This is a genomic window from Acidovorax sp. GW101-3H11, assembly GCF_001633105.1.
Taxonomy (GTDB): Bacteria; Pseudomonadota; Gammaproteobacteria; order Burkholderiales; family Burkholderiaceae_C; genus Acidovorax.
The window spans coordinates 30,007-87,677 of the sequence record NZ_LUKZ01000002.1; the positions used below are offsets into that span (position 1 = coordinate 30,007).

43 protein-coding genes, 2 tRNA genes and 1 pseudogene (1 of these 46 running past the window's edge) are annotated in these 57,671 nt (G+C 65.4%); 33 read left to right on the forward strand and 13 right to left on the reverse strand.

What is annotated here, in order from left to right; all coding sequences use genetic code 11:
* From A1D30_RS02330 to A1D30_RS02410, 17 genes and pseudogenes are all read left to right on the forward strand, one after another.
* A pseudogene (locus A1D30_RS02330) lies at nt 1-195 on the forward strand (elongation factor Tu); the annotation flags it as partial.
* A 14-nt stretch (nt 196-209) separates the two neighbouring features.
* A tRNA-Trp gene (locus A1D30_RS02335) sits at nt 210-285 on the forward strand.
* A 91-nt stretch (nt 286-376) separates the two neighbouring features.
* Complete coding sequence (gene secE / locus A1D30_RS02340; protein ID WP_063459210.1) at nt 377-763, forward strand: preprotein translocase subunit SecE; 387 nt, start codon at nt 377-379, stop codon at nt 761-763.
* The gene (nusG, locus tag A1D30_RS02345) at nt 760-1,356 is read left to right on the forward strand and encodes a transcription termination/antitermination protein NusG (RefSeq protein WP_063459211.1); all 597 of its coding nucleotides are present in this window, start codon (nt 760-762) and stop codon (nt 1,354-1,356) included. The genes secE and nusG overlap by 4 nt, the downstream gene beginning before the upstream one ends.
* 161 nt (nt 1,357-1,517) lie before the next feature.
* Entirely contained in the window at nt 1,518-1,949 is a 432-nt protein-coding gene (gene rplK / locus A1D30_RS02350) for a 50S ribosomal protein L11 (RefSeq protein WP_063459212.1), read from the forward strand.
* A gap of 1 nt (nt 1,950) precedes the next feature.
* Entirely contained in the window at nt 1,951-2,646 is a 696-nt protein-coding gene (rplA, locus tag A1D30_RS02355) for a 50S ribosomal protein L1 (RefSeq protein WP_063459213.1), read from the forward strand.
* A gap of 239 nt (nt 2,647-2,885) precedes the next feature.
* Nucleotides 2,886-3,410, forward strand: a complete 525-nt coding sequence (gene rplJ, locus A1D30_RS02360) for a 50S ribosomal protein L10 (RefSeq protein ID WP_063459214.1) — start codon at nt 2,886-2,888, stop codon at nt 3,408-3,410.
* Nucleotides 3,411-3,450: 40 nt separating this feature from the next.
* Nucleotides 3,451-3,828, forward strand: a complete 378-nt coding sequence (gene rplL / locus A1D30_RS02365; RefSeq protein ID WP_008907085.1) for a 50S ribosomal protein L7/L12 — start codon at nt 3,451-3,453, stop codon at nt 3,826-3,828.
* A 267-nt stretch (nt 3,829-4,095) separates the two neighbouring features.
* On the forward strand, nt 4,096-8,208 hold the full coding sequence (gene rpoB / locus A1D30_RS02370) for a DNA-directed RNA polymerase subunit beta (RefSeq protein ID WP_063459215.1): 4,113 nt from the start codon (nt 4,096-4,098) through the stop codon (nt 8,206-8,208).
* 21 nt (nt 8,209-8,229) lie between these two features.
* Nucleotides 8,230-12,465, forward strand: coding sequence for a DNA-directed RNA polymerase subunit beta' (gene rpoC / locus A1D30_RS02375; RefSeq protein WP_063459216.1), 4,236 nt, complete (start codon nt 8,230-8,232; stop codon nt 12,463-12,465).
* A 152-nt stretch (nt 12,466-12,617) separates the two neighbouring features.
* Nucleotides 12,618-13,214 carry a LemA family protein gene (locus A1D30_RS02380; RefSeq protein ID WP_063459217.1) on the forward strand — a complete coding sequence of 199 codons (597 nt, stop codon included), beginning with the start codon at nt 12,618-12,620 and terminating at the stop codon, nt 13,212-13,214.
* Between the two features lie 32 nt (nt 13,215-13,246).
* The gene (rsmB, locus tag A1D30_RS02385; RefSeq protein ID WP_082836274.1) at nt 13,247-14,704 is read left to right on the forward strand and encodes a 16S rRNA (cytosine(967)-C(5))-methyltransferase RsmB; all 1,458 of its coding nucleotides are present in this window, start codon (nt 13,247-13,249) and stop codon (nt 14,702-14,704) included.
* 70 nt (nt 14,705-14,774) lie between these two features.
* Nucleotides 14,775-15,338 (forward strand): DUF4390 domain-containing protein, encoded by a 564-nt coding sequence (locus A1D30_RS02390; RefSeq protein WP_242421770.1) that lies wholly within the window; start codon nt 14,775-14,777, stop codon nt 15,336-15,338.
* A complete protein-coding gene (locus tag A1D30_RS02395) occupies nt 15,335-17,626 on the forward strand; it encodes an ATP-binding protein (protein WP_063459219.1) in 2,292 nt (763 codons plus the stop codon). The genes A1D30_RS02390 and A1D30_RS02395 overlap by 4 nt, the downstream gene beginning before the upstream one ends.
* Nucleotides 17,627-17,671: 45 nt before the next feature.
* Nucleotides 17,672-18,355 (forward strand): response regulator, encoded by a 684-nt coding sequence (locus A1D30_RS02400; protein WP_063459220.1) that lies wholly within the window; start codon nt 17,672-17,674, stop codon nt 18,353-18,355.
* A 52-nt stretch (nt 18,356-18,407) separates the two neighbouring features.
* Nucleotides 18,408-18,483 (forward strand) — tRNA-Phe (locus A1D30_RS02405).
* 194 nt (nt 18,484-18,677) lie between these two features.
* Nucleotides 18,678-19,931, forward strand: coding sequence for an Hsp70 family protein (locus A1D30_RS02410; RefSeq protein WP_063459221.1), 1,254 nt, complete (start codon nt 18,678-18,680; stop codon nt 19,929-19,931).
* A gap of 146 nt (nt 19,932-20,077) precedes the next feature.
* On the opposite strand, the gene rsmI is transcribed toward A1D30_RS02410, so the two are convergent.
* Nucleotides 20,078-21,031 (reverse strand): 16S rRNA (cytidine(1402)-2'-O)-methyltransferase, encoded by a 954-nt coding sequence (gene rsmI / locus A1D30_RS02415; RefSeq protein WP_063459222.1) that lies wholly within the window; start codon nt 21,029-21,031, stop codon nt 20,078-20,080.
* Between rsmI and A1D30_RS02420 the strand changes: the two genes are divergently transcribed.
* The 3 genes from A1D30_RS02420 (at nt 21,031) to A1D30_RS02430 (ending at nt 22,835) form a co-directional block, all read left to right on the forward strand.
* Nucleotides 21,031-21,462: a YraN family protein gene (locus A1D30_RS02420; RefSeq protein WP_063459223.1), complete on the forward strand. Its 432-nt coding sequence runs from the start codon at nt 21,031-21,033 to the stop codon at nt 21,460-21,462. The two genes, rsmI and A1D30_RS02420, sit on opposite strands and share 1 nt — an antisense overlap.
* A gap of 108 nt (nt 21,463-21,570) precedes the next feature.
* Nucleotides 21,571-22,170, forward strand: coding sequence for an SIS domain-containing protein (locus A1D30_RS02425; protein ID WP_063459224.1), 600 nt, complete (start codon nt 21,571-21,573; stop codon nt 22,168-22,170).
* Nucleotides 22,170-22,835, forward strand: a complete 666-nt coding sequence (locus A1D30_RS02430) for a BON domain-containing protein (protein ID WP_063459225.1) — start codon at nt 22,170-22,172, stop codon at nt 22,833-22,835. Before A1D30_RS02425 ends, A1D30_RS02430 begins: the two co-directional genes overlap by 1 nt.
* Nucleotides 22,836-23,066: 231 nt before the next feature.
* Here A1D30_RS02430 and A1D30_RS02435 read toward each other — a convergent pair whose 3' ends face one another.
* The 4 genes from A1D30_RS02435 to A1D30_RS02450 all read right to left on the reverse strand — a co-directional run bounded on the left by A1D30_RS02435 (nt 23,067) and on the right by A1D30_RS02450 (nt 27,043).
* The gene (locus tag A1D30_RS02435) at nt 23,067-23,981 is read right to left on the reverse strand and encodes an NAD(P)-dependent oxidoreductase (RefSeq protein ID WP_063459226.1); all 915 of its coding nucleotides are present in this window, start codon (nt 23,979-23,981) and stop codon (nt 23,067-23,069) included.
* 112 nt (nt 23,982-24,093) lie between these two features.
* On the reverse strand, nt 24,094-25,230 hold the full coding sequence (locus A1D30_RS02440) for a PilT/PilU family type 4a pilus ATPase (protein WP_063459227.1): 1,137 nt from the start codon (nt 25,228-25,230) through the stop codon (nt 24,094-24,096).
* 76 nt (nt 25,231-25,306) lie between these two features.
* Nucleotides 25,307-25,942 carry a cyclic nucleotide-binding domain-containing protein gene (locus A1D30_RS02445; protein ID WP_063459228.1) on the reverse strand — a complete coding sequence of 212 codons (636 nt, stop codon included), beginning with the start codon at nt 25,940-25,942 and terminating at the stop codon, nt 25,307-25,309.
* A 57-nt stretch (nt 25,943-25,999) separates the two neighbouring features.
* Nucleotides 26,000-27,043, reverse strand: coding sequence for a type IV pilus twitching motility protein PilT (locus tag A1D30_RS02450; protein ID WP_063459229.1), 1,044 nt, complete (start codon nt 27,041-27,043; stop codon nt 26,000-26,002).
* A 37-nt stretch (nt 27,044-27,080) separates the two neighbouring features.
* Here A1D30_RS02450 and A1D30_RS02455 point away from each other — a divergent pair, with 37 nt between their 5' ends.
* The gene (locus A1D30_RS02455) at nt 27,081-27,788 is read left to right on the forward strand and encodes a YggS family pyridoxal phosphate-dependent enzyme (protein WP_063459230.1); all 708 of its coding nucleotides are present in this window, start codon (nt 27,081-27,083) and stop codon (nt 27,786-27,788) included.
* A 182-nt stretch (nt 27,789-27,970) separates the two neighbouring features.
* On the opposite strand, the gene ltaE is transcribed toward A1D30_RS02455, so the two are convergent.
* The 3 genes from ltaE to A1D30_RS02470 form a co-directional block, all read right to left on the reverse strand.
* Nucleotides 27,971-29,038, reverse strand: a complete 1,068-nt coding sequence (ltaE, locus tag A1D30_RS02460) for a low-specificity L-threonine aldolase (RefSeq protein ID WP_063459231.1) — start codon at nt 29,036-29,038, stop codon at nt 27,971-27,973.
* A 109-nt stretch (nt 29,039-29,147) separates the two neighbouring features.
* Nucleotides 29,148-30,395 (reverse strand): branched-chain amino acid ABC transporter substrate-binding protein, encoded by a 1,248-nt coding sequence (locus A1D30_RS02465; protein WP_056745814.1) that lies wholly within the window; start codon nt 30,393-30,395, stop codon nt 29,148-29,150.
* A 53-nt stretch (nt 30,396-30,448) separates the two neighbouring features.
* Entirely contained in the window at nt 30,449-31,099 is a 651-nt protein-coding gene (locus A1D30_RS02470; protein ID WP_063459232.1) for a TetR/AcrR family transcriptional regulator, read from the reverse strand.
* A 144-nt stretch (nt 31,100-31,243) separates the two neighbouring features.
* Here A1D30_RS02470 and A1D30_RS02475 point away from each other — a divergent pair, with 144 nt between their 5' ends.
* The 4 genes from A1D30_RS02475 (at nt 31,244) to A1D30_RS02490 (ending at nt 38,199) form a co-directional block, all read left to right on the forward strand.
* The gene (locus A1D30_RS02475) at nt 31,244-32,854 is read left to right on the forward strand and encodes an AMP-binding protein (RefSeq protein ID WP_063459233.1); all 1,611 of its coding nucleotides are present in this window, start codon (nt 31,244-31,246) and stop codon (nt 32,852-32,854) included.
* 87 nt (nt 32,855-32,941) lie between these two features.
* Nucleotides 32,942-36,214, forward strand: coding sequence for a carboxyl transferase domain-containing protein (locus A1D30_RS02480; protein ID WP_063459404.1), 3,273 nt, complete (start codon nt 32,942-32,944; stop codon nt 36,212-36,214).
* A gap of 39 nt (nt 36,215-36,253) precedes the next feature.
* The gene (locus A1D30_RS02485; protein ID WP_063459234.1) at nt 36,254-37,390 is read left to right on the forward strand and encodes an aminotransferase class V-fold PLP-dependent enzyme; all 1,137 of its coding nucleotides are present in this window, start codon (nt 36,254-36,256) and stop codon (nt 37,388-37,390) included.
* Nucleotides 37,387-38,199, forward strand: coding sequence for a BglII/BstYI family type II restriction endonuclease (locus A1D30_RS02490; RefSeq protein WP_063459235.1), 813 nt, complete (start codon nt 37,387-37,389; stop codon nt 38,197-38,199). Before A1D30_RS02485 ends, A1D30_RS02490 begins: the two co-directional genes overlap by 4 nt.
* On the opposite strand, the gene A1D30_RS02495 is transcribed toward A1D30_RS02490, so the two are convergent.
* The 4 genes from A1D30_RS02495 to purU form a co-directional block, all read right to left on the reverse strand.
* Nucleotides 38,196-38,849 (reverse strand): MT-A70 family methyltransferase, encoded by a 654-nt coding sequence (locus A1D30_RS02495; protein WP_063459236.1) that lies wholly within the window; start codon nt 38,847-38,849, stop codon nt 38,196-38,198. The two genes, A1D30_RS02490 and A1D30_RS02495, sit on opposite strands and share 4 nt — an antisense overlap.
* A 183-nt stretch (nt 38,850-39,032) precedes the next feature.
* Nucleotides 39,033-40,538 carry an FAD-linked oxidase C-terminal domain-containing protein gene (locus A1D30_RS02500; RefSeq protein ID WP_063459237.1) on the reverse strand — a complete coding sequence of 502 codons (1,506 nt, stop codon included), beginning with the start codon at nt 40,536-40,538 and terminating at the stop codon, nt 39,033-39,035.
* Between the two features lie 154 nt (nt 40,539-40,692).
* Nucleotides 40,693-41,598 (reverse strand): LysR substrate-binding domain-containing protein, encoded by a 906-nt coding sequence (locus A1D30_RS02505; RefSeq protein WP_063459238.1) that lies wholly within the window; start codon nt 41,596-41,598, stop codon nt 40,693-40,695.
* Nucleotides 41,599-41,618: 20 nt separating this feature from the next.
* Nucleotides 41,619-42,470, reverse strand: a complete 852-nt coding sequence (gene purU / locus A1D30_RS02510) for a formyltetrahydrofolate deformylase (RefSeq protein WP_063459239.1) — start codon at nt 42,468-42,470, stop codon at nt 41,619-41,621.
* A gap of 67 nt (nt 42,471-42,537) precedes the next feature.
* Between purU and A1D30_RS02515 the strand changes: the two genes are divergently transcribed.
* A complete protein-coding gene (locus A1D30_RS02515; protein WP_063459240.1) occupies nt 42,538-44,883 on the forward strand; it encodes an EAL domain-containing protein in 2,346 nt (781 codons plus the stop codon).
* A 15-nt stretch (nt 44,884-44,898) separates the two neighbouring features.
* Here the strand turns inward: A1D30_RS02515 and A1D30_RS02520 are convergent, their stop codons facing one another.
* Nucleotides 44,899-45,819: a ChaN family lipoprotein gene (locus tag A1D30_RS02520; RefSeq protein WP_063459241.1), complete on the reverse strand. Its 921-nt coding sequence runs from the start codon at nt 45,817-45,819 to the stop codon at nt 44,899-44,901.
* Nucleotides 45,820-45,891: 72 nt separating this feature from the next.
* Between A1D30_RS02520 and A1D30_RS02525 the strand changes: the two genes are divergently transcribed.
* The 7 genes from A1D30_RS02525 to narJ all read left to right on the forward strand — a co-directional run.
* Nucleotides 45,892-47,871: a type IV pili methyl-accepting chemotaxis transducer N-terminal domain-containing protein gene (locus A1D30_RS02525; protein WP_063459405.1), complete on the forward strand. Its 1,980-nt coding sequence runs from the start codon at nt 45,892-45,894 to the stop codon at nt 47,869-47,871.
* A 67-nt stretch (nt 47,872-47,938) separates the two neighbouring features.
* Nucleotides 47,939-48,658 carry a response regulator gene (locus A1D30_RS02530; protein ID WP_063459406.1) on the forward strand — a complete coding sequence of 240 codons (720 nt, stop codon included), beginning with the start codon at nt 47,939-47,941 and terminating at the stop codon, nt 48,656-48,658.
* Between the two features lie 331 nt (nt 48,659-48,989).
* Nucleotides 48,990-50,282, forward strand: coding sequence for a nitrate/nitrite transporter (locus tag A1D30_RS02535; RefSeq protein WP_063459242.1), 1,293 nt, complete (start codon nt 48,990-48,992; stop codon nt 50,280-50,282).
* A 21-nt stretch (nt 50,283-50,303) separates the two neighbouring features.
* Nucleotides 50,304-51,713 (forward strand): NarK family nitrate/nitrite MFS transporter, encoded by a 1,410-nt coding sequence (locus A1D30_RS02540; RefSeq protein ID WP_063459243.1) that lies wholly within the window; start codon nt 50,304-50,306, stop codon nt 51,711-51,713.
* A 46-nt stretch (nt 51,714-51,759) separates the two neighbouring features.
* Nucleotides 51,760-55,560, forward strand: a complete 3,801-nt coding sequence (locus A1D30_RS02545; RefSeq protein ID WP_063459244.1) for a nitrate reductase subunit alpha — start codon at nt 51,760-51,762, stop codon at nt 55,558-55,560.
* 23 nt (nt 55,561-55,583) lie between these two features.
* Nucleotides 55,584-57,107, forward strand: coding sequence for a nitrate reductase subunit beta (gene narH, locus A1D30_RS02550; protein WP_063459245.1), 1,524 nt, complete (start codon nt 55,584-55,586; stop codon nt 57,105-57,107).
* A gap of 20 nt (nt 57,108-57,127) precedes the next feature.
* A protein-coding gene (gene narJ, locus A1D30_RS02555; RefSeq protein WP_063459407.1) for a nitrate reductase molybdenum cofactor assembly chaperone crosses the window boundary here: on the forward strand, nt 57,128-57,671 show its 5' portion. 158 nt of this gene lie beyond the right edge of the window; 544 of the gene's 702 nt are visible here — the first part of the coding sequence; the start codon lies at nt 57,128-57,130; the stop codon falls past the right edge of the window.

A 57,671-nucleotide genomic window follows, 5' to 3' on the forward strand; every position in this document is an offset into this window, starting at 1 on the left:
TTCTACTTCCGCACGACCGACGTGACTGGCGCCATCGAGCTGCCAGCCGACAAGGAAATGGTCATGCCTGGTGACAACGTGTCGATCACTGTGAAGCTGATCAACCCCATCGCCATGGAAGAAGGTCTGCGCTTCGCTATCCGCGAAGGTGGCCGCACGGTGGGCGCTGGCGTCGTGGCCAAGGTCATTGCTTAATTAGCAAGGTATACAGGGGTATAGCTCAATTGGCAGAGCGTCGGTCTCCAAAACCGAAGGTTGTAGGTTCGATTCCTACTGCCCCTGCCACTTGAAAGTGGCCCACAACAAGCCCGCCAGGCCCTGGCGGGCTTCGGTGTCTTAAGTGATGCCGTGAATCGGAAGCAGGAAACACTCAAAGATGGCCACATCACAGGTTGAAACTGTCAATACAGGCGCAGACAAGGCCAAGCTCGCAGCGGTGGTGGCCTTGGTCATTGCGTCGGTGGCGGGCTTTTATTTGCTGGGCAAACAAGGTGCGCTCGTGCAATGGGCTGCGCTGATCGTTGGCTTGGTTGCGGCGGCGGGTGTTTTCCTGGTGTCGGAGTCGGGCCGTCAATTTGTCGCTTTTGCAAAAGATGCATGGCGCGAAGTCAAGAAGGTCGTCTGGCCGACCCGCAAGGAAACCCTGCAGATGACTGCGTATGTGTTCGCCTTTGTGGTGATCATGGCGCTGTTCCTGTGGTTCACTGACAAGACCCTGGAGTGGGTTTTGTACGACTTGATTTTGGGCTGGAGAAAGTCATGACGACCGCTGCGGAAATCACTGGAGCGGAAGCTCCTGCAGGCGCTTCTGCTTCGGCAAATCCCGATCTGCGTTGGTACATTGTTCACGCCTACTCTGGCATGGAGAAGGCTGTGGAACGCAACATCCAGGAGCGCATCAGTCGCTCGGGGATGCAGGACAAGTTTGGTCGCATTCTGGTGCCGACCGAAGAAGTCGTTGAAATGAAGAACGGCCAGCGCAAGACGACAGAGCGTCGTTTGTTCCCTGGCTACGTGTTCGTTGAAATGGTGATGGATGACGACACCTGGCACTTGGTGAAGCACACCAACAAGGTGACGGGTTTTGTGGGTGGCGCCAAGAATCGCCCCGCCCCGATCTCTGAAGACGAAGTGCAGAAGATCGTCAGCCAGATGCAGGAAGGCACCGACAAGCCCCGCCATAAGATCGAATTCATGGTCGGTGAGCTGGTCCGCGTCAAGGAAGGCCCATTCACGGACTTCAATGGCTCCGTCGAAGAAGTCAACTACGAAAAGAGCCGCGTGCGTGTCTCCGTGATGATCTTTGGCCGCTCTACGCCAGTTGAGCTGGAATTTGGGCAGGTCGAGAAGACCTGAGCCTTTCGATCCGAGGCTTGGCTTTTCAGGTTTTCGTGTTCAAAAAAATGGATGCTGCACTTTTCGACTCGGTGCGGACATCGTGAAAGTGAGTCGTTAACCCCGGGGAGCCGGTGGCTGCATGGTGCAGCGCAGGCGTTATGACCCGTAAGGAGTAAAACATGGCGAAGAAAATCGTCGGTTTTATCAAGCTGCAAGTTCCAGCTGGTAAGGCCAATCCATCCCCACCAATCGGTCCCGCACTGGGCCAGCGTGGCCTCAACATCATGGAGTTCTGCAAGGCATTCAATGCCCAGACCCAAGGTGTCGAGCCCGGTCTGCCACTGCCCGTGGTCATCACGGCCTTCGCAGACAAGAGCTTTACCTTCATCATCAAGACGCCGCCTGCGACGACTCTGATCAAGAAGGCGATCAAGCTCGAAAAGGGTTCTGCGAACGCACTGAAGATCAAGGTTGGCAAGATCACGCGCGAACAGCTCGAAGAGATCGCCAAGACCAAGATGAAGGACATGAACGCTGCCAACGTAGACGCCGCTGTGCGCACGCTGGCTGGCTCTGCGCGCTCGATGGGCGTGACGGTGGAGGGTTTGTAAGATGGCCAAGCTGACCAAGAAGCAAAAAGCCCTGCAAGGCAAGGTTGACAGCACCAAGCTGTACGCGTTCGCCGACGCAGTTGTGATCGTGAAGGAAGCCGCTACGGCCAAGTTCGACGAATCCATCGATGTGGCCGTTCAGCTTGGCATTGATGCCAAGAAGTCCGACCAGGTGGTTCGCGGCGCCGTGGTGCTGCCTAACGGCACTGGCAAGACGACCCGCGTGGCCGTGTTCGCTCAAGGCGCCAAGGCTGAAGAAGCCAAGGCTGCTGGCGCCGACATCGTGGGTATGGACGACCTGGCCGCCATGGTCAAGGCTGGTGACATGCCTTTTGACGTGGTGATCGCTGCTCCTGACGCCATGCGCGTTGTGGGTACGCTGGGCCAGATCCTGGGCCCACGTGGCCTGATGCCTAACCCCAAGGTGGGCACCGTGACGCCTGACGTCGCTACGGCTGTGAAGAACGCCAAGGCAGGTCAAGTGCAGTTCCGCGTGGACAAAGCCGGTATCGTGCACAGCACGATCGGTCGCCGTTCGTTCGACAACGAAAAGCTGCAAGGCAATCTGGCTGCACTGATCGAAGCCCTGAACAAGGCCAAGCCCGCAACCAGCAAGGGTCTGTACCTGCGCAAGGTTGCTGTGTCCTCCACGATGGGCGTTGGCGTCCGTGTGGATACGCAATCCATCGCAGCGTAATTGCGATAAGAAATCTTCGGGCCTGTCAAAAGGCCTGATGTGGTGGGCTGGGGGTGCTGTCGCAGGTGCTTCCAGGCCATCCAAGACCGTTGGTGTGCAACTTGTTTGTGCTTAATCCCTCTGGGGCCAACGCAGATGGCGATCCCGCTGCAGATGGAATCCGTTCCGAAACAGTTGGTCGCTGCAACAAGAGCGCGCAGGAGGGTGAGAGCCCGAATGTGCAATTTAAGGAGTAGACCTTGAGTCTTAATCGCAGTGAGAAAGAAGCGGTCATCAGTGAAGTGACCAGCCTCGCCGCTAAAGCTCAAACGCTTGTGATCGCGGAATACCGTGGCATCACGGTCGCCGACATGACCAAACTGCGCGTGGAAGCTCGCAGCAAGGGCGTGAGCCTGAGTGTTCTGAAGAACACCCTGGCCCGCCGTGCTGTGGCTGGCAGCCAGTTTGACGTGGTGGCAGACCAGATGACCGGCCCCCTGATCTATGGCTTCTCCGAAGACGCCGTGGCAGCCGCGAAAGTGGTGGCCGATTTCTCGAAGACCAACGACAAGCTGGTGATTCGTGGCGGCGCTTTCGGTGGTAAAGCCCTGGACGTCAACGGCGTTAAGCAACTGGCCAACATCCCTTCCAAGGAAGTGCTGCTGGCGCAGATTTGTGGCTTGCTTATGTCCCCCATGTCGCGTACGGCCGTTGTGCTGGGCGCACTGGCGGCGAAAAAAGGCGAAGGCGCAGCCGCTCCGGCCGCCGAACCTGTCGCAGCTTGAACGCTCGGCAGTTAACCAACAAAATTGTTAGGAAATCAAAATGGCATTCGACAAAGACGCATTTTTGACCGCGCTGGACAGCATGACGGTCCTGGAACTCAATGACCTGGTGAAGGCCATTGAAGAGAAGTTTGGCGTGAGCGCTGCAGCCATGGCTGCTCCTGCTGCCGCTGGTGGTGGCGCTGGCGCTGCTGCTGCTGAAGAAAAGACGGAATTCAACGTGGTGCTAACCGAAGCCGGCGCCAACAAGGTGTCCGTCATCAAGGCAGTGCGTGAAATCACGGGTCTGGGCCTCAAGGAAGCCAAGGACCTGGTGGACGGCGCTCCCAAGAACGTCAAGGAAGGCATTGCCAAGGCTGACGCCGAAGCTGCTGTCAAGAAGCTGGTGGAAGCTGGCGCCAAGGCCGAACTCAAGTAATTCGGTCCCGCTCAAGGGCTGGAGTGCTCCTCAAAGGGCCTCCAGCCTTTGGTGCTTTCAGAGCGCACCCGCAAGCCCCGCCCATTGTTGGGGTTTACGAGTGTCTTCTGTCAATCCCGACAGCAGAAGACGCCTTGGTTCGGGTGATGTGCAACGCATCACCGTCCGCCATGGTTGGTAGTGGCCAACCGCCAAGCCCGCAAAGACAGCGCTCCTTGCGGGTCAGTCGTCGAAGACCCAGGACTCATGTCTTTGCCCGGAGATCTCATGGCCTATTCCTACACCGAACGCAAGCGAATTCGCAAAAGTTTCGGCACCCGCGATAGCGTGCTCGAAGTTCCTTATCTGCTGCAGATGCAGAAGGATGCCTACACCGCTTTCCTGCAGGCTGATAAAGCACCCCAGAAAAGAACCATCGAAGGCCTTCAGGCTGCATTCGACGCTGCCTTCCCTATCGTCTCCCACAACGGTTTTGTGGAGATGAAGTTCATCGAATACAACCTGGCCAAGCCCGCGTTCGACGTGCGTGAGTGCCAGACCCGTGGTCTGACCTTCGCCTCGGCCGTGCGTGCCAAGGTCCAGCTGATCATCTATGACCGCGAGTCTTCGACGTCGCAGTCCAAGGTGGTCAAGGAAGTGAAGGAGCAAGAGGTCTACATGGGCGAAGTGCCCCTGATGACCGACAAGGGCTCTTTCATCATCAACGGCACCGAGCGTGTGATCGTCTCGCAGCTGCACCGCTCGCCCGGCGTGTTCTTCGAACACGACAAGGGCAAGACGCACAGCTCGGGCAAGCTGCTGTTTTCGGCGCGGATCATCCCGTACCGTGGTTCGTGGCTCGACTTCGAATTCGACCCCAAGGACATCCTGTATTTCCGCGTGGACCGTCGCCGCAAGATGCCGGTCACGATCTTGCTCAAGGCCATTGGCCTGAACCCCGAGTCCATCCTGGCGAACTTCTTCGTCAACGACAACTTCCGCCTGATGGACAGCGGCGCGCAGATGGAGTTTGTCTCCGAACGCCTGCGTGGCGAAGTGGCCCGTTTCGACATCACCGACAAGTCCGGCAAGGTCGTTGTGGCCAAGGACAAGCGCGTCACGGCCCGCCACACCCGCGAACTGGAGCAGTCCGGCACCACGCACATCAGCGTGCCCGAAGACTTCCTGATCGGCCGTGTGGTGGCACGCAACATTGTGGATGCCGACACTGGCGAAATCATCGCCAAGGCGAATGACGAGCTGACCGAAGCGCTGCTCAAGAAGTTGCGCAGCGCCGGTGTGCAGGATGTGCAGTGCATCTACACCAACGAACTCGACCAGGGCGCGTACATGTCGCAGACCCTGCGCATCGACGAAACGGTGGACGAGTTCGCTGCCCGCGTGGCCATCTACCGCATGATGCGCCCCGGCGAGCCACCGACCGAAGACGCCGTGCAGGCCCTGTTCCAGCGGCTGTTCTACAACCCCGACACGTACGACCTGTCGCGCGTGGGCCGCATGAAGTTCAACGCCAAGATCGGCCGCGACGAATCCACCGGCCCCATGGTGTTGTCCAACGAAGACATTCTGGCCGTGGTCAAGATCCTGGTGGATCTGCGCAACGGCAATGGCGAAGTCGATGACATCGATCACCTGGGCAACCGCCGCGTGCGCTGCGTGGGCGAACTGGCCGAAAACCAGTACCGCACTGGCTTGGCACGTATCGAAAAGGCCGTGAAGGAACGTCTGGGCCAGGCCGAGCAAGAGCCGCTCATGCCCCACGACCTGATCAACAGCAAGCCGATCTCGGCCGCCCTGAAGGAATTCTTCGGCGCGTCGCAGCTGTCGCAGTTCATGGACCAGACCAACCCGCTCGCCGAAATCACGCACAAGCGCCGCGTGTCGGCCCTGGGCCCAGGCGGTCTGACCCGCGAACGTGCAGGCTTCGAAGTGCGCGACGTGCACGTGACCCACTACGGCCGCGTCTGCCCTATCGAAACGCCTGAAGGCCCGAACATCGGCCTGATCAACTCCCTGGCCCTGTACGCCCGCTTGAACGAGTACGGCTTCATCGAAACGCCGTACCGCCGCGTGGCCGATGGCAAGGTGACGAACGAGATCGACTACCTGTCTGCCATCGAAGAAGGCAAGTACGTGATCGCGCAGGCCAACGCCACCCTGGACAAGGATGGGCGCCTGACGGGTGAGCTGGTCTCTGCCCGTGAAAAGGGTGAATCCATCCTGTGCGGCGCAGACCGCGTGCAGTACATGGACGTGTCGCCCGCACAGATCGTGTCGGTGGCTGCCTCGCTGGTCCCGTTCCTGGAGCACGACGATGCGAACCGCGCGCTGATGGGCGCCAACATGTCGCGCCAGGCTGTGCCTGTGCTGCGTCCTGAGAAGCCCCTGGTGGGCACGGGCATCGAGCGCGTGGCCGCTGTGGACTCGGGCACTGTGGTCACCGCCAACCGTGGCGGTATCGTGGACTACGTGGACGCCACCCGCATCGTGGTGCGCGTGAACGACGACGAAGCTGTGGCCGGTGAAGTGGGTGTGGACATCTACAACCTCATCAAGTACCAGCGTTCTAACCAGAACACCAACATCCACCAGCGCCCCATCGTCCAAAAGGGCGACAAGCTGGTCAAGGGTGACGTGGTGGCCGACGGCGCATCGACGGACTTTGGCGAAATCGCCATTGGCCAGAACATGCTGATCGCGTTCATGCCCTGGAACGGCTACAACTTCGAAGACTCGATCCTGATCTCCGAACGCGTGGTGGCCGAAGACCGCTACACCTCGATCCACATCGAGGAACTGGTGGTCATGGCCCGCGACACGAAGCTGGGCGCCGAAGAAATCACGCGCGACATTCCGAACCTGTCGGAGCAGCAACTGAACCGCCTGGACGAGTCCGGCATCATCTACGTGGGCGCCGAAGTGCAACCCGGCGACACGCTGGTGGGCAAGGTCACGCCCAAGGGCGAGACCACCCTCACGCCCGAAGAGAAGCTGCTGCGCGCCATCTTCGGCGAGAAGGCTTCCGACGTGAAGGACACCTCGCTGCGCGTGGACCAGGGCTCGTCGGGCACCGTGATCGACGTGCAAGTGTTCACCCGCGAAGGCATCCAGCGCGACAAGCGCGCCCAGCAGATCATCGACGATGAACTCAAGCGCTTCCGCCTGGACCTGAACGACCAGCTGCGCATCGTCGAGGCCGACGCCTTCGACCGTATCGAAAAACTGCTGACCGGCCGTGTGGCCAATGGCGGCCCGCAAAAGCTGTCCAAGGGCACCAAGCTCGACAAGGCGTACCTGTCGTCGGTGGAGAAATTCCACTGGTTCGACATCCGCCCTGCGGAAGACGAAGTCGCCACCCAGCTCGAATCCATCAAGAACGCGCTGGAGCAAACGCGCCACAGCTTTGACCTGGCTTTCGAAGAAAAGCGCAAGAAGCTCACGCAAGGCGACGAGCTGCCAGCGGGTGTGCTCAAGATGGTCAAGGTGTACTTGGCCGTCAAGCGTCGCCTGCAGCCTGGTGACAAGATGGCCGGCCGCCACGGTAACAAGGGTGTGGTTTCCAAGATCGTTCCGGTCGAAGACATGCCTTACATGGCCGACGGCACCCCTGCCGACATCGTTCTGAACCCGCTGGGCGTGCCCTCGCGGATGAACATCGGCCAGGTGCTGGAAGTCCACCTGGGCTGGGCCGGCAAGGGCATTGGCCAACGCATTGGCGACATGCTGCGCGAACAGGCCAAGGCGGCTGAGCTGCGCACGTTCCTGGAAGAGGTCTACAACTCGCGCGGCCGCAAGGAAGACCTGTCGCAACTGAGCGACGACGACCTGATGGCCATGGCGGAAAACCTGACGAGCGGTGTGCCTTACGCCACCCCCGTGTTCGATGGTGCTTCGGAAGAAGAAATCAAGGACATGCTGAAGATCGCCTACCCGGACGACATCGCCGAGCGCAAGGGCCTCACGTCCACGCGCACCCAGGCGTACCTGTTCGACGGCCGCACGGGCGAGCGCTTTGAGCGCCCGACGACCATCGGCTACATGCACTACCTGAAGCTGCACCACTTGGTGGACGACAAGATGCACGCCCGTTCGACCGGCCCTTACTCGCTCGTCACGCAGCAGCCGCTGGGCGGCAAGGCCCAGTTCGGTGGCCAGCGTTTCGGGGAAATGGAAGTGTGGGCGCTGGAAGCTTACGGCGCCGCCTATGTGCTGCAGGAAATGCTGACCGTGAAGTCCGACGACGTGGTGGGCCGTACCAAGGTGTACGAATCCATCGTCAAGGGCGAACACGCCATCGAAGCCGGCATGCCGGAATCGTTCAACGTGCTGGTCAAGGAAATCCGTTCGCTGGGCCTGGACATCGAGCTGGAACGCTCCTAAGCAGAAAAGGAAAGAGTCACTATGAAATCGCTACTCGACCTGTTCAAGCAATTCACGCCGGACGAGCATTTCGATGCCATCCGCATCGGCATGGCTTCGCCCGAGAAGATCCGTTCGTGGTCTTTCGGCGAAGTGAAGAAGCCCGAGACCATCAACTACCGCACGTTCAAGCCCGAGCGCGACGGCCTGTTCTGCGCCAAGATCTTCGGCCCCATCAAGGACTACGAGTGCCTGTGCGGCAAGTACAAGCGCCTCAAGCACCGTGGTGTGATCTGCGAGAAGTGCGGCGTTGAAGTCACGCAGACCAAGGTGCGCCGCGAGCGCATGGGTCACATCGATCTGGCCGCGCCCTGCGCCCACATCTGGTTCCTGAAGTCGCTGCCATCGCGTCTGGGCCTGGTGCTCGACATGACGCTGCGCGACATCGAACGCGTGCTGTACTTTGAAGCCTACGTGGTGACCGACCCCGGCATGACGCCGCTGAAGAAGTTCAGCATCATGTCCGAGGACGACTACGACGCCAAGCGCAAGGAATACGGCGACGAATTCATCGCCAAGATGGGCGCTGAAGGCATCAAGGACCTGCTGGAATCCATCGACATCGACCTGTCGATCGAACGCCTGCGCGGTGACCTGACCGGCTCCGAAGTCAAGGTCAAGAAGAACGCCAAGCGCCTGAAGGTGCTGGAAGCCTTCAAGAAGTCGGGCATCAAGCCTGAGTGGATGGTGCTGGAAGTGCTGCCCGTGCTGCCACCGGACCTGCGTCCGCTGGTGCCGCTGGACGGCGGCCGCTTTGCGACCTCCGACCTGAACGACCTGTACCGCCGCGTCATCAACCGCAACTCGCGTCTGCGCCGCCTGCTGGAGCTGAAGGCCCCTGAAATCATCGCCCGCAACGAAAAGCGGATGCTGCAGGAAGCCGTGGACTCGCTGCTGGACAACGGCCGCCGTGGCAAGGCCATGACGGGCGCCAACAAGCGTGCCCTGAAGTCGCTGGCCGACATGATCAAGGGTAAGAGCGGTCGCTTCCGCCAGAACTTGCTGGGCAAGCGCGTGGACTACTCCGGTCGTTCCGTGATTACCGTGGGCCCGACGCTCAAGCTGCACCAGTGCGGTCTGCCCAAGCTGATGGCGCTGGAGCTGTTCAAGCCTTTCATCTTCTCGCGCCTCGAAGCCATGGGCATCGCGACGACGATCAAGGCCGCCAAGAAGGAAGTCGAATCCGGCACCCCCGTGGTGTGGGACATCCTGGAAGAGGTGATCAAAGAGCACCCCGTGATGCTGAACCGTGCGCCTACGCTGCACCGTTTGGGCATCCAGGCCTTTGAGCCCATCCTGATTGAAGGCAAGGCCATCCAGCTGCACCCCCTCGTTTGCGCGGCCTTCAACGCCGACTTCGACGGTGACCAGATGGCTGTTCACGTTCCCCTGTCGGTGGAAGCGCAGATGGAAGCTCGCACGCTGATGCTGGCCTCCAACAACGTGCTGTTCCCCGCATCGGGCGAACCCTCCATCGTGCCTTCGCAGGACGTGGTGCTGGGTCTGTACTACGCCACCCGCGACCGCATCAACGGCAAGGGTGAAGGCCTGGTGTTCGCTGACACCGGTGAAGTGCAGCGTGCTCTGGACGCTGGCCAGGTCGAGCTGGCCGCCAAGATCACGGTGCGCATGACCGAGTGGAGCAAGAACAAGGAAACCGGCGAATTCGAACCATCGACCTCGCTGGTGGAAACCACCGTAGGCCGCGCGCTGCTGTCCGAGATCCTGCCCAAGGGCCTGCCGTTCTCCAACATGAACAAGGCGCTCAAGAAGAAGGAAATCTCGCGTCTGATCAACGTGTCCTTCCGCAAGTGCGGTCTGAAGGAAACGGTGGTGTTCGCCGACAAGCTGCTGCAAAACGGCTTCCGTCTGGCCACGCGCGCCGGTATCTCCATCGCCATCGACGACATGCTGGTGCCGCCGCAAAAAGCCGGCATCATCGAGCGCTCCGAGAAGGAAGTCAAAGAGATCGAACAGCAGTACGTGTCCGGTCTGGTCACCTCTGGCGAGCGCTACAACAAGGTGGTGGACATCTGGGGCAAGGCCGGCGACGAAGTGTCCAAGGTGATGATGGCCCAGCTGTCCAAGCAGAAGGTCATCGACCGCCACGGCAAGGAAGTGGACCAGGAGTCCTTCAACTCCATCTACATGATGGCCGACTCGGGTGCCCGGGGCTCTGCAGCGCAGATCCGCCAGGTGGCCGGTATGCGGGGTCTGATGGCTAAGCCTGACGGCTCGATCATCGAGACGCCTATCACCGCGAACTTCCGCGAAGGTCTGAACGTGCTGGAGTACTTCATCTCCACCCACGGTGCCCGTAAGGGTCTGGCCGATACGGCGCTGAAGACCGCCAACTCCGGCTACCTGACGCGCCGTCTGGTGGACGTGACGCAGGACCTGGTCGTGACCGAAGAGGATTGCGGCACTTCCAATGGTTCGCTGATGCGCGCCATCGTGGAAGGCGGTGAAGTGATCGAATCGCTGCGCGACCGTATCCTGGGCCGCACTGCTGCCGAAGACGTGCTGCACCCCGAAAACCGCTCGGTGCTGGTGCCTGCTGGCGTGATGCTGGAAGAAGACCTCATCGAGGAACTCGAAGCCGCTGGTGTGGACGAGGTGAAGGTGCGCACTGCGCTGACCTGCGAAACCCGCTACGGCCTGTGCGCCCGATGCTATGGCCGCGATCTGGGCCGTGGCGGCCTGATCAACCTCGGCGAAGCCGTGGGTGTGATCGCTGCCCAGTCCATCGGTGAACCCGGCACGCAGCTGACCATGCGTACGTTCCACATCGGTGGTGCCGCTTCGCGTGCTGCCATCGCATCGAGCGTGGAAGCCAAGTCCAACGGCGTGATCGGCTTCAACGCCACGATGCGCTACGTGAGCAACACCAAGGGCGAGCTGGTGGTGATTGCACGTTCGGGTGAAATCATCATCCAGGACGAGCATGGCCGCGAACGCGAACGCCACAAGGTGCCTTACGGCGCGACGCTGACGGTGAAGGCCGACCAGACCATCAAGGCTGGCACCATCCTCGCCAACTGGGATCCGCTGACGCGCCCCATCATCACCGAGTTCGCCGGTCAGACCAAGTTCGAAAACGTCGAAGAAGGCCTCACCGTTGCCAAGCAGGTCGATGAAGTGACCGGCCTGTCCACGCTGGTGGTGATCGACCCCAAGCGCCGTGGCGCTGCCAAGGTCGTGCGTCCCCAGGTGAAGCTGATCGATGCCCAAGGCAACGAAGTGAAGATCCCTGGCACCGACCACTCGGTGACCATCGGCTTCCAGGTCGGCGCGCTGATCCAGGTGCGCGATGGCCAGGACGTGGGCCCCGGCGAAGTGCTGGCCCGTATCCCGGTCGAAGGCCAGAAGACCCGCGACATTACCGGCGGTCTGCCCCGCGTGGCCGAGCTGTTCGAAGCCCGTACGCCGAAGGACAAGGGCACGCTGGCCGAAATGACCGGTACCGTGTCGTTCGGCAAGGAAACCAAGGGCAAGGTCCGCCTGCAGATCACCGACCCCGAAGGCCGCGTGTTCGAAGAACTCGTGCCCAAGGAAAAGAACATCCTGGTGCACGAAGGCCAGGTGGTGAACAAGGGCGAATCGATTGTGGACGGCCCGGCCGACCCACAAGACATCCTGCGTTTGCTCGGCATCGAGGAACTTTCGCGCTACATCGTCGATGAAGTGCAGGACGTGTACCGCTTGCAAGGCGTGAAGATCAACGACAAGCACATCGAGGTGATCGTTCGCCAGATGCTGCGCCGCGTCGTGGTCGAGAACGTCGGCGAGTCGAACTACATCGCTGGTGAACAGGTCGAGCGTTCCGAGATCCTCAACACCAACGATGCGCTGCACTCCGAAGGCAAGATCGCCGCTACCTACAGCAACCTGCTGCTGGGTATCACGAAGGCATCGCTGTCCACCGACTCGTTCATCTCGGCCGCTTCCTTCCAGGAAACGACCCGCGTGCTCACCGAGGCTGCCATCATGGGCAAGCGCGACGAGCTGCGTGGCCTGAAGGAAAACGTGATCGTGGGCCGCCTGATCCCTGCCGGTACCGGCATGGCCTACCACCAGGCACGCAAGGCCAAGGACGCCATGGACGACGCCGAGCGCCGCGCCATCGCCGAAGCCGAAGCGGCTGAAATGGCTGCCCAGTCCGACGCCTCCGAGGCCGACGGCAGCAGCGTCACCGCAACCGACGCAGCGGCCGACTAAGCCTTCCGGCTGTCACTGAAACGCTCCCGCCCTGTCCCCTGGCAGGCCGGGGGCGTTTTTCATGGAACGCCGGAACACCCTGGTTCTTTCTCTTTTTCTCACCCCTTTTCCCGGGCTGGAGCGCGTGCAACCCGCGCCACCAGCAACTGCGCATGTTGTGGTCGTCGCCCCTTTTCTGGATCGCCTTTGCCGTCCTCCTGTTCTGGGCCCTCGGGGCCTACAACCGCCTGATGCGGCTGCGTTCGGCGGTGGTGCAGTCGTTTGGCAGCTTCGACGCCCACATGGTGCGCCTGGTGGCGCTGCTGGGCGAGTTTGATGCCGCCATCGCCGTGCAGCGGGGGCGCCTGCTGGCCGGTGCGGGCGAGCAGGAGGTGGCGGCTTTGCAAGGGGCCACCACCCAGCTGAGTGCCTCGCTGGCCGTGGCGCGCGCGCGCCCGCTGCAGCCCGAAGCCGTGGCGGCCCTGGCGGCAGCGCGCGATGTGTTGCTGGCCACCTGGCTGGGCGCTGTGGGCGTGGTGCAACCCGCCACCGGGGCGCCAGACGCGGATCCCGCGCCGGAGGCAGCGGTGGAGCCCGCCGTCACGGCCCTGTCGATCTGGCAGATCCGCTGGGATGAGCACCAGCAGCAGAACACCCAGGCCATCCAGGTGTTCAACGATGCGGTGCAGCACTACAACGCGGCCATTGCGCAGTTCCCGGCCAGCCTGCTGGCCTGGGTCTTTGGCTTCAAGGCGGCGCGCGCGCTGTAGCGCGGCCGCCGCAGCCGGTTTTCAGGACCACGATGAATCCTCCTTCTTACCCCCGCCCGGGCCGCCCTGGCGGCAACCACCCCTCCCGCCCGCCACGCCCGCGTGCCAGTGGGGCCCCTGCGGGGGCGCCAGGCACGCCATCCGGCGCCACACCGCCTGGCACGGTAGCGCTGTGGCAGCAGTTGACCGCTGTGGCGGGGGCCTTGCAGGCCATCCGCAGCGGCCAGTCGGGCACGGCGGCCCTTGCGGCGGTTGATGGGGGGCTGCGCCCTGGGGTGCAGGCCCTGCTGTTCCAGGTGCTGCGGCAGCTGGGCCGCGCCGATGCCCTGCGCCGCCAGCTGGCCGCCCGCACGCCCCCCCCGGCTGCCGATGCCCTGCTGTGCACGGCACTGGCGCTGGGTTGGAACCCGGACGAGGCGCCCTACGAAGCCTTTACCCTGGTCAACCAGGTGGTAGAGGCCGCCAAGCACCATCCCGCCACGCGGGCCCAGGCGTCGTTCATCAACGGCTGCCTGCGCCGCTTTCTGCGGGAACGCGACGCACTGGTGGCCGCCACCGACAACGACCCGGTAGCCCGCTTTAACCACCCGGCGTGGTGGATCCAGCGGCTGCGCAAGGACCACCCCCAGCACTGGGAGCAGATCCTGCGGGCCAACAACGCCCATGCGCCCATGACGTTGCGGATTAATCAACAAAAATGCACGCTACCGCGCTACCAGCAAGCGTTGAATGCTATCAATTTAGAAGCTTTTCCCGCAGGTGGCACGGGCTTGGCCCTGCAGCACCCTGTGCCCGTGCCATCGCTGCCCGGCTTTGCCGAGGGCTGGGCGTCGGTGCAGGACGCCGCCGCCCAGATGGCGGCGCCCTTGCTGCTGCAGGGGCTGGACCTGGCGCAGCCCCTGCGGGTGCTGGACGCCTGCGCCGCCCCCGGCGGCAAAACCGCGCACCTGCTGGAAATGGCCGCCCCCGGCGCGCCGATGCATGTCACGGCGCTGGAGATTGATGCCACCCGCAGCGCCCGCATTGGCGACACGCTGCAGCGACTGGGGCTGAGCGCCCAGGTGCTGGTGGCCGACGCTGCACGCCCGCAGGACTGGTGGCAGGCGCATTGTGGTGGTGCGCTGTTCGATGCCATCTTGCTCGACGCACCCTGCACCGCATCCGGCATCGTGCGCCGCCACCCCGATGTGCGCTGGCTGCGCCGGGAGAGCGACATCGCCCAACTCGCGGCTTTGCAGGCACAGCTGCTGAAGGCCTTGTGGCCCCTGCTGCGCCCCGGTGGGCGCCTGCTGTACTGCACCTGCTCGGTGTTCCGCGCCGAAGGCGACGCCCAGGTGCAAACGTTTCTTGCACACAACACCGATGCGCAATTGCAGCCGTCGCCGGGCCATTTAATTCCCGGCAACGCGGACAAGGGCGGGGCAGTCCCGGACAATCAGATCGGTGACCACGACGGATTTTTTTACGCACTGTTGCAAAAATCGCTGTAATGAGCCCGCTGGGGCCCATTGGTTGCTGTTTTGCGCCGCAGTTTTGTGGCTGTGTCTGTGGGCCGGGCTCCTGGCCGCCCCCGCCACCGCCGCTCAGGCTGCCAATGCGGCCAATGCCGAAGTGGGCGAGCTGCGCCTGGAGCGCGCCGAAGACGGCCTCTACCTCGGGGCCAACCTTCAGTTTGACCTGCCAGAGCTGGCCGAAGATGCGCTCTACAAAGGCATCCCGATGTTTTTTGTGGCCGACGCGCAGGTGCTGCGCGACCGCTGGTACTGGTCCGACCGCCTGGTGGCCGAAACCACGCGCTACTTCCGGCTGAGCTACCAGCCGCTGACCCGCCGCTGGCGCCTCAACATCTCTGCCGTGCCCTTTACCAACAGCGGCCTGGGGGTGGTTCTGGGGCAGAACTTTGACAGTTACGATGAAGCGATGGCGTCCATTCAGCGATTTTCGCGCTGGAAGATTGCAGAACGCGATGTGATCGAGTCCGATGCAGTGCACACGGTCAACTTCCGCTTCCGGCTCGACATGTCCCAGCTGCCCCGTCCCTTCCAGATCGGCGCCGTAGGGCGCTCGGGCTGGAACCTGCTGGTGTCCCGCAGCCAACGCTTGGGCGCGGAGCAGGCCAGGTGAGCACGGGCGACACCCCGGCGGGCGCACCGCCGTCCACCCACACCACCGCGCGCCAGTCCCGCGCCGTGCGCTGGGCCGTGGGCGTGGGGGCGGCCATCATGTCGGCCATCGGCATGGTGCTGATGTTCCTGCTGACCCTGGCCACCAACAACCGGGCCCTGTACGAGCGCAACTACGCCTGGCTGTTCGGCGTGAACGTGTTTGTGGCCCTGCTGCTGCTGGGCGTGCTGGTCTGGGTGGCCGTGCGGCTGGGCATGCGGCTGCGCAAAGGGCGGTTTGGCAGCCGCTTGTTGGTCAAGCTGGCCGCGATCTTTGCCGTGGTGGGGCTCATGCCCGGCCTGCTGATCTATGTGGTGTCTTACCAGTTCGTCACGCGCTCGATCGAAAGCTGGTTTGACGTGAAGGTGGAAGGGGCGCTCTCGGCCGGGGTCAGCCTGGCCCGGGTGTCGCTGGATTCGCTGGCCGCCGACATGGCAGCCAAAACCCGCAACGCCAGCACCCAGGTGGCCCAGGTGCCCGACGCCACGGCGGGCCTGGTGCTGGAGCGCATCCGCGACCAGCTGGGCGCCACCGACGTGGTGCTCTGGAACGCCGCAGGCCAGGCCGTGGCCAGTGCCGGGCAGTCGCGCTTCAGCCTCAACCCCGAGCGGCCGGGTGCATCGCTGCTGCGCACCGTGCGCCAGCAGCGCGCCACGGCACAGATCGAAGGGCTGGACGACATCGCCGACCCGGCGGCCGCCCAGAATGCGCGCGTGAAAGTGCTGGCGCTGGTGGCCAGCCCCAGCGTGGGGCTGCTGGTCGAGCCCCGGTATTTACAAGCCACGCTACCCTTGCCGCCCGCGCTGGTGGCCAACGCGATCGCGGTGCAGGAGGCCAACCGTGAGTACCAGGAGCGCGCATTGGCGCGCGGCGGTTTGCGGCGCATGTATGTGGGCACGCTCACGCTGAGCCTGTTCCTCGCGGTGTTTGGCGCTGTGCTGCTGGCCGTGCTGCTGGGCAACCAGCTGGTGCGGCCCCTGCTGGTGCTGGCTGAAGGCGTGCGCGAGGTGGCTGCAGGCAACCTCAGCCCCAAAGCCGCCTTGCAGGGCAAGGACGAGCTGGGCGGCCTCACGCGCTCGTTTGCGCTCATGACCCAGCAGCTGGCCGACGCGCGCCAGGCGGTGGAGCTGAGCATGGGCGAGGTGGACGCGGCCCGCGCCAACCTCCAGACCATCCTGGACAACCTCACGGCCGGGGTCATCGTGCTCGATGCCCAGGGGCTGATCCACTCCTCCAACCCCGGCGCCACCCGCATCCTGCGCGCGCCCATGGCCGCGTTCGAGGGCCGTCCGCTGTCGGAGGTGCCGGGCCTGGCCGAGTTTGCCGCCGCCGTGCAGCGGCATTTCGACGCCTTCCTGGGCGACCACGAACGTCATGGCTTGGACCACTGGCAACAGCCGTTTGAGCTGCACGCCTCGGCAGGCGGGGCCGGGCAACACGCCACCAGCCTCGTCGCGCGGGGCGCGGAACTGCCCGATTCGGCCCGACTGTTGGTTTTTGACGACATTTCTGAAATCGTTTCTGCCCAGCGCGCGCAGGCCTGGGGCGAGGTCGCGCGGCGTCTTGCCCACGAAATCAAGAACCCCCTGACCCCCATCCAGCTGTCGGCCGAACGGCTGGAAATGAAGCTCTCGGGCAAGCTGCCCGGGCCTGAACAGGCCATCCTCGCCAAGTCCGTCAAGACCATCGTGGACCAGGTCGATGCCATGAAGCGGCTGGTCAACGAGTTCCGCGACTACGCCCGCCTGCCCGCAGCAGAATTGCACGCGCTGGACCTCAATGCCCTGGTGGCCGACGTGCTGCATTTGTATGGGGAAGAAAACGCCACCGTCCCCGTAGAAGCCGAGCTGGACCCGCGCTGCCCCTGGATTGCGGGCGATGCGCAGCAATTGCGCCAGGTCGTACACAACCTGCTGCAGAACGCCCAGGACTCCACCGAACAGGCCCGCGCTGGGGTCCTTGAGCCCGTACCACCGGTGCGCATCAGCACCCGCTGGAGCGAATCTTCACGCCGCGTGCGGCTCACCGTGTCGGACAGCGGCGGGGGCTTTCCGTCGCACATCCTGCAGCGCGCGTTCGAACCCTATGTCACAACCAAACCGCGTGGCACCGGCCTGGGTTTGGCAGTGGTCAAAAAGATCGCAGATGAGCACGGAGCGCGCATCGAACTGTCCAATCGCACCGAAAACGACGTGGTGCGCGGCGCTCAAGTGTCGTTATCATTCGCCCCTGTACCAGCGGTGGCGTGATAACAACACCGCCCCGCAGTCTCTCCCCAAGGCGCTTCAACACACATGGCAAACATTCTGGTGGTCGATGATGAGCTCGGCATTCGTGATCTGTTGTCGGAAATCCTGAACGACGAAGGTCACAGCGTAGACCTCGCAGAAAATGCGACCCAGGCCCGAAGCGCCCGCGCTGGCAACAGCTACGACCTCGTGCTGCTGGACATCTGGATGCCCGACACCGACGGCGTCTCGCTGCTCAAGGAATGGGCCACCGCAGGCGTGCTGACCATGCCCGTGATCATGATGAGCGGCCACGCCACCATCGACACCGCCGTAGAAGCCACCCGCATCGGGGCCTTCTCGTTCCTTGAAAAACCCATCACCCTGCAAAAGCTCCTGAAGGCCGTGGAGCAGGGCCTGGCCCGCAACGCCGCCCACCAGGCTGCCCCCGTGGCCGCGGCCCAGGCGCCTGCCGCCGCACCGGCCGACCCCACCTTTTCACAGTTGCCCGCCGTTGCAACCGCCATGGCCGGTGTGGACGCCGGCCCCCATGCACACCAGGGCTTCGACCTGGACCGCCCCCTGCGCGAGGCGCGCGACGGCTTCGAAAAAGCCTACTTCGAGTTCCACCTCGCCCGCGAAGGCGGCTCCATGACCCGCGTGGCCGAGAAAACCGGCCTGGAGCGCACCCACCTGTACCGCAAGCTGCGCCAGCTGGGCGTGGACCTGGGCCGGGGCAAACGCAATTAATTTCTGCAAACTTCCAAAAGCCTCCAATTTTCTGGCTATAATTTGAGGCTCAGGCCCGGTAGCTCAGTCGGTAGAGCAGAGGATTGAAAATCCTTGTGTCGGTGGTTCGATTCCGCCCCAGGCCACCAAACAAAAGCCCTTGATTTGAAAGAATCAAGGGCTTTTTCAATTTCACGCATCGCCACGACGGTGCCGGTGGTGGGGCTGGCCTCTTTTCTTGTGTCGCCTGCCATCGGGCCGGTGTTGCCTGCGCTGCGCAGGCATGGCGGACGGCTTGGTCCGCCGTACCCGTTCTCCTTTCCGTCTCTCTCGCACGTTTCCCATGCCCCTTCTGCACGACACCACCCTCGGTATCGACTTTGGCACTTCCAATTCCGCCATGGCGGTGCGACAAGGCGCGGGCCCTGCGCGAATGATTGCGTTGGAGGGGGCGGCGCACACGCTGCCGACGGCACTGTTCTTCAATGGCGAGGACCACAGCACGCACTTTGGGCGCGATGCCGTGGCGCAGTACTTGGCGGGCACCGAAGGGCGCCTGATGCGTTCGCTCAAGAGCCTGCTGGGCAGCGCGCTGCTGCAGGACAAAACCGCCGTGCACAACAGGATGGTGAGCTACCAGGACATCATCAGCCTGTTCCTGCACATGCTGGCGCAAAAGGCCCGCGACGAGCTGGGCGGCCTGCCTGGCCGCGTGGTGATGGGGCGGCCGGTGCATTTTGTGGATGGCGATGCCGAGCGCGACCAGCAGGCCGAAGATGCGCTGCGCCAGGCGGCGCTGGGGGCGGGTTTCAAGAACGTGTCGTTCCAGTTTGAGCCCATTGCGGCGGCGCTGGACTACGAGCAGCGCATCGCGCACGAGTCGCTGGTACTGGTGGTGGACATTGGCGGGGGCACGTCGGACTTCACCGTGGTGCGCCTGGGCCCCGAGCGCATGGCGCGCGCCGACCGCAGCGCGGATGTGCTGGCCACCACGGGGGTGCACATCGGCGGCACGGACTTTGACCGCCGCCTGAGCCTGGACCTGCTCATGCCGCTACTGGGCTTTCGCCACACCGGGCCCACGGGGCGCGAGGTGCCGAGCCGGGTGTTCTTCGACCTGTCCACCTGGCACCTGATCCAGTGGTTGTATGCGCCCCGGGCCTTGCGCGATGCGCAGAACTTACGCACCGACTATGCCGACGCGCGCCTGCATGGGCGGCTGATGTGGGTGCTGAACGAGCGCCTGGGGCATCGCCTGGCCAACACGGTGGAGCAGGCCAAGATTGCGGCCTCGTTGTCGGACGCTGATGCGCCCATGCCGCTGGACTGGATCGAGCCCGACCTGGCGGCCGCAGTGACATCGCAGGGGCTGGCGCAGTTTCTGGAACAGCCGCTGGCGCAGGTGGTGGCCTGCGCGCAGGACTGTGTGCGCAGCGCCGGTCTGGCCGGGCAGGGGCTGGAGGCGATTTATCTCACCGGGGGCTCGTCGGCGCTGCGGCCGTTGCGGCAGGCGCTGAAGGCCGCCTTCCCGGGTACGCCGCAGGTCGAGGGTGATCTGTTTGGTGGGGTGGCGGCGGGCCTGGCGGTGTCGGGCTGAGGCCCCTGTGGCGGGGCTTTGGCGGTGGGATTGCTGGTGGGTTGATTGCTATCAAATATATAGCTATCAAGGCATGATGGTCGCGCGAAGACGGCCATTTTGACCAAGATTTTTTAGCGCTGCCACCGCCGACACCCGTGGTGGGGTCAGTCTGCGGCGTCGGAGTCGGCGTCGGTGCCGTTCGCTCCGTCGCGCTTCCACGCCAGGGCCGTGTCGTACAGCACGTTGCGTGATGCGCCGGTGATGTCGGCTGCCAGGCGCACGGCGCTTTTCAGGGGTAGTTCGGCCAGCAGCAGGCGCAGCACCCGCAGGCTCTCGCCGTCGTTGCCCGCCACGGGCACGGGGTGCAGCAGCACCACAAATTCGCCGCGCGAGCGCTGGGGCGAGCCATCCAGCCAGGCGGTCAGGGCCTGGGCGGGCTGGGTGGTGATTTCTTCAAACTGCTTGGTCAGCTCGCGCGCCAGCGTCACGGGCCGCGTGCCCAGCACGGCCAGGGCCTGGGCCAGTTCGCCGATGCGGTGGGGGGCCTCCAGCAGCACCACACAACGGGGCTCGGCGGCCAGTTGCTGCGCAATCACGCTGGCGCGTTCCGCATTCTTCACGGGCAGAAAACCGGCAAACACAAAACCGCCATGTTCGGCGCTGTGGGCCACGGCTCCGGCCGCACTGAGGGCCGTGGTGATGCTGCTGGCACCGGGCAGGGGCAGGGCGCGCAGGCCTGCGGCGTGCACGGCCGCCACCAGGCGGGCGCCGGGGTCGCTCACGCCGGGGGTGCCTGCATCGCTCACATAGGCCACGCGCTGGCCTTGCTGCAGCCGCTGCACCACGGCCTGTGCAGCCTCGGCCTCGTTGTGCTGGTGCACGGCCAGCAGCTGGGCCGTGCTTTTGTCGATGCCGTAAGCGCGCAGCAGGGCCTGGGTGTGGCGCGTGTCCTCGCAGGCCACGGTGTCGGCCAGCTGCAGCACATGCAGCGCGCGCAGCGTGATGTCGGCCAGATTGCCAATGGGCGTGGCCACCACGTACAGGGCACCCTCGGGATAATGCTGCGCAGCCGCTGCATCGCGCGCGGCGCCCAGGGCTGAAGCGAAAGAGGCGCTCAATGAAATTCCTTGAAAAAAGACAAGCAGACAGCGCACCAGGCCGGGTCGCCCAAGCCGCTGCGACCACCCCAGCCGCCACGACGCGGGATCGGGGCAATGCCGCCGAAGACCAGGCCCTGGCCCACTTGCAGGCGGCGGGCCTGCAGCTGGTGGTGCGCAATTATCGGACGCCCGGGCGCGGTGGGGGCGAGATTGACCTGGTGATGCGCGCACGGGACGGCACGCTGGTGTTTGTGGAGGTGCGCAGCCGCAGCAGCCAGGCCTTTGGTGGGGCGGGCGCCAGCATCAGCGCCACCAAGCAGCAGCGCATCGTGTTTGCGGCGCGGCAGTACCTCACGCGCCTGCCATCGCCGCCGCCGTGCCGGTTTGATGTGGTGCTGGTGCAGGGCGCCTCGGTGTCGTGGCTCCAGGCGGCGTTTGATGCGCAGTAGCGTGCATCCGGGCCCGGCCGCCGCGCAGGGTTTTATGCCCCAGAGCCATGCAGGTGGCTACGGTTTGCTACAAAAGCTGTAACACGCGGCGGGTATCATCGGGCCCTCATGCTTGAGCAACGCATCCAACAGCATTTCATCGACAGCGCCGACCTGAAGTACCAGGCCGCGCAAGCCCTCAGCCACCCCATCGCTGCCGCCGTGCAGGCCGTGCTGGCCTGCGTGACCAGTGGCGGCAAGGTGCTGGCCTGTGGCAATGGCCCCTCGGCCGCCGAAGCCCAGCAGTTTGCCGCCTTCTGTGTGGCCGGGTTTGAGCGGGAGCGGCCCGAGCTGGCCGCCCTGGCGCTGACCGCCGACAGCACCCTGCTGACGGCCGCCACTGCGGCCAGCCAGGATGTGGCCCAGCAGTTTGCCCGCCAGGTGCGGGCGCTGGGCCAGGCGGGCGATGTGCTGCTGGCCCTGTCGGTCACCGGCAACGACGCCAACCTGCTGGCCGCCACCGAAGCCGCCCACGAGCGCGACATGACCGTGGTGGTGCTGACCGGCCGCACCGGCGGCAAGCTGGCCGCCCTGCTGCGCGAGACCGATGTGCTGATCAGCGTGCCCCACGACCGCGCAGCGCGCGTGCGTGAAGTCCATGCCCTGGCGCTGCACTGCCTGTGCGACGGCGTGGATGCCCAGTTACTTGGTGAACAGGAGATTCCGTGATGAACAACCCAACCCTGACCCGTACCCGCCGCACCGTGTGCACGGTGCTGGCCGCCGCTGCGCTGGCCGCCGGCCTGTCGGCCTGCGCCCCGTTGATCGTGGGGGGGGCCGTGGTGGGCGGCGTGATGGCCGTGGACCGCCGCACCACCGGCACCCAGATCGAAGACGAGGGCATCGAGCTGCGTGCGGCCAACCGCATCCGCGAGACCCTGGGCGACCGCGTCCACGTCAACGTGACCAGCTACAACCGCCAGGCACTGCTGACCGGCGAGGTGCCCAATGCCCAGGACCGCCAGACCGTGGAGCAGATCGTCTCGCAGGTGGAGAACACCCGTTCGGTGGTGAACGACCTGGCCGTGATGCCGAACACCACGCTGGGCCAGCGCTCCAACGACACCTTCATCACCGGCAAGGTGCGCGCCAGCCTGGTGGACGCCCAGGACATCTCGGCCAACTCCTTCAAGGTGGTGACCGAGCGCAACATCGTGTACCTGATGGGCCGCGTGTCGCAGCGCGAAGCCAACCGCGCCACCGAGATCGCCCGCGGCGTGAGCGATGTGCGCAAGGTGGTGCGTGTGTTCGAGATCGTGTCGGAAGAAGAGCTGCGCCGCATCGCGCCCCAGCCCGCGCCGGTGACGACGGACACCCAGCCTGCTGGAGGCTGAGGGCGACTGCATCTGGCACCTGATGCCAGGGTCAAAGTCCCGAGCCGCGTCGCGTGGCCCGGGACTTTTTTGTTGGGCTCTGTGCGCACAGCACGCAGCGTGTGAAACTGGCGCGGCCAGTGCCAGTGCCCCCGCGCAAGGGCCGCCAAGCCGCGTAGGCGGCGCTTCGCTTGCGTGCGCCGGGGGCGTCCCCCCTTGGGGGGATGGCGCGAAGCGCCTCAGGGGGGCTTCCTACTTCAACCGCTTGATCAGGCTGGAGGTATCCCAGCGGTTGCCGCCCATCTGCTGCACATCGGCATAGAACTGGTCCACCAGCGCCGTCACCGGCACGCGCGAGCCGTTGCGCTTGGCCTCGTCGAGCACCAGGCCCAGGTCTTTGCGCATCCAGTCCACGGCAAAGCCGAAGTCGAACTTGCCGTCCACCATGGTCTTGCCCCGGTTGTCCATCTGCCAGCTCTGGGCGGCGCCCTTGCCGATCACGTCCAGCACCTGTTTCATGTCCAGCCCCGCGTTCTGGCCAAAGGCCACGGCTTCGGACAGGCCCTGCACCAGCCCGGCAATGCAGATCTGGTTGACCATCTTGGCCAGCTGGCCCGAGCCGCTCTCGCCCAGCAGCGTGAAGGCGCGCGAAAACGCCGTGGCCACGGGCTGGGCTGCGTCAAAAGCGGCGGCATCGCCACCACACATCACCGTGAGCTGGCCGTTCTGCGCACCCGCCTGGCCGCCCGAGACGGGCGCATCGACGAACTGCAGGCCCAGGGCCTTGGCGGCCGCATACAGCTCGCGCGCCACTTCGGCCGAGGCCGTGGTGTGGTCCACAAAAATGGCGCCGGGCTGCATGCCCGCAAATGCACCATCGGCCCCCAGGGTCACCGAGCGCAGGTCGTTGTCGTTGCCCACGCAACAGAACACGATGTCGGCGCCCGCAGCCGCCTCGCGCGGCGTTGTGGCATGTTTTGGGGCCTTTGCGCCCGCGTATTCTGCGCACCATGCTACTGATTTGGTAGCGGTGCGGTTGTACACCGTCACTTCATGCCCGGCCAGGGCGAGGTGTCCGGCCATGGGGTAGCCCATCACCCCCAGGCCCAGGAAGGCGACCTTGCGGGATGGGGTGGCGTCGTAGGTGCGGGGATTGGTGCTTGGCATGGCGGTAGCGGAGAAGGGTTAACGGGTTCGTGGAAATGAAAACCCGCCCAAGAGGGCGGGCGAAAAGGGGGTGAAGCAGGGGCGACGGGGCCTGAGAGTCGGGCAGCCCCGGTCAGACAATCGCGAAGTGCTCGGTGCCCTGGGCCAGGTCGGGCGACTTGGCGCGCTGGCTGTTGAGCTTGATCTGCAGGCGCAGGTCGTTGAGCGAGTCGGCGTTGCGCAGCGCGTCTTCGTAGCTGATCACATTGGCCTCGTACAGGTCGAACAGCGCCTGGTCGAAAGTCTGCATGCCCAGGTTGCGGCTCTTTTTCATGATCTCCTTGATCTCGTGGACATCGCCCTTGAAGACCAGGTCCGAGATCAGGGGTGTGTTGAGCATGATCTCCACCGCAGCCGCGCGGCCCTTGCCATCCTGCTTGGGGATCAGGCGCTGCGACACCATGGCGCGCAGGTTGAGCGACAGGTCCATCAAGAGCTGCGGGCGGCGCTCTTCGGGGAAGAAGTTGATGATCCGGTCCAGCGCCTGGTTGGCGCTGTTGGCGTGCAGTGTGGCCAGGCACAAGTGGCCGGTTTCCGCGAAGGCCACGGCGTGTTCCATGGTCTCGCGGTCGCGGATTTCGCCCATCAGGATCACATCGGGTGCCTGGCGCAGCGTGTTCTTCAGGGCGGCTTCCCAGCTGTCGGTGTCCAAACCCACTTCGCGTTGCGTGACCACGCAGTTCTTGTGCGGGTGCACAAACTCCACCGGGTCTTCTACCGTGATGATGTGGCCGAACGAGTTCTCGTTGCGCCAGTCCACCATGGCGGCCAGCGTGGTGGACTTGCCCGAGCCCGTGGCACCCACCAGGATGCACAGACCGCGCTTGGTCATCGTCACTTCCTTGAGCACCTGCGGCACGCCCAGGCCGTCAATGGTGGGCAGCGTGAGCGGGATCGTCCGCAGCACCATGCCGACCCGGCCTTGCTGGACAAAGGCGTTGACGCGGAAGCGGCCGATGCCGGCGGGCGAGATCGCGAAATTGCACTCCTTGGTGCGTTCGAAGTCTGCCACCTGCTTGTCGCTCATCACAGCACGCGCCAGCGTAAGCGTGTGGGTGGGCGTGAGCGGCTGGGGCGACACCTTGGTCACCTTGCCATCGACCTTGATGGCCGGGGGAAACTCCGCCGTGATGAACAAGTCGCTGCCATTGCGGCTGACCATCAGCTTGAGCAGGTCGTTGATGAATTTACTGGCCTGATCGCGTTCCATCAGAATTTCTCCCGGGGGTGGTCGTCGTCTGTCGGACGCTCATGGGTCTGGGTCTTGGGTTGCTGCATCACCTGCATCACTTCTGGTTGTCGCTCAGGCGGGCACTCACGACGCGCAGGCGCAGCGACAGCTTGCGGGCCAGCAGCGCAATCAGGCTGGCGGCGAGCTGCGGGTCCTTGCTCATCATGTCGTCCATGGCCTCGGCGGAGAGCACGGCGATCTCGCAGTCGGTGAGTGTGGTGCAGGCCGAAAAGCGGATGCCGCTGTCCAGCAGCGACATCTCGCCCAGGATGTCGCCGGGCCGCGTCTCGGCAAGGCGCAGCTGCTCGCCCCAGGGCTGAACCCGGTCCACTGCAATGGTGCCGGTGAGCAGCACCACCATGAAGTTGCCGTACTCGTCCTGGCGGATCACGTCGCGGTTGGACGGGATGGCCGCAAACTCGAAAAAGCGCTCCATGCGCTCCACGGCGTCCTTGTCCAGGTGCGCCATGTACTTGTCTTTGGCCCACAGGCCCTGCAGCAGCTTGCCGCCCCGGCTGGTGGGCAGGCGCTTGGCGCCCACTTCGACGGCGCGGGCCTCCCAGGGCACCAGCATCGAATCGTCCACGCCCTGGCCCGCAAACGCGGTGGAGAACAGCACGGAATCCGTGTTGTCGTCCCCCGTCTTGCCGCTGCGGGTTTTCATTTTCAGAAGGCTCAGAATGCCTTTCATACGGTGCTCCGGTATGCGGCCGTTGGTGGGGCTGCAAAGTACATGGATGGGCGCGGATCAGCCAGGGAAATTCTCGGGGATCTTGGCCTTGGCGCGCGCCTCGGCCGGGCTGATCACGTTGCGCCGGACAAGGTCGGTCAGGTTCTGGTCCAGCGTCTGCATGCCCACGCTGTTGCTGGTCTGGATGGTGGAGTACATCTGCGCCACCTTGGCCTCGCGGATCAGGTTGCGGATGGCGCTGGTGCCCAGCATGATTTCGTGCGCTGCCACACGGCCCGAGCCGTCCTTGGTCTTGCACAGCGTCTGCGAGATCACGGCCTGCAGCGATTCGGACAACATCGCGCGCACCATTTCCTTTTCTTCGGCGGGGAACACGTCAATGATCCGGTCGATGGTCTTGGCGGCGCTGGACGTGTGCAGCGTGCCGAAGACCAAGTGGCCCGTTTCTGCGGCCGTCATGGCCAGGCGGATGGTTTCGAGGTCGCGCATTTCACCCACCAGGATGGCGTCCGGGTCTTCGCGCAGTGCGGACTTCAGCGCGGCCGCGAACGACAGCGTCATCGGCCCCACTTCGCGCTGGTTGATCAGGCACTTCTTGGACTCGTGCACGAATTCGATCGGGTCCTCCACCGTGAGGATGTGGCCGTATTCGGACTCGTTGAGGTAGTTGACCATCGCCGCCAGCGTGGTGGACTTGCCCGAGCCCGTAGGGCCGGTCACCAGCACCAGGCCCCGTGGCTTGAGGGCCAGGTCGCCAAAGATCTTGGGGGCGTTGAGCTGCTCCAGCGTCAGGATCTTGCTGGGAATCGTCCGGAACACGGCGGCCGCGCCCCGGTTCTGGTTGAAGGCGTTGACGCGGAAACGGGCCAGGCCTTCGATCTCGAACGAGAAGTCCACCTCCAGGAATTCTTCGTACGTCTTGCGCTGCGAGTCGCTCATGATGTCGTACACCATGGCGTGCACCGTCTTGTGTTCCAGCGCATCCACATTGATGCGCCGCACGTCGCCGTGGACCCGGATCATGGGCGGCAGACCGGCGGAGAGGTGCAGGTCGGAGGCCTTGTTCTTGACGCTGAACGCGAGCAGTTGGGTGATGTCCACGGAGTCCCTCTATCGTTTGGTACGCTTGCCAAACATTATGACCACGATTGCTAACAACCTCCAACAGGTTATGGACCGGATCGCCCAGGCGTGCCGGGCCGCCGGGCGCGATCCGGCCAGCGTCGGCCTGCTGGCCGTTTCCAAGACCTTTGGTGCCGACGCGGTGCTGGAGGCGGTGGCCGCTGGCCAGCGTGCCTTTGGCGAAAACTACATCCAGGAAGGCGTGGACAAGATCGCCGCTGTGCGCGCCGCCTTGCCCGGCGCAGCGCTGCAGTGGCACTGCATCGGCCCCATCCAGAGCAACAAGACCCGCCCCGTGGCCGAGCACTTTGACTGGGTGCACACGGTGGACCGCCTCAAGATCGCCGAACGCCTGTCGGCCCAGCGCCCTGAGCTGCTGCCACCGTTACATATATGTATCCAGGTCAATATCGACGGCGGCCCCACCAAGTCGGGCGTGGCGCCCGCCGAGGCGCTGGAGTTGGTGCGGGCTGTCGCAAAACTGCCACGCCTGGTGGTGCGGGGGCTCATGGCCATCCCCGACCATGCTCCTGAGTTTGAAGCGCAACTGGCAATGCACATGCGCGCAAAGGCACTTTTTGACCAAATTTCCGCGCTGAAGGAACCGGGCCTGGCACAGTTCGACACCCTGTCCCTGGGCATGACGGCCGATCTGGAGGCCGCGATCCAGGCGGGCAGCACGCTGGTGCGTGTGGGCACCGGCATCTTCGGTGGGCGCGGATAGAGGACAACCCCCTGAGGCGCTTCGCGCCTTCCCCCTTCTCTCGCGCGGCTGCGCCGTGCGGGAAGGGGGACGCCGCCAGCGCGGCGGGGCGGCCCTTGCGCGGCGGCCGCTGGCCTCGGCCGTGCTTGTGCTGCCGTGGGTGAACTGCTTCAGCCTTCTGCAGGAGAGGACCGGCCGACCGCTCAGTGACCCGTGAAGCGCGCCACACAGTCCAGCGCAGCGGTCACATCCGCCTCGCTCACATCCAGGTGGGTCACCCAACGCAGCCGGGTCGCTCCACCATAGAGGCTGCTGGTCACACGCACGCCGTGCTGCGCCAGCCACGCGGTGAAGGCCGGGGCCACCTCTGCGTGCAGGTCGGTGAAGAGGATGTTGGTCTGCCACGGCAGCACGGTGATCTTGTCTTTCAGCACGGGATGGCTGCGGTTGGCTTCGGCCAGGCCCTGCGCCAACCGGTCCAGGTTGGCGTGGTCATCGGCGAGGCGTCGCACGTGATGTTGCAGCGCGTAGCTGCCTGCGGCAGCCAGCACCCCGGCCTGGCGCATGCCGCCGCCCAGAATCTTGCGCGTACGCCGCGCCTGCCGGATGAAGTCCCGCGAGCCCAACACCAGCGAGCCCACGGGCGCGCCCAGGCCCTTGCTCAGGCACAGCGACGCGGAATCAAAGTGGCTGCACAGCGCGCGCGCTTCCGCATACACATCGGTGCCGTTGCGCGCGGCATTGGCTGTGGCCGCGTTGAACATGCGTGCGCCGTCCAGGTGCATCGCCAGCCCCCGGCTGCGCGCCAGCTGCGCCACATCGGCGATGTAGGCGGGCGGCAGCACCTGGCCGCCGGTGGTGTTCTCCAGCACCACCAGGCGGGTGCGGGCAAAGTGCGGGTCGTCGGGCTTGATGGCGGCCGCGATGTCGGCCACGCGCAAGGTGCCGTCGGGCTGCGTCTCGACCGGCTGGGGCTGGATGGAGCCCAGCACCGCCATGCCGCCCGCCTCCCAGCGGTAGGTGTGCCAGCTCTGGCCCACGATGGCTTCATCGCCACGTTGGCAGTGGCCCCACAGCGCGATCAGATTGGTCTGCGTGCCCGAGGGGGCGAACAACGCTGCCTCGAAGCCCAACAGCTCGGCCGCATGGTCCTGCAGTGCGTTCACTGAAGGGTCGTCGGCAAACACATCGTCGCCCAGCGGCGCCTTGAACATGGCCTCGCGCATGGCGGGCGTGGGCTGGGTGACGGTGTCGCTGCGAAAGTCGGGCATGGGCGCGGTCCTTGTGGGTCGGGTCAATGAATGCAATGACCGGCCATGGTAGCGGCGGCCTGTGGCGGTTGCCGCTGTGGGGATTTCGGCGCCCTTCGGCGCCGTGGCATCAAGGCCGCGTCATCTTGCACTCGGTGCCTTGGGCTATTTCATTGCCGGTGTAGGCCGCATCGGTGCGAAAGCCATAGTTCGTGCCTTCCCAGCCCACCTTCACGGCCTTACCGTCCACCGGCGCGATGGTGTTGACCACCTGGGGCAGCAGCAACTGGTGGTCTTCGCCTCGCATGCGCACCGGGCCCACCACCGAGTCGAGTGTCAGATCTTCCAGGGCGCGCGCCACCTTCACCGGGTCGGTGGACTGGGCCTTGTTGATAGCTGCGGCGAGGAAGCGGGGCGTCATCTCGATGCGCGGCGCGAGGAAGTCCTTGCCCGTCTTGGCCTTGTAGGTTTTGGCCAGCGCGTCCACCTTGGGGGTGTCGGCCTGGCCGGGGTGCCATTCGGCCACCCAGGTGAGCTGGCCCTGCTTGGCCTGTGACACCGCCAGCACCGTGCCGGGGATGGAGCCTGCACTGTGGTTGAAGTAGCGCAGGTTGTAGCCCGCATCGCCCGCCGCCTTGAGCAGCAGCGTCATGTCCTGCCCCCAGTTGCCGGTGATGACCGAATCGGCCTCCGTGCTCTTGACCTTGGCGAGGTAGGGCGCAAAGTCCTTCACGCGGCCGATGGGGTGCAGGGCCTCGCCCACAAACTGGATGTCCGGCCGTGCCAGGCCCACCATCTCGCGGCCGTAGTGCGCCCACTGTTTGCCATGCGCGTAGTCCTGGTTCAGCAGGTACACCTTCTTGATGTCCGGCTGCTTCTTGATGTAGTTGGCAATGGCCTTCATTTTCATGGCCGTGTTGGCCTCGAACTGGAAGTGCCAGAAGTTGCAGGCCTTGCCCGTCAGCTCGGGGTCGATGGAGGAGTGGTTCAGCACCAGAATTTCCTTGCCCGGGTTGCGCTGGTTGTGGCGTGCCGCTGCCTGCACCAGCGCCGTGACCACGGACGAACCCGAGCCGCCCGTCACGATGGCCTTGGCGCCCTGGTCGATGGCGGCCTGCAGCGCGCTCTGGCTCTCCTGCGCCGAGAGCTTGCTGTCGAACTGCAGCAGCTGCAGCTTGGTGCCCTTGAGCACGCCGCCCTTGGCGTTGATGTCCTCGATGGCGTACTGCGTGTGCGTGAGCATCAGCTCGCCCACGTTGGCAAACGGGCCCGACAGCGGGTCGATGTAGGCGACCTTGAAGGTCTCCTGCGCGCTGGCGGCCGTGCCGATCAGCAGGGCCGCCGCGGCGGCCAGGGGGGTGAGGAACACGGTTTTCATGGATTTTGTCTCCGGTGGTTGTTGTGCTGGGTGTCGGGGTGCTGCGGTGCGCGTCAGGCTGGGTTGCGCTTGCGGGTTCGCCGCAGCCCCAGCACACGCCAGGCCAGCTGCGCCAGCTCCTGCGCCACCTCGTCTTGCGACAGGCGGCCGTCAGGGCGGTACCAGTTGTAGAGAAAGCCGGGCAGGCTGCAGGCGGCCAGGGCGGTGATCTTGGTGTCGTTGAACTCGAACATGCCGTCGTCGCGGCCCTGTTCGAGCAGCGCGCACAGCCGGTCGTAGAAGTGGTTCGCCAAATCCTTCTGGGCCGCCAGGTACTCGGGCCGGTACACCTGCGGCTCGCGGTAGGGGAAGAAGGCTGAGGGGTGGTGCTCCAGCGTGGCGCGGATCAGCCGCTCGATGCCCTCCGTCACCTTCACATGCGCAGGCCGGTCATCGTCCGCCGCAAAGTCCATCGCAGTGAAGCAAGCCACAGCAGGCGCCCAGGACAGCGTCTCGAAGATCTCCTGCTTGTTGCGGAAGTAGTAGTACACGAAGGGCTTGGTCACGCCCAGCTGCTGCACGATCTGCTCGATGGTGGTGTTGGCGTAGCCCTGCGCATCGAACAGCGCCTCGGCCGCACGCAGGATGCGCTCGCGCTTCTCGTCCGACCCGGCCGTGGCGGCCTTCTGGCGGCCGCTGGCCTGCACGGGGGGCTGCTGGTTCATCGGTGTCCTTTGCGTGACGTTGAGGTTATACCCATGGGTAGCATTGTTCTACCGAGCGGTATATATTGGCAAGACGCTGGCCGGTGCAAGCACCTAGCAAAAACCCCAAGAACCAGCGATTCCAGACACCTCGGAGACAACGCCATGCCTTCTGCCGCACCGCAGCTGCCGCTGCACGAACACCTGCGCCGCCACGCGCGCGAAACGCCCGACCGCATCGCCTACCTCTGGTACGGCCAGCCCCTCACCTGGGCGCAGCTTGATGCGGCCAGTGATGCATTTGCCGCGCGCCTGCAGGCGCTGGGTGTGGCCAAGGGCGAGCCCGTCGCGCTGTTCATGAACAACTGCCCGCAGTACGTGATGGCGCACTACGGCATCCAGAAGATCGGCGCCATCGTCTGCCCCTGCGGGCCGCTGAACAAGGAGCACGAGCTGGAGTACCAGCTCACCGACCTGCAGACGCGCGTGATCGTCGCGGCCGATGTGCTGCTGCCCGTGGTGGACAAGGTGCGCGCCAAGACGGCACTGCAGCACGTGTTTGTGGTGCGCTATGCCGAGCTGCTGCCAGACGGCACGCCCAGCATCGACGTGCCCGCCGAACTGCTGAACATGCGCACCGCCATGGGCTCGGTGCCTGCGGGCTGCGAAGATTTTCTGGCCGCCACCCGCACCGGTGCGCGGCCTGCGCCCGTGGCGCTGTCGATGGATGACATCTCGCTCATGACCTACACCTCGGGCACCACCGGACTGCCCAAGGGCGCGATGCTGAGCTACGGCAACGCCACCTTCAAGACCGCCGCCTCGGCCGACTGCAACGGCATGACGCCGCACGAAACGCTGCTCGCCGTGGCCCCTCTGTACCACATCGCCGGCATGGTGATGGGCGTGAACCTGCCGGTTTACACCGGCGCCACGGCCGTGCTGCTGTACCGTTTTGACCCGCTGGGCGTGGCCCAGGCGCTGGAGCGCCACCGCGTGACCTGGTGGTACAGCATCGCGCCCATGAACGGCGCCCTGATGCAGGTGCCCGGAGCACGCGACATGGACTGGAGCGCGCTGCGCCGCAACCCGGTCACCAGCTTTGGCATCACCTTCACCGAGGCGCTGGCCCAGCAGTGGCAGCAGTTCGCGCCGAATTGCATTGCGCACGAGGCGGCCTATGGCCTCTCTGAAACCCACACCGTGGACACTGCCATGCCGGTGGACGCCATCCGCTGGGGCACCCAGGGCCAGCCCGTGCCGGGCAATACGATCCGCATCGTGGATCCCGATACCGGCGCGCCGCTGCCCACGGGCGAGGTGGGCGAGATCACCATCCACGGCCCCGGCAACTTCAAGGGCTACTGGAACAAGCCCGAGGCCACGGCCAAGACGCTGCGGGATGGCTGGGTCTACACCGGTGACATGGGCAAGATCGATGCGGACGGCTACCTCACCTTCATCGGCCGTTTCAAGGAAATGATCAAGGTCTCGGGCTACAGCGTGTTCCCCGAAGAGGTCGAGACCCTGCTCATCAAGCACCCCGCCGTGGCCCAGGCCGCCGTGATCGGCGTGCCCGATGCGGAAAAGGGCGAGGTGGCGCGCGCCTTCATCGTCAAGAAACCCGGCCAGGATTTGGATGCCGCCGCCCTGGTGGCCTGGTGCCGCGAGAACATGGCGCCCTACAAGGCCCCGCGCGAGGTGCGTTTCATCGACGCGCTGCCCGCTACGGGCGCGGGCAAGGTGCTGCGCCGCCTGCTGCGTGATATTGCTTGATTGAATGAAAAATTGGTCGCTAGCGCCTGATGAATATGCGCTGGTAGCTATAAAAAATAGAGCGACTTCCCTATGCCATCTTCTGTTCTGTTCACCAAAGTGCTGGTTGCCAATCGGGGCGAAATCGCACTGCGCACCGTGCGCGCCCTGCACGACCTGGGCGTTGCCAGCGTGGCCGTCTATGCCGATGACGACGCCGCCAGCCCCCATGTGCAGGCGGCCAGTGCGGCCGTAGCGCTGGGCGCCACCGGCCCGGCCGCGTACCTGGACGGCGCGCGCCTCGTTGCCATCGCCCAGGCGCAGGGCTGCGATGCCGTGCACCCAGGCTATGGCTTTTTGAGCGAGCGCGCTGACTTTGCCCGGGCCTGTGCAGAGGCCGGGCTGCGCTTCATTGGCCCCACGCCCGCGCAGCTGGCGCTGTTCGGCGACAAGGCGCAGGCCCGTGCGCTGGCGCAGCAGCAGGGCGTGCCGCTCATGCCCGGCACGCAGGCGGCGGTGACTCTGGAAGAGGCGCAGGCATTCTTCGCGCAGCACGCCCATGCCGGCATCGTGATCAAGGCCATCGGGGGCGGCGGCGGGCGCGGCATGCGCGCGGTGGCGTCGGCCGATGACGTGCCCGCTGCCTACGCGCGCTGCCGCAGCGAGGCGCAGGCCGCCTTTGGTGTGGACGGCGTGTACGTGGAGCGCCTGATGGGCAACGCCCGCCACATCGAGGTGCAAGTGCTGGGTGACGGGCGCGCGGTGATCGCCCTGGGCGAGCGCGAATGCACGCTGCAGCGGCGCTTTCAGAAGGTGGTGGAGATCGCACCCAGCCCCTCGCTGCCGGGCGCATTGCGCGAGCGCATCACCACGGCCGCGCTGTCCATGGCGCGCGCCGTGGACTATCAGGGCCTGGGCACCTTCGAGTTTCTGGTGGACCTGGCATCGAACGACCTGCCGTTTGTGTTCATCGAATGCAACCCACGCCTGCAGGTGGAGCACACCATCACCGAAGAAGTCACCGGTGTGGACCTGGTGCAGGCGCAGATCGCGCTGGCGGCGGGCCGCAGGCTGCAGGACATCGGTCTCGACCCTGCCGCACCGCCTGCAGTGCAAGGCTTTGCCGTGCAGTGGCGCATCAATGCCGAAACGCTGGACGCGCAAGGCAACGCCACCCCTGGCAGTGGCACGCTCCGCCGCTTTGACCTGCCCGCAGGCCCCGGCGTGCGCGTGGACACGCACGGCGCAGCGGGCGCCACGCCATCACCGCACTACGACACGCTGCTGGCCAAGCTCATCGTGCACACGCGCAGCCCGCGCTTTGCCGACGCACTGCGCCGCTCGCAGCGCGCACTGGCCGAGTGCCGCATAGACGGTGTGGCCACCAACCTCGCGCTGCTGCAGGCGCTGGCCGCGCGGCCCGAGATGGAAAGCCAGCAGGTGCACACGCGCTGGCTGGAGTCGGTGCTGTCTCAATTGTTGGGTGCTATTAAAAATGTAGCTATTGAGGCATATGCAGAGCGCGGAGAAGGCCAAAAAACCTTAAATTCTTCAGCCCCACCACCCGCAGGCGCCGTGCTGGCCCCCATGCCCGCGCGCGTGGTGCAGCTCAGCGTGGCCGAGGGCGATGTGGTCGCTGCCGGTGCCGAGCTGGCCGTGCTCGAAGCCATGAAGATGGAGCATGTGCTGCTGACCCCGCACGCAGGCCGCGTGGGCGCGCTGCTGGCCGTGGCCGGTGGCTACGTCGCGCAGGGGCAGCCACTGCTGGTGCTGGATGCGATGGACGATGCAGCCGGTGTGGAGGTGCAGGGCAGCGCTGCGAACGACCCGGACCACATCCGCGCCGATCTGCAGCGCGTGATCGACCGCCACGCCTTCACGTTCGACGCCGCGCGCCCCGAAGCGATTGCCAAGCGCCACGCGCAAGGCGGCCGCACGGCGCGCGAGAACATTGCCGACCTGTGCGACAACGGCAGCTTCATCGAATACGGCGCCCTGGCCATCGCCGCGCAGGCACGCCGCCGCAGCAAGGAGGACCTGATTGCCAACACGCCCGCCGACGGCATGGTCACGGGCATTGGCGGCATCAACGGCGCACTGTTTGGCGACGAGAAATCCCGCGCCGTGGTCATGTCCTACGACGCCACCGTGCTCGCGGGCACCCAGGGCGCACGCAACCACGCCAAGACCGACCGCATGCTCGGTATTGCCCTCGCGCAGAAGCTGCCCGTGGTGCTATTTGCCGAGGGCGGCGGCGGCCGCCCGGGCGATACCGACATGCCCATCGTGGCCGGGTTGCACGTGCACACTTTCGCCAGCTACGCTGCGCTCTCGGGCCAGGTGCCGGTGATCGGCATCGCTGCGGGGCGCTGCTTTGCGGGCAACGCGGCGCTGCTGGGCTGCAGCGACGTGATCATCGCCACACGCGGCAGCAACATCGGCATGGGCGGCCCGGCCATGATCGAAGGCGGTGGCCTGGGCGTCTTCAAGCCCGAGCAGATTGGCCCCAGCCGCGTGCAGCATGCCAATGGCGTGATCGACGTGCTGGTCGATGACGAGGCCGGGGCGGTGCAGGCCGCGCGCCACTACCTTTCGTTCTTCCAGGGCCGCACACCAGAGTGGTCCGCACCGGACCAGCGCCTGCTGCGCGCCGTGGTGCCAGAGAACCGCCTGCGCGTGTACGACACCCGCACGGCGATGGCCGGCCTGGTGGACGACGCCAGTCTGCTGCCGCTGCGCACCGGCTTCGGCGCCGGCATCCACACCGCGCTGGCGCGCATCGAAGGCCGCCCCGTCGGCCTGCTGGCCAACAACCCGCAGCACCTGGGCGGTGCCATCGACGCCGACGCGGCCGACAAGGGCGCGCGCTTTATGCAGCTGTGCAACGCGCATGGCCTGCCCATCGTGAGCCTGGTGGATACGCCCGGCTTCATGGTCGGCCCCGAGGTCGAAGCCACGGCCCAGGTGCGCCACGTAAGCCGCCTGTTCGTCACCGCCGCCAGCCTGCGCGTGCCCACCTTCAGTGTCGTGCTGCGCAAGGGCTACGGCCTGGGCGCCATGGGCATGACGGCCGGGGGCTTCCATGCGCCCGTGTTCACCGTGGCGTGGCCCACGGGCGAGTTCGGCGCCATGGGGCTCGAAGGCGCCGTGCGCCTGGGCTTTCGCAAGGAGCTGGAGGCGCTGCCCGAGGGCGCCGAGCGCGACGCGCTGTTTGCCAAGCTGCTCGCCAAGTCGTACGCCAATGGGGAGGCGATGCACATGGCGGCCACGCTGGAGATCGATGCGGTGATCGACCCGGCCGACACGCGCGCGTGGCTGGCGCGGGGGCTGGCGTCGGCGCAGGTGGCGCCGCAGGGGCACCGTTTCATCGATACGTGGTGATAAGCTGGCCCGCTGATTTGTTCAACGGAGAGACTGCCCATGCCCGGCCTTTTGCCCGATATCGACCCCGATGGCCTGCTCGAATTCTCGGTGGTCTACACCGACCGCGCGCTCAACCACATGTCCAAGCGCTTCACCGGCGTGATGCAGGGCATCCTGGCGACGCTGAAAGAGGTCTACCACGCCCACACCGCCGTGCTGGTGCCCGGCAGCGGCACCTTTGGCATGGAGGCCGTGGCGCGCCAGTTTGCCAACAAGCAGAAGGTGCTCATCGTGCGCAACGGCTGGTTCAGCTACCGCTGGAGCCAGATTTTTGATGCCGACACCGGCCTGGGCGGCGGCGCGGTGGTGTGCAAGGCGCGCCGCCAGGGCGATGGCCCGCAGGCACCCTGGGCACCGTGCCCGGCCGGGGAGGTGGCGGCCACCATCCGTGCCGAAAAACCCAAGGTGGTGTTCGCGCCGCACGTGGAGACGGCCAGCGGCATCATCCTGTCGGACGACTACATCCGCACGCTGACGGCCGCTGCCCATGAGGTGGGTGCGCTGTTTGTGCTCGACTGCATTGCCTCGGGTGCGATGTGGGTGGACATGCAGGCCACCGGCGTGGACGTGCTCATCAGCGCGCCGCAAAAGGGCTGGAGCGGCTCGCCCTGCTGCGCCATGGTGATGCTGAGTGAACGAGCGCGCGAGGCCATCGAAGGCACCACGAGCAGCAGCTTCTCGTGCGACCTCAAGAAGTGGATGCAGATCGCCGAGGGCTACGAAAAGGGCCAGCACGCCTACCACACCACCATGCCCACCGATGCGCTGGTGCGCCTGTCCGAGGTGATGACCGAGACGCGCGCCTACGGCTTTGCCAAGGTGCGTGAAGAGCAGATGGAGCTGGGTGCCAAGGTGCGCGCGCTGCTCGAATCGCGCGGCTTCCCCAGCGTAGCCGCAGAGGGCTGGAAGGCGCCTGGCGTGGTGGTGAGCTACACCACCGATCCCGGCATCCAGAACGGCAAGAAGTTCCTGGAGGTGGGGCTGCAGACCGCTGCGGGCGTGCCGCTGCAGTGCGACGAAGGGCCTGAGTTCAAGACCTTCCGCATTGGCCTGTTTGGCTTGGAGAAGTGGCACAACGTGGACCGCAGCGTGGGCCATCTGTCGAAGGCGCTGGACAAGGTGGTGGTCGGATGACAGTGCGTCCTGTGTCTGCGGCTGTGCCGTTCGGGGCATTGCGGGAGAAGGGTTTCGATGTCCTCTTTCTCTCGCATGCGAGGCCTATTCTAGAAGGCGAGTTTTCCGATGCGCTGCAGGAGTTGGAGCGTGTCCTGGGTGCCATCGAACTGCCGATCTCCGAGATCATCGGATCGGGAGGGGGGGAGACCCAGTTCACCCAGCGCCTGCGCAAGGCGCTTGCGCACCTCGGTTGGGAAAAGCACATCTTCGAGATCGGCAAGACCATAGACGGCGTGCCACGTGAGTCTACTTCGCACGAGGTCGATCACGTCAAATATGGGAGCACAGGCGTTCTGGCTTTGGAAGTCGAATGGAACAACAAGGATCCGTTCTACGACCGCGATCTGGAGAACTTCAAGCGCTTGCACGCCGAAGGTGCCATCAGCGTGGGCATCATCATCACGCGGGGCCGTTCATTGCAGGAAAGTCTCTGGGATGCCGTGCACCGCTTTGCCATGGAGCGCAGCATCGACTCCATGGAGCAGCTGACGGAAAACGGCGTCACGCCCACACCCAAGCAGCGGGCCAATATCCTCAAGCGCGTGCAGCGTGTCAAAGACCCGGTGCCTCTTGCCATTGCTTGGACAGACAATTTTGTTTCCAACAAATTTGGTCAGGCTACCACGCATTGGGACAAGTTGATGCACCGGGTCGAGCGAGGTGTAGGCAATCCATGCCCGCTGCTGCTGATCGGGTTGCCCGCCTCAATCATTGCTTTTGATGCTGCTAAGGTTGAGCCGATGTCCGAGGAGGACGTGGTGGATTAGGCGAGTGCTAGTTGCAGACCAGCGTCTGCCTGCGAGTGGTTGGTGTATGTGGGCCAGTCTGGTGTGTAGCTTTCGTCAGCTTGGTTGCCCCAGATTGCCCAACCCTCGCGCCTGCCGCGGGCAAACATTTCCAGGTAAGGGCCTGGACTGCATGAGGTGATCAGCGGATATTGCTCATCGGGCTTGCGGGAGTGCTCGCGCTTGCGGGTGCTCATGATGTTGACTTGGGTGCGCCCCGGCTGTAGCGTGCGAGCGCCTTTCCCGCGTGTTCCAAAAAGCAGGATCTCGGTCACGTTGCGAAAGTAGAAACCGACTCCTCTGCCGTCTGGCCCGCCGTCTTTGCGAATTTTTTGCCAGATGATGTTCGACTTGTACTGGAAGCCCCAGGCCTGCATAACCGAGAGTCCTTCAGGCAGCAATGCATTGGGTACCCAAAGATAAAGATGCGCCGTGTCTGCGGCTGCCTCGGCCACTGGAAGCGCCTTGATGTCATCCAGCGTCAGGGTGCCATATCGGTTGAGTCGCTTATGTTCTGGCGCAACTTTTCCGGTGCGGTTCTGGAACTGCCAAGGAGGGTCCGCAAGAATCGTTTTGAATTTGCGCCCCGCAATGAAGCTCGAAAAATTCTGGGCGGCTGATTCTTGTGTCATGACAGGAGGTTTCTTGGGGCGGTAAGCGAAATTACTGGATATAGATCCATGTGTCAACGCTCAGATAGGGCATGAACCATACCACCGCACCGATACCCCCGGACGGTAGTTGGCTGCTGCTTGAAACCCCTGCACTGGGGTCTGCGCCCGAGTGCTTTGTTGTTGCCGAGTGCGAGAACAGACTCAAAACCTTGGCAACGCCGGATGCCTGATCTGCCCCCCCCGCACCAGCATCTTCCCGTACTCCGCACACCGATTCAACGTCGGAATCACCTTCCCGGGGTTCAACAACCCCGCCGGGTCGAACGCATGTTTCAGCCCGAACATCTGCGCGTTTTCCTCGGCGGTGAACTGCACGCACATGCTGTTGAGTTTCTCCACGCCCACGCCATGTTCGCCCGTCACCGTGCCGCCCATGGCCACGCTGGTTTCCAGGATGTCGGCGCCAAACAGCTCGCAGCGGTGCAGCTGGTCGGCGTCGTTCGCATCGAACAGGATGAGAGGGTGCAGGTTGCCGTCGCCCGCGTGGAACACGTTGGCGCAGCGTAGCTGGTACTTCTTTTCCATCTCCTGGATGGCGAGCAGGATGTCGGCCAGGCGCTTGCGCGGGATGGTCGAGTCCATGCACATGTAGTCGGGGCTGATGCGGCCGCTGGCGGGGAAGGCGTTCTTGCGGCCGCTCCAGAAGCGCAGGCGCTCGGCCTCGTCGCGGCTCACGCTGATGGCGGTGGCGCCTGCGGCGCGCAGCACCTCGCTCATGCGGCCGATCTCTTCTTCCACTTCCTCGGGCGTGCCGTCGCTCTCGCACAGCAGGATGGCTTCGGCCGTAAGGTCGTAGCCTGCGTGCACAAAGTCTTCGACGGCGGCGGTCATGGGCTTGTCCATCATTTCCAGCCCGGCGGGGATGATGCCCGCCGCGATCACGGCGGCCACGGCGTCGCCTGCTTTGCGCACGTCGTCAAAGCTGGCCATGATGCAGCGCGCCAGCTGGGGTTTGGGGATCAGGCGCACCGTCACTTCGGTGATCACGGCCAGCATGCCTTCGCTGCCGATCACGGCGGCCAGCAGGTCGTAGCCGGGGCTGTCCAGCGCCTCGCTGCCAAACTCCACGGGCTCGCCTTCCACCGTGAAGCCCTTGACCTTGAGCACGTTGTGCACCGTGAGGCCGTACTTCAGGCAGTGCACGCCGCCCGAGTTCTCGGCCACGTTGCCGCCGATGGTGCAGGCGATCTGGCTGCTGGGGTCGGGGGCGTAGTACAGGTTGTGGGGGGCCGCCGCCTCGCTGATGGCCAGGTTGCGCACGCCACTCTGCACCACGGCCGTGCGGCTTTCGGGGCTCAGGTTCAGGATGCGGTTGAATTTGGCCAGCGACAGCGTGACGCCCATCGCGTGCGGCATGGCCCCGCCCGACAGGCCCGTGCCCGCGCCGCGCGCCACCACGGGCACCTGCAGCCGGTGGCAGGCGCGCAGCACGGCCTGCACTTCGTCATAGGTCTCGGGCAGGCACACCACCAGCGGGCGCTGGCGGTAGGCGGTGAGGCCGTCGCATTCATACGGCGTGGTGTCTTCGCTGTGCCAGAGCAGGGCATGTGCGGGCACGGCCTGGCCCAGGGCCTGGACAACTTCGGCCTGGCGCGCGGCGCGCTCGGCCGGGGTGGGGCCCGCTGGGGCGGAAGAGGCGGTGTTCATGGCCGCCACTGTAGGGGATGGCCGGGCGCCCGGGCTTGAGCTTTTTTGCGCGCTGCCGTGAAAAATGCTGCAGCGGGCCTGATTTGCTATAAATTGTGTAGCTATAACGGCATGCCTGTTGCGCGCAGAGGCCGGTTTTTGTTTGAATTTTTGCCTACGCCATGGTCTTGCGCAGCCACTCGGCGAACGCGGCGCATTCCCACCGGTCCATGGTGCCGGTGCGCCAGCACAGGTAGTGCGCGTGGGGGCTGGGCGCATCGTGGGCAAACAGGCGCACCAGGGTGCCGTTTTCCAGCCAGGGCGCGCCGAGCTTGAGGCGCACCAGCGCCACGCCCATGCCCGCAGCGGCGGCGTCGCACATCAGGCCGATGTCGTTGAACTGCGATCCCTCGTTGGGCTCGGCCCAGTCCAGACCCGTGGCGGCAAACCAGGTGCGCCAGGGCTCCAGCGGGCTGCGCAGCAGGGGCACGCCCTCCAGGTCCTCGGGGCGGTCGAACGGGCCGTGTTCGCGCACGAAGGCGGGCGAGGCCAGGGGCGTGACTACGTCGCGGGCCAGCTCCACATGTTCCACATCGGCATAGTGGCCGGGGCCAAAGCGCACCATCAGGTCGGCGTCTTCGGCCACTACGTCCAAGAGCGGGATGGAGACCTGCAGCGCCAGGTCGATCTCGGGATACGCCTCGGTGAACTGGCGCAGGCGCGGGATGAGGATGGTGCGCGCAAATGTGGGCGTGACGGCCAGCTTGAGCCGCCGCCGCCCGGGTGCCGCCGCCTGGCCCGGAAAGCGCTGCAGCGCGGTGAGCCCTTCGCGCACATGGGCGAGGTAGGCGCTGCCCTCAGTGGTGAGCGAAAAATCCGCCCGGCCAAACAGCTGTACGCCCAGGATCTGCTCCAGCTGCTTGACGCGGTGGCTCACGGCGCTGGGCGTCACGCACAGCTCGTCGGCCGTCTGCGTCACGCTGCGCAGGCGGGCCAGCGCCTCAAACGTCAGCAGGCACTGGATGGGCGGGATGCGCCGGGCCGCGCTGCTGAGGAAGGACGACGGGAGTGCCGTGGCCATGGGGCTGCGCAGAGTGAGTGCTAACGAAAGATGACGGTCTTGTGGCCGTTCAGGATCACGCGGTGCTCGCTGTGCCACTTCACGGCGCGGGCCAGCACCTGGCTTTCGGTGTCGCGGCCCCGGGCGGTGAGGTCTTCCACCGTGTCGGTGTGGTCGGCGCGCGCCACATCCTGTTCGATGATGGGGCCTTCGTCCAGGTCGGCTGTGACGTAGTGGGCGGTGGCGCCGATCAGCTTCACGCCCCGGTCATGCGCCTGGTAATAAGGCTTGGCGCCCTTGAAGCTGGGCAGGAAGCTGTGGTGGATGTTGATCGCCCGACCGGCCAACTTTTGACATAGGTCAAGAGAAAGTATCTGCATGTAACGCGCCAACACCACCAGTTCGGCCCCTTCGGCCTCGATAATCTCGAACTGTTTTGCCTCGGCCTGGGCCTTGGTGGTGCCGGTGAGCGGGATGTGGTGGAACGGCACGTTGTAGCTGGCCGCGAGCTGGTAAAAGTCGCGGTGGTTGCTGATGATGGCGCGGATGTCGATGGGCAGCAGGCCCGATTTCCAGCGGAACAGCAGGTCGTTGAGGCAATGGCCTTCCTTGCTGACCATGAGCACGGTTTTCATGGGCGCGGCCGTGGCGTGCAGCGTCCAGCGCATCTGGTGGGGCTCGGCAAAGGCCGTCAGGCGGGACTTGAGGGTGGCGTGGTCGTGCTGGTCGCAGGCAAACTGCACCCGCATGAAGAACAGGCCGGTGGCGTGGTCGTTGTACTGCGCGGCTTCTTCGATGTTGCCGCCGTGCTCCAGCAGGAAGCCGGAGACAGCGTGCACCAGCCCCAGGCGGTCGGGGCAGGACAGGGTAAGGATGTAGGCGTTGGTCGTCATAGCCGCGACATTGTCGCAGCAAGGGCCCGGCGCCGTGGAACCGTGTAAACACAAGCCAAGGAGTTCGATGGGCGAAGAGGGGCATGCCCCACCACTGGTCCCCTGGCGGGGCATGCTGCTGTACCTGGTGCTGGGTGTGGCCTGGGTGTTCGTGGGCGACGCCCTGTTGGCCCACTGGGTCACCGACCCGGAGCTGCTGACCCGTTTCCAGACCTGGAAGGGCTGGGGCTATGTGGCGCTGACCAGCGGCCTGGCCTGGTGGCTGCTGCGGCGCATACGCCGCGCCGAAAAGGTGCGCATGGCCATGGCGCGCGAGCTGACGCAGATTGTGCGCCACGCCCCCGCAGGCATCGCGCGCGTGGCGCCGGACGGGCAGTTTCTGTGGGCCAACCACCGCCTGGTCGAGATGCTGGGGGGCACGCTGGCGCAGGTGCTCAGCCTCAATTTCCGCGACGTGATGGTGGCCCAGGACCGCGACTGGGCCATTCGCCAGCTGGAGCGCCTGATGGCGGGCGAGATCGACCACTACGTGGGCGAACGCCAGTGCCAGCGCCTGGATGATGGCCGCCTAGTGCCTGTGTTGTGCACCGTGACCCTGGTGCCGGTGGACAGCGACGAGCCCGCGCACCTGGTGTGTGTGGTGCAGGACCTGGACGAGATCAAGGCGGCCCGCGCCGCGCTGCAGCGCAGCGAGGCCCGCCAGCGGCTGGCGGCCACCGTGGTGGACAACACCATGGAGGGCGTGGTGGTGACCGATGCCCACAGCCGCATCCTGTCCGTGAACGCCGCCTTCACGCGACTGCTCGGTTACACCGAGGACGAGTTGCTGGGCAAGACCCCGCGTGTCTTCAAGTCGGGCCGCCACGACCAGGCGTTTTATGAGGCCATGTGGGCGGCGCTGCTCGACACCGGCCACTGGCAGGGCGAGATCTGGAACCGCCGCAAAAACGGCGAGATCTTCCCCGAGCACATGTCCCTGTCGGCCGTGCGCGACCCGGCGGGCGAGATCACGCACTACGTGTGCATGTTCACCGACATCTCCGAAGAAAAGGCCCAGCAGCGGCGCCTGGAGTTTCTGGCGCACAACGATGCGCTCACTGGCTTGTCCAACCGCAGCTGGTTCGGGCACCAGCTGGAGCAGGCCGTGCAGGAGGCGCGCGCCAGTGGCGAATTCATCGCCGTGCTGCTGCTCAATCTGGACCGCTTCAAGGACGTGAACGACAGCTACGGCCACACCATCGGCGACGAAGTGCTCAAGCACATCGCGCGGCAGGTGCAGTCTGCCCTGCGCCCGGGCGATGTGCTGGGCCGCATGGCGGGCGACGAGCTGGCCGTGGTGGCGCGCCACCTGCGCCATGCCGACGGCGCAGCCGCCATGGCCCGCCATCTGATCCGGGCCGTGGCCGAGCCCTGGCGCTCGCCCGACGGGCTGGAGGTGGTGGCCGGGGTGAGTGTGGGCATCTGCATGTTCCCCGACCATGCCCACACCACCGAACTGCTGCTGCAGGGCGCCCACGCTGCCGTGTATGGCGCCAAGGCGCGGGGGCGGGGTGCCTGGTGCTTCTTCCATGAGGCCATGACCCAGGCTGCGCGCGAGCGGCTGGAGCTGGAGTCGCGGCTGCGTCTGGCGCTGATGCAGGGCCATCTGCAGATGTACTACCAGCCGCAGGTGGACATTGCCACCGGCCGCATCCTGGGCGCCGAGGCGCTGGTGCGCTGGAACGACCCGCAGGAAGGGCTGATATCGCCCGCGCGTTTCATTCCCGTGGCCGAGACCTCGGGCGTGATCGGCCCGCTGGGCGAATGGGTGCTGCGCGAGGTCTGCCGCCAGGGCCAGGAGTGGCGCGATGCGGGCCTGCCCGAGCTGATGCTGGCGGTGAACGTGTCGCCGCGCCAGTTCCACCTCACCGATCTGGCGGGATGTGCGTCAGCGGCGCTGGCCGACTCGGGCTTCCCGGCCCGGCTGCTGGAACTGGAGATCACCGAAACCGCGCTGGCCGAGCGCACCGAGGAGGCCCGCCAGGTGCTGGTGCGCCTGCGCGAGCTGGGGCTGCGCATCGCGGTGGACGACTTCGGCACGGGTTATTCGTCGCTGGCGCAGCTCAAGCGCTTTCCCATCGACGTGCTCAAGATCGATCAGGGCTTTATCCGCGACATTCCGCAGAGCGAAGACGACATGGCCATCAGCGCCGCCATCATCGCCATGGGGCACAGCATGGGCCTGTCGGTGCTGGCGGAAGGGGTGGAGACCGAGGGCCAGCTGGCCTTCTTGCGCGAGCGGGGCTGCGACACCTACCAGGGCTACCTGTGCAGCCGCCCGGTGCCCGCCGAAGGTTTTGCCGCGCTGCTGCGGGCGCAGCCGCCGCTGCCTGCGCCGCCCGCGTTGCCAACGCCCGCGCCTGCGGTGCCGTAGGCCTGCAACACGCGCTCAGCGCTGGCCGCGTGGTGCCGTGCGCCACTGCTCGCGCAGCTCGGCGCAGGCATCGCGGGGTGGCAGGGCCGGGGTGTCGATCACCGCATCGGCGTCGGCCGGAGCATGGGCGCCCGTGTCTGTTGCCTGCAATGCTTCTTTTTTGATAGCTGGTTGGGCTTGCTGGACGCGCCCAAGGGCCACTTTTGACCTCAAAGTGTCGGGCCAGTGTGTGGGCACGCCGATGCTGCGCAGCACATGGCCGCCCCCGGCCACCAGCAGCACGGTCTGGCCCGGGCGCAGCGCCTGCTGGGCGGTGCGGGCCATGCTCGCGTCGCGGGCGATCTGGATGCGCGCCATGGGCGCGAGTTGTGATTCGGGCAGCAGGCCGCAGTGGCCGTCGCGCAGGGCGGTGATCTGGCGCGCCAGCGCGGCGGGGGGCAGGTGCTGGTCCCAGGCGGGCTCCTGCATGGCGGCGCGCATCTGGGCGCGGGGCAGGTTGCCGCCCAGCACGGGCACCCCCGCTGCCACGGCGCCCATCACCACCGGGCCATAGGCCTTCCAGGGCCAGGCGGCGTCGTTCCACTGCAGGGCGGCCTGCACCTGGGCTTCGGTGGCGCCCGGCGGCAGAGACTGGGTGCTGTGCCCGCTCTCGGCCATCTCCAGCACCAGGGCCGCCAGCTGGCCGCGCGCCGCCAGCCACAGCACGGCCTCGCGCTGCAGGCGCTGGTGGTCGGGCGCGTCGTGCTGCTCGCCCAGCAGCAGCACATCGGCGGGCAGCAGGGTGTGCAGGCGCTCGGGCCAGGGGGCGGCCTGTATGGTGGCGGGCGGCAGGGTGCCTGCGCAACCCGCCAGCACCAGCAGGGTGCAGCCCAGGGCGGCGGCGCGTGTGCCCTCGGCCCATCGGGAGCGCAAGAAAGAAGGAAGGGGTCTTTGCATGCGGCGATGCTACGCGGCGCGGACTTGACGCAGGTCAAGAAACGCCGCGCGCCCCCTGCCTACACTGCGCCGATGAGGACCAAGCCCACGCTCACCACCAAGCTCCTGGCCCTGGGCGCGGGCTTCTTGCTGGTGGCGCTGGCGTCCATCAGCCTCACGCTGTGGGTGACCTGGAAGCTCGAAGGCGGCGCCGCCGCCGTGAACGAGGCAGGCCGCCTGCGCATGAACATGCTGCGCATGGTGCTGGTGCTGCAGACCGAACCCGCCGAGGCCGTGCAAGAGCGCGCCCGCCTGTTCGACGCCAGCCTGGAGCTGCTGCGCACGGGCGACCCCTCGCGCCCGCTGTTTGTGCCCTGGAGCGACGAGACCCGCACCCGCTTTGAATCCATCCGCAGCCAATGGGCGCAGGCGCGCAGCGGCTGGGTGGCGCCGCAGCCGCCCGGCCGCGCGCTGACCCTGGCCCAGGCCGATGCCTTTGTGCTGCAGGTGGACGGCTTTGTGGACGCCATCGAACTGCAGATCGCGGGCTGGACCGCCGCGCTGCACCTGTTCCAGCTGTTCATGATGGCGCTGGCCATCGTGGCCGCCGTGACCTTCATGGCCGTGAGCTACCTGCTGGTCATCAACCCCGTGGCGCGCCTGCAGCAGGCCCAGGCCCGCCTGCGCCAGGGCGAGCTGGGCACACGCCTGCCAGTGGAGACCGACGACGAATTCGGCCAGCTCTCGGCGGGCTTTAACCTCATGGCCCACGCGCTGCAGGCGTCGCACGACGGGCTGGAGCACAAGGTGCGCGAAAAAACGGCCAGCATTGCGGTGCAGAACCAGCGCCTGGCTGCCCTGTATGAGGTGAGCGCACTGGCCAGCACGGCGGGCAGCCTGGAGCTGCTGGCCCAGGGTTTTGTGCAGCAGATCCGCCGCGTGGCGGGCGCCGATGCCGCCGCCGTGCGCTGGTCCAACGAGGCCAACGAGCGCTATGTGCTGCTGGCGGGCGACGGCCTGCCCGAGGCCATGGCCGAGGGCGAACATTGCCTGCACACCGGCAGCTGCCTGTGTGGCCAGCCGCAGGCGCAGGCGCGCACGCGCGTCATTCCCATCACGCCGTCCACCCACGTCGCTTTGCCCCACTGCCGTGAAGCGGGCTTTGAAACCATGGTCACCATCCCCGTGCAGATGCAGCTGCGCCTGCTGGGCGAGGTGAACCTGTTCTTCCGCGCCCCGGTCGAGATGACCGACGAAGTGCGCGAACTGCTCGAAGCCCTGACGCGCCACCTGGCCAGCGCCATGGAGGGCCTGCGCGCCACCGCGCTGGAGCGCGAGGCGGCCGTGTCCGAGGAGCGCAGCCTGCTCGCACGCGAGCTGCACGACTCCATCGCGCAGTCGCTGGCCTTCTTGAAGATTCAGACCCAGCTGCTGCGCGACGCCGTGGCGCGCGGTGACGAGGCCAAGCGCGACCGCAGCATCAGCGAGCTGGACGTGGGCGTGCGCGAGTGTTATGCCGACGTGCGCGAGCTGCTGGTGCACTTCCGCACCCGCACCAGCGAGGAAGACATCGAATCCGCCCTGCGCGCCACGCTGTCCAAGTTCGAGCACCAGACCGGCATCGTCACCACGCTGGGCATGGTGGGCCACGGCTTGCCGCTGGCGCAGGACGTGCAGATCCAGGTGCTGCACATGGTGCAGGAGGCGCTGTCGAACGTGCGCAAGCACGCCGCAGCCACGCGCGTGGACCTGCTCGTGCACCGCCACCCCCGCTGGCGCTTTGAGGTGCAGGACAACGGCCAGGGCTTTGACATCGCGGCCGTGCCGCCCGACTCGCTGCACGTGGGCCTGGGCATCATGCGCGAGCGCGCCCACCGCGTGGGCGCCGTGCTGCAGGTCGAGTCCACCCCGGGCCAGGGCACGCGGGTGTGCATCGAGCTGCCCACCGGCGCGGCCACGGGGGCCGACCTGCCACCGGCGCCGTCGCCCGCTGCCTGGATGCCTGCGGCCACGGGCCATCTACCTTTCACCACCACGCCCGGCAGCGCCCCTGTGGCTGCGCCCGCGCTCTAATTTCTGTTCGCACCCGCCCATGTCTTTTTCTACCGCCCCCGCGCCCTTGGCAACACTCCCGCAGGCCCTGGCGCCGCAGCCCCCGGTGACGCTGCTGGTGGTGGACGACCACACCCTGTTCCGCCGAGGCCTGATTGCGCTGCTGGGGCAGGACCCCGGCCTGCTGGTGGTGGGCGAGGCGGGCGATGCCGCCGAGGCCCTGCGCCTGGCGCCGCAGCTGTTGCCCCAGGTGATCCTGCTCGACAACCACCTGCCCGGAGTGATGGGTGTGGACGCCATCCGGGGCCTGCGCGAGGTGGCGCCCGCTTCGCGCGTGCTGATGCTCACCGTGAGCGAAGACGGGCAGGACCTGGCCGCCGCGCTGCGCAACGGCGCGCAGGGCTACCTGCTCAAGACCATCGAAGGCGACCTGCTGGCCGAGGCCATTCGCCGCGCGGCGCGGGGCGAGCCCGTGGTCAGCCCCGAACTCATGGGCAAGCTGGTGGCAGCGTTCCAGTCGCAGGGCGCGCCCGAGCCGCAGCCCGCTGCGGCCGCCTCTGTGCTGCCCCTGGCGGCGCAGACGCCACCCCCGCCCGATGCCTCGGCCGCCGTGGCGCAGCTGTCCCCGCGCGAGGAAGACGTGCTGCGCGAGATTGCACGCGGCGCCAGCAACAAGGAAATCGCCCGCACGCTGGACATCGCCGAGACCACGGTGAAGATCCATGTGCAGCACATCCTGCGCAAGCTGGGCCTCAGCTCGCGGGTGCAGGCGGCGGTCTACGCCTCTGACCGCCAGCGCGCGGAGTAGGGCGGGCCGCGCTGCAGCGCAGCGCATGCTGTGGCGCTTGTTTGCTATTAAATATATAGCTAAAAGGGCTTATCCATAGCGCGGTAAGCCCCATTTTTCCTTGCATTTCACACCGCCCGCCGGTGTGTGGGCCCGCGTTCGCGCCCCGGGGTGGCCCCGCTGCGGTGTCCCCACCTACTCCTTTCGAACGATGCCCCCGCCTTTGCCGTGCGGGGGGACTACTCCTTCTGCCGTGGCCGGGCTGTGCTTGTGAAGGATGTTCAGCGCGGGGCTGAAAACCGACCATAGCGCCATACCCTAGAGAACCCAAGAGAAGAAGAGGAACCGCGCAATGGCACACACCACATTGCCCCCGGGCGACAGCCCACAGCGCACCCGCCAGGCCTGGTCGGTGCTCATCGTCAGCACCTTCGCCTTCACCGTCTGCTTCATGGTCTGGATGATGTTCGGCGTGATCGGCATCCCCATCAAGAAGATGCTCAACCTGAACTCCACGCAGTTCGGGCTGCTCATGTCCATGCCCGTGCTCACGGGCTCGCTGGTGCGGGTGCCGCTGGGCATCTGGACCGACCGCTTCGGTGGCCGCATCGTGATGGCCGCTGTCATGGCCACCACCGTGCCCGCCATCTGGATGATGAGCTACGCCACCGAGTACTGGCACTTCCTCACCATCGGTCTGTTCGTGGGGCTGGCGGGCGGCTCGTTCTCGGTGGGTACACCCTATGTGGCGCGCTGGTTTCCAAAGCACCGCCAGGGCACGGCCATGGGCGTGTACGGCGCGGGCAACTCGGGTGCGGCGGTGAACAAGTTCGTGGCCCCGGTGCTGCTGGTGGCCTTTGGCTGGACCATGGTGCCGCAGGTGTACGCGGCCATCATGCTGGGCACGCTGGTGCTGTTCTGGCTGTTCAGCCACAGCGACCCGGCCCACCGGGTGGCCAGCAACGTCAAGTTCACCGACCAGCTCAAGGCGCTCAAGGACCCCAAGGTGCTCAAGTACTGCCAGTACTACAGCATCGTGTTCGGCGGCTACGTGGCGCTGTCGCTGTGGATGGTGCAGTACTACGTGGGCGAATACGGCCTCGATATCCGCGTGGCGGCGCTGCTGGCGGCCTGCTTCTCGCTGCCCGGCGGCGTGCTGCGCGCCATCGGCGGCATGCTCTCTGACAAGTACGGCGCCCACAGCGTGACCTGGTGGGTGATGTGGGTGAGCTGGATCTGCCTGTTCCTGCTGAGCTACCCACAGACCGACTTCACCATCCTCACCGTCAACGGCCCGCAGACCTTCCACATCGGCCTGAACGTGTACATGTTCACCGGCCTCATGTTCCTGCTGGGCATTGCCTGGGCCTTCGGCAAGGCCAGTGTCTTCAAGTACATCAGCGACGACTACCCCCAGAACATTGGCGCCATCAGCGGCATCGTGGGCCTGGCCGGTGGCATGGGCGGCTTCATCCTGCCCATCCTGTTCGGCGCGCTGATGGACCTCACGGGCATCCGCTCCAGCGCTTTCATGCTGATGTACGGCGTGGTCTGGGTCTCGCTCATCTGGATGTACTTCACCGAAGTGCGCCGCACGCCCGTCATGGGCACGCAGGACACCGCCGCAGCAGCGGGTGCCCGCTGATTTTTCCTCAAGGACCTCACCATGTCTGCCACCACCACCAGCGGGCGCCAGGGGCGCCTGCTCACCCTCTGGACGCCAGAGGACAAAAATTTCTGGGAGCGCGAAGGCGAAGCGGTCGCCAAGCTCAACCTGTGGATCTCGGTGCCCGCGCTGTTCCTGGCCTTTGCCATCTGGCAGGTCTGGAGCGTGGTCGCCGTGAGCCTGCCGGGCCTGGGGTTCAAGTATTCGACCAACCAGCTGTTCTGGCTGGCCGCCGCACCTGCGCTCTCGGGCGCCACGTTGCGCATCTTCTACTCGTTCATGGTGCCGCTGGTCGGCGGCCGCCGCTGGACGGCGATCTCCACCGCCTCGCTGCTGATCCCCGCCCTCGGCATCGGCTTTGCGGTGCAGGACAACACGACCGCCTACCCCACCATGCTCATCCTGGCGCTGCTGTGTGGCCTGGGCGGCGGCAACTTCAGCTCCAGCATGGCCAACATCAGCTTCTTCTTTCCGAAGGAGCGCAAGGGCTCGGCGCTGGGCGTGAATGCGGGCCTCGGTAACCTGGGCGTGTCCGTGGTGCAGTTTCTGAGTCCGCTGGTCGTCACGGCCGGCATCTTTGGCATCTTTGGTGGCGAGGGCCAGACCATCGTCAAGAACGGCCAGACCCTGCAGGTCTGGACGCAGAACGCCGCCTTCATCTGGGTGCCATGGATTGCCATCACCGCGCTGGCCGCCTGGTTCGGCATGAACGACATTGCCGATGCGCGCGCCTCGTTCGCCGCGCAGGCCGCCATCTTCCGGCGCAAGCACAACTGGCTGATGTGTGTGCTGTACCTCGGCACCTTCGGTTCGTTCATTGGCTATGCCGCCGGTTTCCCGCTGCTCATCAAGAGCCAGTTCCCCAACATCAACCCCCTGGCCTATGCCTGGCTGGGCCCGCTGGTGGGCGCCGTGATCCGCCCCTTTGGTGGCTGGCTGGCCGACAAGCTCGGCGGTGCGCGCGTCACGCTGTGGAACTTCATCGTCATGGCGATCGCCGTGATGGGCGTGACGGTGTTCCTGCCCTCCGCAGGCAACGAAGGCCAGTTCTCAGGTTTCTTCGTGTGCTTCCTGGTGCTGTTCCTCACCACCGGCATTGGCAACGGTTCGACCTTCCGCATGATCCCCGTGATCTTCCTGACCGAAGCCATGCGCGGCGTGGACAAGAACGACGCCGCCGCAGTGGCCAGCGCCAACAAGGAAGGCAACACCCTGGGTGCCGCCACGCTGGGGTTCACCGCCGCCATGGCCGCCTACGGTGGCTTCTTCATCCCCAAGAGCTACGGCAGCTCCATCGCGCTCACCGGCAGCCCCCATGCCGCGCTGTGGACCTTCTTCGCGTTCTATCTCGTGTGCATCGTGATTACCTGGTGGTACTACGGCCGCAAGAACGCCGAGATGCCTTGCTGAGCCGACCCACAGAACCGCACAGAAAAGACAAGACAAGGAGCCCCCGATGAGCCATTTCCTCGATCGCCTCACCTACTTCTCGCAACCGCGTGAAACCTTTGCGGACGGCCACGGCCAGACCAACGGCGAAGACCGCACCTGGGAAGACGCCTACCGCGACCGCTGGGCGCACGACAAGATCGTGCGCTCCACCCACGGCGTGAACTGCACGGGCTCTTGCTCGTGGAAGATCTACGTCAAGGGCGGCATCGTCACCTGGGAAACCCAGCAGACCGACTACCCCCGCACCCGGCCCGACCTGCCCAACCACGAGCCCCGTGGCTGCGCACGCGGCGCCAGCTACAGCTGGTACCTGTACAGCGCCAACCGCGTGAAGTACCCCATGGTGCGCGGTCGCCTGCTCAAGCACTGGCGCGCCGCCATTGCCCTGGCCAAGAGCCCGGTCGATGCCTGGGCCAGCATCGTCGAGAACAATGCCGCGCGCAGCGAATGGCAAAAGCAGCGGGGCCTGGGCGGCTTCGTGCGCAGCACCTGGGACGAAGTCAACCAGATGATTGCTGCGGCCAACGTCTACACGATCAAGAAACACGGCCCGGACCGCATCATCGGTTTCTCGCCCATCCCGGCGATGTCGATGATTTCGTACGCCGCTGGCTCGCGCTACCTGAGCCTGATCGGCGGCGTGTGCATGAGCTTCTATGACTGGTATTGCGACCTGCCACCCTCCAGCCCGCAGGTGTGGGGTGAGCAGACCGACGTGCCCGAGTCGGCCGACTGGTACAACAGCTCGTACATCATTGCCTGGGGCTCCAACGTGCCCCAAACACGCACACCCGATGCCCACTTCTTGACCGAGGTGCGCTACAAGGGCACCAAGGTCGTGTCCATCACGCCCGACTACTCCGAAGTGGCCAAGCTGGGCGATTTGTGGATGCACCCCAAGCAGGGCACCGACGCTGCCGTGGCCATGGCCATGGGCCACGTGATCCTGAAGGAGTTCTACTTCAAGGACGGCGGCAAGGGCCGCAGCACCTACTTCGACGACTACGCGCGCCGCTACACCGACCTGCCGCTGTTGGTGGTGCTCAAGGAAAAGACGCTGCCCAATGGCAGCACCGTCATGGTGCCTGACCGCTACGTGCGCGCCAGCGACTTCCCGGGCCAGCTTGACCAGTCGAACAACCCCGACTGGAAGACGGTGGGCTACGACGAGCTGGGCCAGGTCACGCTGCCCAACGGCTCCATCGGTTTCCGCTGGGGTGCCGACGGCCGCGCCGACCAGGGCCTGTGGAACCTGGAGAACAAGGAAGCCCGCACGGGCAACACCGTCAAGCTCAAGCTGTCGGTGATCGAAGACGGCGCCCAGGCACATGACGTGGCCAAGGTGGCTTTCCCGTACTTCGGCGGCGTGCAGTCGCCCAACTTCACGGCCAACGAACAGGGCAGCGACGTGATGGTGCGCCCCGTGCCCGTGACGCACCTGGAGCTGGCCGGCCACGATGCCCAAGGCAAGGTGATGGTCGCCACGGTGTTCGACCTGCTGGCCGCCAACTACGGCATCGACCGGGGCCTGCCGGGTGAAGAGCCCGGTGGCAGCTACGACGCCGACCGCCCCTACACCCCCGCCTGGCAAGAGAAGATCACGGGCGTGCCGCGCGACCAGATCATCACCGTGGCGCGCCAGTTTGCCGACAACGCCGACAAGACGCATGGCAAGTCCATGGTCATCATCGGTGCGGCCATGAACCACTGGTACCACTGCGACATGAACTACCGCGGCATCATCAACATGCTGATGTTGTGCGGTTGTATCGGCCAGAGCGGTGGCGGCTGGGCGCACTACGTGGGCCAGGAAAAGCTGCGGCCCCAGACCGGCTGGACGGCGCTGGCCTTTGCGCTGGACTGGATCCGCCCACCCCGCCAGATGAACAGCACCAGCTTCTTCTACGCCCACACCGACCAGTGGCGCTACGAGAAACTGGGCATGGAGGAAATCCTCTCGCCCCTGGCCGACAAGAAGGCCTACCACGGCGCCCAGATCGACTACAACGTGCGCGCCGAGCGCATGGGCTGGCTGCCGTCGGCACCCCAGCTCAAGACCAGCCCGCTGCAGGTGGCCAAGGACGCCGCCGCGAAGGGCATGGACGCCAAGGACTACGTGGTCAAGTCACTGAAGGATGGCACGCTCACGATGAGCTGCGAGGACCCGGACCATCCCGACAACTGGCCGCGCAACATGTTCGTGTGGCGCTCCAACATCCTGGGCTCGTCGGGCAAGGGGCATGAGTACTTCCTCAAGCACCTGCTTGGCACCACCCACGGCGTGCAGGGCAAAGATTTGGGCAAGGACGAAGCCAAGCCCGAAGAAGTGCAGTGGCACGCGAATGCGCCCGAAGGCAAGCTGGACCTGCTGGTCACGCTCGACTTCCGCATGAGCACGACTTGCCTGTACTCCGACATCGTGCTGCCCACGGCCACCTGGTATGAGAAGAACGACCTCAACACCAGCGACATGCACCCCTTCATCCACCCGCTGTCCACCGCAGTGGACCCTGCCTGGCAGGCCAAGAGCGACTGGGAGATCTACAAGGGTTTCGCCAAGGCCGTGAGCGAGGTCAGCGTGGGCCACCTGGGCGTTGAAAAGGATGTGGTGCTCACGCCCATCATGCACGACACCCCCGGTGAAATGGCCCAGCCTTTTGGTGTGCGCGACTGGAAGAAGGGCGAGTGCGAACTCATCCCTGGCAAGACCGCGCCCCAGGTCACGGTGGTCGAGCGCGACTACCCCAACCTGTACAAGCGCTTCACCGCCCTGGGCCCATTGATGGACAAGGCGGGCAACGGCGGCAAGGGCATCGGCTGGAACACGCAGACCGAAGTCGGCCAGCTGGGCGACCTGAACGGCCGTGTGAAGGAAGAGGGCGTGACGCAGGGCATGCCCCGCATCGTGACCGACATCGACGCCACCGAAGTGGTGATGATGCTGGCGCCCGAGACCAACGGCCACGTGGCCTGCAAGGCCTGGGAAGCCCTGGGCAAACAGACCGGCCGTGACCACGTGCACCTGGCACTGCACCGCGAGGACGAGAAGATCCGCTTCCGCGACATCCAGGCGCAGCCGCGCAAGATCATCAGCTCGCCCACCTGGTCGGGCCTGGAAAGCGAAAAGGTCAGCTACAACGCGGGCTACACCAATGTGCACGAGTACATCCCATGGCGCACCCTCACGGGCCGCCAGCAGTTCTACCAAGACCATCCGTGGATGCGCGACTTCGGCGAAGGCTTTGTGAGCTACCGCCCACCGGTGCATTTGAAGACGCTGCACGAAGTCGAAGGCAAGAAGCCCAACGGCAACAAAGAGATCCAGCTGAACTTCATCACGCCGCACCAGAAGTGGGGCATCCACAGCACGTACAGCGACAACCTGATGATGCTCACGCTGAACCGGGGTGGCTCGGTGGTGTGGCTGAGCGAAGACGACGCCAAGGTTGCCGGCATCGTGGACAACGACTGGGTGGAGCTGTTCAACGCCAACGGCGCCATTGCGGCCCGCGCGGTGGTGAGCCAGCGTGTGAACCCCGGCATGGTGATGATGTACCACTCGCAAGAGAAGATCATCAACACCCCCGGCTCCGAGATCACCGGCACCCGTGGCGGTATCCACAACTCGGTCACTCGCATTGTGCTCAAGCCCACCCACATGATTGGCGGCTACGCGCAGTACAGCTACGGCTTCAACTACTACGGAACCATCGGCACCAACCGCGACGAGTTTGTGCTGGTGCGCAAGATGGACCGCGTGGACTGGCTCGACGACGAAGCCCCCGCATCGGCCCAGCACGCTTGAAGCCGAAGACAAGGAGAAACACGATGAAAATTCGCGCACAAATCGGCATGGTGCTGAACCTGGACAAGTGCATTGGTTGCCACACCTGCTCGGTCACCTGCAAGAACGTCTGGACCAGCCGCCCCGGGGTGGAATATGCCTGGTTCAACAACGTCGAAACCAAGCCCGGCATTGGTTACCCCAAGGAATGGGAAAACCAGGACAAGTGGAACGGCGGCTGGGTACGAAGCCCCGACGGCTCCATCGCCCCCCGCCAGGGTGGCAAGTGGAAGCTGCTCATGCGCATCTTCGCCAACCCCAACCTGCCGCAGATCGACGACTACTACGAGCCCTTCACGTTCGACTACGACCACCTGCAGTCAGCGCCTGAAAGCAAGGCTGCACCCACGGCCCGCCCGCGCAGCCTGATCACCGGCAAGCGCATGGAGAAGATCGAGTGGGGCCCGAACTGGGAGGAAATCCTGGGCGGTGAATTCAGCCGCCGCAGCAAGGACAAGAACTTCGACGATGTGCAAAAGGACATCTACGGCCAGTTCGAAAACACCTTCATGATGTACCTGCCGCGCCTGTGCGAGCACTGCCTGAATCCGGCGTGCGTGGCATCGTGCCCTTCGGGCTCGATCTACAAGCGCGAGGAAGACGGCATCGTGCTGATCGACCAGGACAAGTGCCGCGGCTGGCGCATGTGTGTCAGCGGCTGCCCCTACAAGAAGATTTATTACAACTGGCAGTCGGGCAAGGCCGAGAAGTGCATCTTCTGCTACCCCCGCATCGAAGCAGGCCAGCCGACCGTGTGCTCGGAAACCTGCGTGGGCCGCATTCGTTACCTGGGCGTGCTGCTGTACGACGCAGACCGCATCCAGGAAGCTGCCAGCGTGGAGCGCGACCGCGACCTGTACCAGGCGCAGCTCGACATCTTCCTGGACCCGAACGACCCGGACGTGATCAAGCAAGCCCGCATCGACGGCATCCCGGACAGCTGGATGGACGCCGCGCGCAACAGCCCCGTCTACAAGATGGCCGTGCAGTGGAAGGTGGCCCTGCCACTGCACCCCGAGTACCGCACGCTGCCCATGGTCTGGTATGTGCCACCGCTCTCGCCCATCACGGCCGCTGCCAACGCGGGCCATGTGGGCGTGAATGGCGAGATCCCCGACGTGTCGCAACTGCGCATCCCCGTGCAGTACCTGGCCAACCTGCTCACCGCCGGCGACACCGGCCCTGTGGTGCGGGCGCTGGAGCGCATGCTGGCCATGCGCACCTACCAGCGCGACAAGCATGTGGAGCAGCGCCAGAACCTGACGGTGCTCAAGCAGGCGGGCCTGTCGATGGCCGAGGTCGAGGAGATGTACCACGTGATGGCGATTGCCAACTACGAGGACCGCTTCGTGATCCCGTCGGCCCACCGCGAATACGCCGAGAACGCTTTTGACATCCGGGGCGGCTGCGGCTTCTCGTTTGGCAACGGCTGCTCTGATGGCGCCACCGAGACAAGCATGTTCGGTGGCAAGAAGCCACGGACCATCCCCATTAAAGCGACTGTTTGAGCGACACGGAAGGAAACACCATGTTCAAAAAGAACCCGACCTCCGTGCGCCTGACCCTGCGCGCCCTGGGCTACCTGCTGAGCTACCCCGATGCGCAGCTGCGCAATGTGATGCCGCAGCTCATCGACGCACTGCAGGCCGAGCAGGCCCTCCCCGTAGAGCGCATGGAGGAGCTGAAGGCCGTGTGCCAGCACCTCGCGGCGCTGGACCCGCTGGAAGCCGAAGCCCGCTACGTGGACAACTTCGACCGGGGCCGCCAGACCTCGCTGCACCTGTTCGAGCATGTGCACGGCGACTCGCGCGACCGGGGCCCAGCGCTCATCGACCTGATGCAGACCTACGAAAAGGCCGGCCTGCAGTTCGAGGCCGACGAGCTGCCCGACCACCTGCCGGTGGTGCTGGAGTTCGCCTCCACCCAGCCACCCGAAGTGGCCAAGGACTTCCTGGGCGAAATGGCCCACATCCTCAACGCCTTGTTCAGCGCCTTGGTGGCACGCAACAGCCCTTACGCCAGCGTGATCGCTGCCGTGCTCGAAGTGTCGGGCCAGCGTGTGCAGTCGGTGG

Coding starts and splice junctions, on each gene's coding strand:
- secE (WP_063459210.1), top strand. CDS start 377: ATGGCCACATCACAGGTTGAAACTGTCAATACAGGCGCAGACAAGGCC.
- nusG (WP_063459211.1), top strand. CDS start 760: ATGACGACCGCTGCGGAAATCACTGGAGCGGAAGCTCCTGCAGGCGCT.
- rplK (WP_063459212.1), top strand. CDS start 1,518: ATGGCGAAGAAAATCGTCGGTTTTATCAAGCTGCAAGTTCCAGCTGGT.
- rplA (WP_063459213.1), top strand. CDS start 1,951: ATGGCCAAGCTGACCAAGAAGCAAAAAGCCCTGCAAGGCAAGGTTGAC.
- rplL (WP_008907085.1), top strand. CDS start 3,451: ATGGCATTCGACAAAGACGCATTTTTGACCGCGCTGGACAGCATGACG.
- rpoB (WP_063459215.1), top strand. CDS start 4,096: ATGGCCTATTCCTACACCGAACGCAAGCGAATTCGCAAAAGTTTCGGC.
- rpoC (WP_063459216.1), top strand. CDS start 8,230: ATGAAATCGCTACTCGACCTGTTCAAGCAATTCACGCCGGACGAGCAT.
- A1D30_RS02380 (WP_063459217.1), top strand. CDS start 12,618: ATGTTGTGGTCGTCGCCCCTTTTCTGGATCGCCTTTGCCGTCCTCCTG.
- rsmB (WP_082836274.1), top strand. CDS start 13,247: ATGAATCCTCCTTCTTACCCCCGCCCGGGCCGCCCTGGCGGCAACCAC.
- A1D30_RS02400 (WP_063459220.1), top strand. CDS start 17,672: ATGGCAAACATTCTGGTGGTCGATGATGAGCTCGGCATTCGTGATCTG.
- A1D30_RS02410 (WP_063459221.1), top strand. CDS start 18,678: ATGCCCCTTCTGCACGACACCACCCTCGGTATCGACTTTGGCACTTCC.
- A1D30_RS02420 (WP_063459223.1), top strand. CDS start 21,031: ATGAAATTCCTTGAAAAAAGACAAGCAGACAGCGCACCAGGCCGGGTC.
- A1D30_RS02425 (WP_063459224.1), top strand. CDS start 21,571: ATGCTTGAGCAACGCATCCAACAGCATTTCATCGACAGCGCCGACCTG.
- A1D30_RS02430 (WP_063459225.1), top strand. CDS start 22,170: ATGAACAACCCAACCCTGACCCGTACCCGCCGCACCGTGTGCACGGTG.
- A1D30_RS02435 (WP_063459226.1), bottom strand. CDS start 23,981: ATGCCAAGCACCAATCCCCGCACCTACGACGCCACCCCATCCCGCAAG.
- A1D30_RS02440 (WP_063459227.1), bottom strand. CDS start 25,230: ATGGAACGCGATCAGGCCAGTAAATTCATCAACGACCTGCTCAAGCTG.
- A1D30_RS02445 (WP_063459228.1), bottom strand. CDS start 25,942: ATGAAAGGCATTCTGAGCCTTCTGAAAATGAAAACCCGCAGCGGCAAG.
- A1D30_RS02455 (WP_063459230.1), top strand. CDS start 27,081: ATGACCACGATTGCTAACAACCTCCAACAGGTTATGGACCGGATCGCC.
- ltaE (WP_063459231.1), bottom strand. CDS start 29,038: ATGCCCGACTTTCGCAGCGACACCGTCACCCAGCCCACGCCCGCCATG.
- A1D30_RS02465 (WP_056745814.1), bottom strand. CDS start 30,395: ATGAAAACCGTGTTCCTCACCCCCCTGGCCGCCGCGGCGGCCCTGCTG.
- A1D30_RS02470 (WP_063459232.1), bottom strand. CDS start 31,099: ATGAACCAGCAGCCCCCCGTGCAGGCCAGCGGCCGCCAGAAGGCCGCC.
- A1D30_RS02475 (WP_063459233.1), top strand. CDS start 31,244: ATGCCTTCTGCCGCACCGCAGCTGCCGCTGCACGAACACCTGCGCCGC.
- A1D30_RS02485 (WP_063459234.1), top strand. CDS start 36,254: ATGCCCGGCCTTTTGCCCGATATCGACCCCGATGGCCTGCTCGAATTC.
- A1D30_RS02490 (WP_063459235.1), top strand. CDS start 37,387: ATGACAGTGCGTCCTGTGTCTGCGGCTGTGCCGTTCGGGGCATTGCGG.
- A1D30_RS02495 (WP_063459236.1), bottom strand. CDS start 38,849: ATGACACAAGAATCAGCCGCCCAGAATTTTTCGAGCTTCATTGCGGGG.
- A1D30_RS02500 (WP_063459237.1), bottom strand. CDS start 40,538: ATGAACACCGCCTCTTCCGCCCCAGCGGGCCCCACCCCGGCCGAGCGC.
- A1D30_RS02505 (WP_063459238.1), bottom strand. CDS start 41,598: ATGGCCACGGCACTCCCGTCGTCCTTCCTCAGCAGCGCGGCCCGGCGC.
- purU (WP_063459239.1), bottom strand. CDS start 42,470: ATGACGACCAACGCCTACATCCTTACCCTGTCCTGCCCCGACCGCCTG.
- A1D30_RS02515 (WP_063459240.1), top strand. CDS start 42,538: ATGGGCGAAGAGGGGCATGCCCCACCACTGGTCCCCTGGCGGGGCATG.
- A1D30_RS02520 (WP_063459241.1), bottom strand. CDS start 45,819: ATGCAAAGACCCCTTCCTTCTTTCTTGCGCTCCCGATGGGCCGAGGGC.
- A1D30_RS02525 (WP_063459405.1), top strand. CDS start 45,892: ATGAGGACCAAGCCCACGCTCACCACCAAGCTCCTGGCCCTGGGCGCG.
- A1D30_RS02535 (WP_063459242.1), top strand. CDS start 48,990: ATGGCACACACCACATTGCCCCCGGGCGACAGCCCACAGCGCACCCGC.
- A1D30_RS02540 (WP_063459243.1), top strand. CDS start 50,304: ATGTCTGCCACCACCACCAGCGGGCGCCAGGGGCGCCTGCTCACCCTC.
- A1D30_RS02545 (WP_063459244.1), top strand. CDS start 51,760: ATGAGCCATTTCCTCGATCGCCTCACCTACTTCTCGCAACCGCGTGAA.
- narH (WP_063459245.1), top strand. CDS start 55,584: ATGAAAATTCGCGCACAAATCGGCATGGTGCTGAACCTGGACAAGTGC.